The organism is Planomonospora alba, from assembly GCF_039534085.1.
Lineage (GTDB): Bacteria > Actinomycetota > Actinomycetes > Streptosporangiales > Streptosporangiaceae > Planomonospora_B > Planomonospora_B alba.
The window spans coordinates 1-54106 of record NZ_BAAAUT010000038.1 but is presented as its reverse complement, the minus strand read 5'-3'; the positions used below and the strand labels follow the sequence as shown (position 1 = coordinate 54106).

General features: G+C 74.2%; 56 protein-coding genes and 1 riboswitch (2 of these 57 running past the window's edge). Of the genes, 21 read left to right on the top strand and 35 right to left on the bottom strand.

Features of this window, described 5'->3' with window-relative positions; all coding sequences use genetic code 11:
- Window position 1, bottom strand: a 1-nt sliver of a protein-coding gene (gene uraH, locus ABD823_RS22440; RefSeq protein WP_344862710.1) for a hydroxyisourate hydrolase. 314 nt of this gene lie to the left of the window's left edge; only 1 of the gene's 315 nt is visible here; its start codon straddles the left edge of the window (only 1 of its three bases is visible, at window position 1); its stop codon lies beyond the left edge, outside the window.
- Window positions 1–567, bottom strand: partial view of a 2-oxo-4-hydroxy-4-carboxy-5-ureidoimidazoline decarboxylase gene (uraD, locus tag ABD823_RS22435; protein ID WP_344862708.1) — the 5' portion only. Its footprint begins 3 nt before the window's first position; the window shows 567 of its 570 coding nt (coding positions 1–567); the start codon lies at window positions 565–567; its stop codon lies beyond the left edge, outside the window. Before uraD ends, uraH begins: the two co-directional genes overlap by 4 nt.
- Before the next feature lie 166 nt (window positions 568–733).
- Here uraD and ABD823_RS22430 point away from each other — a divergent pair, with 166 nt between their 5' ends.
- Entirely contained in the window at window positions 734–1576 is an 843-nt protein-coding gene (locus tag ABD823_RS22430) for a deoxyribonuclease IV (RefSeq protein WP_344862706.1), read from the top strand.
- 447 nt (window positions 1577–2023) lie between these two features.
- Here the strand turns inward: ABD823_RS22430 and ABD823_RS22425 are convergent, their stop codons facing one another.
- The 3 genes from ABD823_RS22425 to ABD823_RS22415 all read right to left on the bottom strand — a co-directional run bounded on the left by ABD823_RS22425 (window position 2024) and on the right by ABD823_RS22415 (window position 4797).
- The gene (locus ABD823_RS22425) at window positions 2024–2785 is read right to left on the bottom strand and encodes a LytR/AlgR family response regulator transcription factor (protein WP_344862762.1); all 762 of its coding nucleotides are present in this window, start codon (window positions 2783–2785) and stop codon (window positions 2024–2026) included.
- 91 nt (window positions 2786–2876) lie between these two features.
- A complete protein-coding gene (locus ABD823_RS22420) occupies window positions 2877–4118 on the bottom strand; it encodes a sensor histidine kinase (RefSeq protein ID WP_344862704.1) in 1242 nt (413 codons plus the stop codon).
- Window positions 4119–4176: 58 nt separating this feature from the next.
- Window positions 4177–4797 carry a molybdopterin-dependent oxidoreductase gene (locus ABD823_RS22415; RefSeq protein WP_344862703.1) on the bottom strand — a complete coding sequence of 207 codons (621 nt, stop codon included), beginning with the start codon at window positions 4795–4797 and terminating at the stop codon, window positions 4177–4179.
- A 368-nt stretch (window positions 4798–5165) separates the two neighbouring features.
- Here ABD823_RS22415 and aroF point away from each other — a divergent pair, with 368 nt between their 5' ends.
- From aroF to ABD823_RS22400, 3 genes are all read left to right on the top strand, one after another.
- Window positions 5166–6203, top strand: coding sequence for a 3-deoxy-7-phosphoheptulonate synthase (gene aroF / locus ABD823_RS22410; RefSeq protein ID WP_344862701.1), 1038 nt, complete (start codon window positions 5166–5168; stop codon window positions 6201–6203).
- Between the two features lie 327 nt (window positions 6204–6530).
- Complete coding sequence (locus ABD823_RS22405; protein ID WP_344862699.1) at window positions 6531–6749, top strand: hypothetical protein; 219 nt, start codon at window positions 6531–6533, stop codon at window positions 6747–6749.
- 184 nt (window positions 6750–6933) lie between these two features.
- Complete coding sequence (locus ABD823_RS22400; protein ID WP_344862697.1) at window positions 6934–7218, top strand: YiaA/YiaB family inner membrane protein; 285 nt, start codon at window positions 6934–6936, stop codon at window positions 7216–7218.
- 46 nt (window positions 7219–7264) lie between these two features.
- Here the strand turns inward: ABD823_RS22400 and thiI are convergent, their stop codons facing one another.
- Together thiI and ABD823_RS22390 are read right to left on the bottom strand one after the other, a co-directional pair.
- The gene (gene thiI / locus ABD823_RS22395) at window positions 7265–8467 is read right to left on the bottom strand and encodes a tRNA uracil 4-sulfurtransferase ThiI (protein WP_344862695.1); all 1203 of its coding nucleotides are present in this window, start codon (window positions 8465–8467) and stop codon (window positions 7265–7267) included.
- 108 nt (window positions 8468–8575) lie between these two features.
- Window positions 8576–9214: a response regulator gene (locus tag ABD823_RS22390; RefSeq protein ID WP_344862693.1), complete on the bottom strand. Its 639-nt coding sequence runs from the start codon at window positions 9212–9214 to the stop codon at window positions 8576–8578.
- A gap of 133 nt (window positions 9215–9347) precedes the next feature.
- On the opposite strand from ABD823_RS22390, the gene ABD823_RS22385 reads away from it, so the two are divergent.
- Complete coding sequence (locus ABD823_RS22385) at window positions 9348–9974, top strand: copper chaperone PCu(A)C domain-containing protein (protein WP_344862691.1); 627 nt, start codon at window positions 9348–9350, stop codon at window positions 9972–9974.
- A 43-nt stretch (window positions 9975–10017) separates the two neighbouring features.
- Here ABD823_RS22385 and macS read toward each other — a convergent pair whose 3' ends face one another.
- From macS to ABD823_RS22360, 5 genes are all read right to left on the bottom strand, one after another.
- On the bottom strand, window positions 10018–11130 hold the full coding sequence (gene macS, locus ABD823_RS22380) for a MacS family sensor histidine kinase (protein ID WP_344862689.1): 1113 nt from the start codon (window positions 11128–11130) through the stop codon (window positions 10018–10020).
- Window positions 11131–11220: 90 nt separating this feature from the next.
- Window positions 11221–12246: a 6-phosphofructokinase gene (locus tag ABD823_RS22375; RefSeq protein WP_344862687.1), complete on the bottom strand. Its 1026-nt coding sequence runs from the start codon at window positions 12244–12246 to the stop codon at window positions 11221–11223.
- Window positions 12247–12417: 171 nt separating this feature from the next.
- Window positions 12418–13374 (bottom strand): lactonase family protein, encoded by a 957-nt coding sequence (locus ABD823_RS22370; RefSeq protein WP_344862685.1) that lies wholly within the window; start codon window positions 13372–13374, stop codon window positions 12418–12420.
- A gap of 88 nt (window positions 13375–13462) precedes the next feature.
- Window positions 13463–14080 carry an NAD(P)H:quinone oxidoreductase gene (gene wrbA / locus ABD823_RS22365; RefSeq protein WP_344862683.1) on the bottom strand — a complete coding sequence of 206 codons (618 nt, stop codon included), beginning with the start codon at window positions 14078–14080 and terminating at the stop codon, window positions 13463–13465.
- A 225-nt stretch (window positions 14081–14305) separates the two neighbouring features.
- Entirely contained in the window at window positions 14306–14773 is a 468-nt protein-coding gene (locus ABD823_RS22360; RefSeq protein WP_344862681.1) for a Dps family protein, read from the bottom strand.
- 113 nt (window positions 14774–14886) lie between these two features.
- On the opposite strand from ABD823_RS22360, the gene ABD823_RS22355 reads away from it, so the two are divergent.
- Both ABD823_RS22355 and ABD823_RS22350 read left to right on the top strand, forming a co-directional pair.
- The gene (locus ABD823_RS22355; protein WP_344862679.1) at window positions 14887–15567 is read left to right on the top strand and encodes a MerR family transcriptional regulator; all 681 of its coding nucleotides are present in this window, start codon (window positions 14887–14889) and stop codon (window positions 15565–15567) included.
- Entirely contained in the window at window positions 15564–18026 is a 2463-nt protein-coding gene (locus ABD823_RS22350; protein WP_344862677.1) for a VIT domain-containing protein, read from the top strand. Before ABD823_RS22355 ends, ABD823_RS22350 begins: the two co-directional genes overlap by 4 nt.
- A 45-nt stretch (window positions 18027–18071) precedes the next feature.
- Here ABD823_RS22350 and ABD823_RS22345 read toward each other — a convergent pair whose 3' ends face one another.
- Window positions 18072–19304: a GAF domain-containing sensor histidine kinase gene (locus tag ABD823_RS22345; RefSeq protein WP_344862675.1), complete on the bottom strand. Its 1233-nt coding sequence runs from the start codon at window positions 19302–19304 to the stop codon at window positions 18072–18074.
- A gap of 217 nt (window positions 19305–19521) precedes the next feature.
- On the opposite strand from ABD823_RS22345, the gene mmuM reads away from it, so the two are divergent.
- Window positions 19522–20385, top strand: coding sequence for a homocysteine S-methyltransferase (gene mmuM, locus ABD823_RS22340; protein WP_344862673.1), 864 nt, complete (start codon window positions 19522–19524; stop codon window positions 20383–20385).
- 76 nt (window positions 20386–20461) lie between these two features.
- Here mmuM and ABD823_RS22335 read toward each other — a convergent pair whose 3' ends face one another.
- A complete protein-coding gene (locus tag ABD823_RS22335; protein ID WP_344862672.1) occupies window positions 20462–20893 on the bottom strand; it encodes a DoxX family protein in 432 nt (143 codons plus the stop codon).
- A gap of 77 nt (window positions 20894–20970) precedes the next feature.
- On the opposite strand from ABD823_RS22335, the gene ABD823_RS22330 reads away from it, so the two are divergent.
- Complete coding sequence (locus ABD823_RS22330; RefSeq protein WP_344862671.1) at window positions 20971–21450, top strand: MarR family winged helix-turn-helix transcriptional regulator; 480 nt, start codon at window positions 20971–20973, stop codon at window positions 21448–21450.
- Window positions 21451–21565: 115 nt separating this feature from the next.
- Here the strand turns inward: ABD823_RS22330 and ABD823_RS22325 are convergent, their stop codons facing one another.
- Genes ABD823_RS22325 through ABD823_RS22315 form a run of 3 tightly spaced genes read right to left on the bottom strand, consistent with a single transcriptional unit; the run spans window position 21566 to window position 23045 of the window.
- Window positions 21566–21928 (bottom strand): fluoride efflux transporter FluC, encoded by a 363-nt coding sequence (locus ABD823_RS22325; protein ID WP_344862669.1) that lies wholly within the window; start codon window positions 21926–21928, stop codon window positions 21566–21568.
- Window positions 21925–22335 carry a FluC/FEX family fluoride channel gene (locus ABD823_RS22320; protein WP_344862668.1) on the bottom strand — a complete coding sequence of 137 codons (411 nt, stop codon included), beginning with the start codon at window positions 22333–22335 and terminating at the stop codon, window positions 21925–21927. The genes ABD823_RS22325 and ABD823_RS22320 overlap by 4 nt, the downstream gene beginning before the upstream one ends.
- The gene (locus tag ABD823_RS22315) at window positions 22332–23045 is read right to left on the bottom strand and encodes a lysophospholipid acyltransferase family protein (protein WP_344862667.1); all 714 of its coding nucleotides are present in this window, start codon (window positions 23043–23045) and stop codon (window positions 22332–22334) included. Before ABD823_RS22315 ends, ABD823_RS22320 begins: the two co-directional genes overlap by 4 nt.
- A gap of 150 nt (window positions 23046–23195) precedes the next feature.
- Between ABD823_RS22315 and ABD823_RS22310 the strand changes: the two genes are divergently transcribed.
- Together ABD823_RS22310 and ABD823_RS22305 are read left to right on the top strand one after the other, a co-directional pair.
- On the top strand, window positions 23196–23960 hold the full coding sequence (locus ABD823_RS22310; RefSeq protein ID WP_344862666.1) for an alpha/beta hydrolase: 765 nt from the start codon (window positions 23196–23198) through the stop codon (window positions 23958–23960).
- 67 nt (window positions 23961–24027) lie between these two features.
- Window positions 24028–24498, top strand: coding sequence for a hypothetical protein (locus tag ABD823_RS22305; protein ID WP_344862665.1), 471 nt, complete (start codon window positions 24028–24030; stop codon window positions 24496–24498).
- Between the two features lie 93 nt (window positions 24499–24591).
- On the opposite strand, the gene ABD823_RS22300 is transcribed toward ABD823_RS22305, so the two are convergent.
- The 7 genes from ABD823_RS22300 to ABD823_RS22270 all read right to left on the bottom strand — a co-directional run bounded on the left by ABD823_RS22300 (window position 24592) and on the right by ABD823_RS22270 (window position 30726).
- Window positions 24592–25734, bottom strand: coding sequence for a beta propeller repeat protein (locus ABD823_RS22300; protein WP_344862664.1), 1143 nt, complete (start codon window positions 25732–25734; stop codon window positions 24592–24594).
- Window positions 25735–25813: 79 nt separating this feature from the next.
- Complete coding sequence (locus tag ABD823_RS22295) at window positions 25814–26527, bottom strand: endonuclease/exonuclease/phosphatase family protein (RefSeq protein WP_344862663.1); 714 nt, start codon at window positions 26525–26527, stop codon at window positions 25814–25816.
- Window positions 26528–26695: 168 nt separating this feature from the next.
- On the bottom strand, window positions 26696–27640 hold the full coding sequence (locus tag ABD823_RS22290; RefSeq protein ID WP_344862661.1) for an ROK family glucokinase: 945 nt from the start codon (window positions 27638–27640) through the stop codon (window positions 26696–26698).
- Window positions 27641–27661: 21 nt separating this feature from the next.
- Window positions 27662–28297 (bottom strand): hypothetical protein, encoded by a 636-nt coding sequence (locus ABD823_RS22285; protein WP_344862659.1) that lies wholly within the window; start codon window positions 28295–28297, stop codon window positions 27662–27664.
- Entirely contained in the window at window positions 28290–29462 is a 1173-nt protein-coding gene (locus tag ABD823_RS22280) for an ArsA family ATPase (protein ID WP_344862657.1), read from the bottom strand. Before ABD823_RS22280 ends, ABD823_RS22285 begins: the two co-directional genes overlap by 8 nt.
- Window positions 29459–29896, bottom strand: a complete 438-nt coding sequence (locus ABD823_RS22275; protein WP_344862655.1) for an SRPBCC family protein — start codon at window positions 29894–29896, stop codon at window positions 29459–29461. The genes ABD823_RS22280 and ABD823_RS22275 overlap by 4 nt, the downstream gene beginning before the upstream one ends.
- Before the next feature lie 62 nt (window positions 29897–29958).
- Window positions 29959–30726 (bottom strand): metallophosphoesterase family protein, encoded by a 768-nt coding sequence (locus ABD823_RS22270; protein ID WP_344862653.1) that lies wholly within the window; start codon window positions 30724–30726, stop codon window positions 29959–29961.
- Between the two features lie 233 nt (window positions 30727–30959).
- Here ABD823_RS22270 and ABD823_RS22265 point away from each other — a divergent pair, with 233 nt between their 5' ends.
- On the top strand, window positions 30960–32753 hold the full coding sequence (locus ABD823_RS22265) for an AMP-dependent synthetase/ligase (RefSeq protein WP_344862651.1): 1794 nt from the start codon (window positions 30960–30962) through the stop codon (window positions 32751–32753).
- A 136-nt stretch (window positions 32754–32889) separates the two neighbouring features.
- Here ABD823_RS22265 and ABD823_RS22260 read toward each other — a convergent pair whose 3' ends face one another.
- From ABD823_RS22260 to ABD823_RS22245, 4 genes are all read right to left on the bottom strand, one after another.
- On the bottom strand, window positions 32890–34026 hold the full coding sequence (locus ABD823_RS22260) for a glycosyltransferase family 4 protein (protein ID WP_344862649.1): 1137 nt from the start codon (window positions 34024–34026) through the stop codon (window positions 32890–32892).
- Complete coding sequence (locus tag ABD823_RS22255) at window positions 34023–35300, bottom strand: M48 family metallopeptidase (protein ID WP_344862647.1); 1278 nt, start codon at window positions 35298–35300, stop codon at window positions 34023–34025. The genes ABD823_RS22260 and ABD823_RS22255 overlap by 4 nt, the downstream gene beginning before the upstream one ends.
- Complete coding sequence (locus ABD823_RS22250; RefSeq protein WP_344862645.1) at window positions 35297–36079, bottom strand: gluzincin family metallopeptidase; 783 nt, start codon at window positions 36077–36079, stop codon at window positions 35297–35299. Before ABD823_RS22250 ends, ABD823_RS22255 begins: the two co-directional genes overlap by 4 nt.
- Window positions 36080–36193: 114 nt before the next feature.
- Window positions 36194–36721, bottom strand: coding sequence for a C40 family peptidase (locus ABD823_RS22245; protein WP_344862642.1), 528 nt, complete (start codon window positions 36719–36721; stop codon window positions 36194–36196).
- 109 nt (window positions 36722–36830) lie between these two features.
- Window positions 36831–36990, bottom strand: a riboswitch (cyclic di-AMP (ydaO/yuaA leader).
- 498 nt (window positions 36991–37488) lie between these two features.
- Between ABD823_RS22245 and ABD823_RS22240 the strand changes: the two genes are divergently transcribed.
- The 3 genes from ABD823_RS22240 to ABD823_RS22230 all read left to right on the top strand — a co-directional run bounded on the left by ABD823_RS22240 (window position 37489) and on the right by ABD823_RS22230 (window position 40075).
- Entirely contained in the window at window positions 37489–38193 is a 705-nt protein-coding gene (locus ABD823_RS22240) for a VanZ family protein (protein WP_344862640.1), read from the top strand.
- A 68-nt stretch (window positions 38194–38261) separates the two neighbouring features.
- The gene (locus ABD823_RS22235) at window positions 38262–38966 is read left to right on the top strand and encodes a response regulator transcription factor (protein WP_344862638.1); all 705 of its coding nucleotides are present in this window, start codon (window positions 38262–38264) and stop codon (window positions 38964–38966) included.
- Entirely contained in the window at window positions 38963–40075 is a 1113-nt protein-coding gene (locus ABD823_RS22230; RefSeq protein ID WP_344862636.1) for a sensor histidine kinase, read from the top strand. The genes ABD823_RS22235 and ABD823_RS22230 overlap by 4 nt, the downstream gene beginning before the upstream one ends.
- A gap of 134 nt (window positions 40076–40209) precedes the next feature.
- Here ABD823_RS22230 and ABD823_RS22225 read toward each other — a convergent pair whose 3' ends face one another.
- Both ABD823_RS22225 and ABD823_RS22220 read right to left on the bottom strand, forming a co-directional pair.
- Window positions 40210–41196, bottom strand: a complete 987-nt coding sequence (locus ABD823_RS22225) for a C40 family peptidase (RefSeq protein WP_344862634.1) — start codon at window positions 41194–41196, stop codon at window positions 40210–40212.
- A gap of 153 nt (window positions 41197–41349) precedes the next feature.
- Complete coding sequence (locus tag ABD823_RS22220; protein ID WP_344862632.1) at window positions 41350–42672, bottom strand: NYN domain-containing protein; 1323 nt, start codon at window positions 42670–42672, stop codon at window positions 41350–41352.
- Window positions 42673–42789: 117 nt separating this feature from the next.
- Here ABD823_RS22220 and ABD823_RS22215 point away from each other — a divergent pair, with 117 nt between their 5' ends.
- Entirely contained in the window at window positions 42790–44583 is a 1794-nt protein-coding gene (locus ABD823_RS22215; RefSeq protein WP_425566643.1) for a DEDD exonuclease domain-containing protein, read from the top strand.
- A gap of 44 nt (window positions 44584–44627) precedes the next feature.
- Complete coding sequence (locus ABD823_RS22210) at window positions 44628–44915, top strand: Lrp/AsnC family transcriptional regulator (RefSeq protein ID WP_344862760.1); 288 nt, start codon at window positions 44628–44630, stop codon at window positions 44913–44915.
- Here ABD823_RS22210 and ABD823_RS22205 read toward each other — a convergent pair.
- The 3 genes from ABD823_RS22205 to ABD823_RS22195 all read right to left on the bottom strand — a co-directional run bounded on the left by ABD823_RS22205 (window position 44899) and on the right by ABD823_RS22195 (window position 47541).
- The gene (locus ABD823_RS22205; RefSeq protein WP_344862628.1) at window positions 44899–45699 is read right to left on the bottom strand and encodes a sensor histidine kinase; all 801 of its coding nucleotides are present in this window, start codon (window positions 45697–45699) and stop codon (window positions 44899–44901) included. The two genes, ABD823_RS22210 and ABD823_RS22205, sit on opposite strands and share 17 nt — an antisense overlap.
- 223 nt (window positions 45700–45922) lie before the next feature.
- Window positions 45923–46972, bottom strand: a complete 1050-nt coding sequence (trpD, locus tag ABD823_RS22200; protein WP_344862626.1) for an anthranilate phosphoribosyltransferase — start codon at window positions 46970–46972, stop codon at window positions 45923–45925.
- 170 nt (window positions 46973–47142) lie between these two features.
- Complete coding sequence (locus ABD823_RS22195; RefSeq protein WP_344862758.1) at window positions 47143–47541, bottom strand: DNA-binding transcriptional response regulator; 399 nt, start codon at window positions 47539–47541, stop codon at window positions 47143–47145.
- Window positions 47542–47736: 195 nt separating this feature from the next.
- Between ABD823_RS22195 and ctaE the strand changes: the two genes are divergently transcribed.
- The 4 genes from ctaE to qcrB are packed head-to-tail and all read left to right on the top strand — an operon-like array spanning window position 47737 to window position 51949.
- Complete coding sequence (ctaE, locus tag ABD823_RS22190) at window positions 47737–48354, top strand: aa3-type cytochrome oxidase subunit III (RefSeq protein WP_344862624.1); 618 nt, start codon at window positions 47737–47739, stop codon at window positions 48352–48354.
- A 15-nt stretch (window positions 48355–48369) separates the two neighbouring features.
- Window positions 48370–49182, top strand: coding sequence for a cytochrome bc1 complex diheme cytochrome c subunit (gene qcrC / locus ABD823_RS22185; RefSeq protein ID WP_344862623.1), 813 nt, complete (start codon window positions 48370–48372; stop codon window positions 49180–49182).
- Entirely contained in the window at window positions 49179–50291 is a 1113-nt protein-coding gene (qcrA, locus tag ABD823_RS22180) for a cytochrome bc1 complex Rieske iron-sulfur subunit (protein ID WP_344862621.1), read from the top strand. The genes qcrC and qcrA overlap by 4 nt, the downstream gene beginning before the upstream one ends.
- Window positions 50288–51949: a cytochrome bc1 complex cytochrome b subunit gene (gene qcrB, locus ABD823_RS22175; RefSeq protein ID WP_344862619.1), complete on the top strand. Its 1662-nt coding sequence runs from the start codon at window positions 50288–50290 to the stop codon at window positions 51947–51949. The genes qcrA and qcrB overlap by 4 nt, the downstream gene beginning before the upstream one ends.
- A 145-nt stretch (window positions 51950–52094) precedes the next feature.
- Here the strand turns inward: qcrB and ABD823_RS22170 are convergent, their stop codons facing one another.
- Both ABD823_RS22170 and ABD823_RS22165 read right to left on the bottom strand, forming a co-directional pair.
- Complete coding sequence (locus ABD823_RS22170) at window positions 52095–53369, bottom strand: L,D-transpeptidase (protein WP_344862617.1); 1275 nt, start codon at window positions 53367–53369, stop codon at window positions 52095–52097.
- Window positions 53370–53569: 200 nt separating this feature from the next.
- Complete coding sequence (locus ABD823_RS22165) at window positions 53570–53965, bottom strand: cytochrome c oxidase subunit 4 (RefSeq protein WP_344862615.1); 396 nt, start codon at window positions 53963–53965, stop codon at window positions 53570–53572.
- Window positions 53966–54106: the final 141 nt, after the last annotated feature.

Sequence of the window (54106 nt, the reverse complement as noted above, 5' to 3'; positions counted from 1 at the left end):
CGGCTCCTCCCCCAGCAGCCGCTCCAGCCGGAGCCGGGTGATCTTCGCGAGCTCGGCGCGGACGGTCCGGCGCTCGGTCTCCTCGTCGGCGCCCAGCCGCCCGCGCAGCCGGGCCAGCATCTCCTCCGCCGGCAGGCCGGTGGCGCAGACCAGGTAGACGTGGCCGAAGCGCTCCTCGTAGGCGCGGTTGCCCGCGGCGAGCGCGGCGAGCACCTCCGGGTCCGCGCCGTCCGTGCCGGACTGCTCCCGGCGCGACCAGGCGGCCCGGCGGCCGGGCCCGGCGGCGCGGTCCGGGATGCGCGGGTGCGCGGCGAGCGCGGCCAGCACCTGCGGCCAGTCGAGGCCGAGCACGGCGGCCTCGGCGGCCGCGGTCAGCTCGGCGACGTCCCGGTACGGGCGCCGCCCGGCCACGGCGCGGGCGAAGGCGGGCGAGGCGCAGCACTCCAGCAGCCCGGCCTCGGCCTCGGCCGCGCCGAGCGCGTTGAATCCGGGCAGCGCCGTCCCGGGCGCGCAGGGCCTCACCGGGACCCCGCCGGGGGTGTCACGTTCGGCATGCCAGCAGTACACACACCGATCCGGTCCGGGCTCTTCAGCGAATCGCCACCACAGAAGGGAAATCATCCGGCAGGTTTCCACAAGCGGCACGTCCGGCGGCCGGCCTCCTCCCCGCGACCGGCCGGTCGTCGGCGCGTTCCCGGGACCTCGGCGGGCAGCGCCTACACTTGGCGGCATCATGACTGCTCTCTCCCTCATCGGCGGACACGTCTCCGTCACCGGCGGCCTGGCCAAGGGCGGCCTGAAGTACGCCTCGGACATCGGCGCCGAGATGATCCAGGTGTTCGTCACCAACCCCCGCGGCTGGGCGCTGGCCGCCGGCGACCCGGTCCAGGACGAGCGGCTGCGCGAGTCGGGCGTGGTGACCTTCGTGCACGCGCCGTACCTCGTCAACCTCGGCACGCCGAGCGCCGACACCCTGGAGAAGTCGGTGGCGACCGTACGGCACGGCCTGCTGCGCAGCGCCGCCATCGGGGCGAAGGGCCTGGTCGTGCACACCGGCTCGGCGGTGAGCCAGCCCCGCGAGGACGCCCTGCGCCAGCTCCGCGAGCACCTGCTGCCGCTGCTGGAGGAGCTGCCCGACGACGGCCCCGACCTGCTGCTGGAGCCGATGGCCGGGCAGGGCGGGATGCTCTGCGCGACCGTCCAGGACCTGGAGCCCTACCTGGCGGCGCTCGACTGGCACCCGAAGGCCGGCATCTGCCTGGACACCTGCCACGCCTTCGCCGCCGGCCACGACCTGTCGACCCCTGAGGGGGTCCGGGAGACCTTCGACTGCCTGCACGCGGTCGCGCCGGGCCGGCTCCGGCTGATCCACGCCAACGACTCCAAGGACGTGTGCGGCTCCAAGAAGGACCGGCACGAGAACATCGGCGCGGGCCACATCGGCGCGGCGGCCTTCGCCGAGCTGATGCGCCACCCCGCCTGCGCCGGGATCCCGCTCTGCATCGAGACGCCCGGCGGCGCCGACAAGCACCGCGAGGACATCGAGCTGCTGAAGAAGCTCCGCGACGGGCTGTGATCCCCGGCGGCGGCACCCGCCGCCGGGCGCCCCCGGGCGCGCCCCCGGCGGCGCCGGGGCGCCGCCGGGGGTACGACGGACGTCCGGTCCGCGTGCCGGCCGCCCCCGTGGGGCCGGCTCGCGGTACGGCCCGCGACACGTCGCGGGCCTCACCGTCGTACCGGAGGCCGCCGGACCATCCCCCCCGGGTATCAAGGTCCGGCGGCCGGGTGACCGCTTCACCGACGCTCACCCGGGAACCCCGCCCGCCAGTCTGCGAGCCTCGCGGCTCCGTCCCCTCCTGGCCCGGCGGGTCGGCTCTCCGATGCAGGAACACTATGAGGGGGCCTGATCAGGCGAAACCCGCTTCACCCGCAGCGCGTTCAACGGTGTGTAGTTGTCGTTGTACGGAGAGTGCCCGGGCGACGAGCGGTCGCCCTCCCGCGACGAACGGCCGCCGCCGTCCGCTCACGCCTCCACCGCCGGGGCGGCCTGCACCGGACGGTCCTGGAACTGGCGGACCAGCTGCTCCCGGACCTGCCGGGTGTGGCGCCGGCTGACCGCCAGCGTCTCGGCGCCGACCTGCAGCACGACCCTGCCGCCGTCGAAGCGCATCTCGCTGACGTGCCGCGCGGCGACCAGCGTGCTGCGGTGGATGCGGATGAACCCCGACCCGGCCCAGCGCCGCTCCAGCGCGGCCAGGGACATGCGGATGAGGTAGGTGCCCTCGGCGGTGTGCAGCCGCACGTAGTCGCCCCTGGCCTCGGCGAACCGGACCGACTGCCGGGGCACGAACCTGGTCCGGCCGCCGAGCTCGACCGGGATGACCTCCTCCGGTCCCTGCTGCGGCGGCGCGGGCGCGGCCTCCAGGCGCCGCACGGCCTCCGCCAGCCGTTCGGCCCGCACCGGTTTGAGCAGGTAGTCCACCGCCTCCAGCTCGAACGCCTGGACCGCGCAGTCGTCGTGGGCGGTGACGAAGACCAGGCGGGGCGGCCGGGGGAAGCCCGAGGCGAGCCTGGCCAGGTCCAGGCCGTCGATCCCGGGCATCCGGATGTCGAGGAAGACGCCGTCCAGCCGCTCTCCCGAGGCGATCATCGCGACCATGTCCTGGAGCGCTCTGACGCCGTCGGAGGCGGTGGCGACGTGCTCGATGCGGGGGTCCCTGCGGAGCAGGTACGCCAGCTCCTCCAGGGCGGGGATCTCGTCGTCGACGGCCAGGACGCGCAGCATGGCCCTCACGTTGCCCACTGCGGCACGCGGCCCGCAAGCGACATGCCGGTAACGGGTGAGGACGGCGGGGCCGACGGGGACGGCGGCACGGTCAGGCGGGGTCGGCCGCGCGGACGCCCTTGGGCACCCGGAGCCGGACCCGGGTGCCGGCCCCCAGGCCGCTCTCCACGACCAGCCCGTAGCCGTCGCCGTAGATCTGCCGGAGCCGCAGGTCCACGTTGGCCAGCCCGATCCCGCCCTCGCCCCGGCCCGCGCGCGGGCCGTCGTCGAGCAGCAGCCGCGCCTGCTCCGGCTCCATGCCGAGCCCGTCGTCCTCGACGCTGATGTGCGCCTCGGCCCCGGCGTCCTCGATCACCACCCGCACCTCGCCCGGGCCCCCGCTGCGGGCCAGGCCGTGCTTGATGGCGTTCTCCACCAGCGGCTGCAGGCACAGGAACGGCACGGCCACCCCCAGCACCTCGGGTGCGACCTGGACGGTGAAGCGGAGCCGGTCGCCGAACCGGGCCCGTTCCAGCAGCAGGTAGCGGTCCACGCAGCGCAGCTCGTCGGCCAGCGTGGTGAGGTCTCTGGCCCGCCGCAGCACGTACCGGGCGAAGTCGGCGAAGTCCACCAGCAGCTCGCGGGCCCGCTCGGGGTCGGTGCGGACGAAGGAGGCGATGGTGGTCAGCGAGTTGTAGACGAAGTGCGGGGAGATCTGCGCGCGCAGCGCCCGCATCTCCGCCTCCGCGGCCCGCCTGCGGTACTCGTCGAGACCGGCGAGCTCCAGCTGCCCGCAGATCCAGCGGGCCACCTCGGCGGCGGTCCGCAGCAGCGCGGGGGCGGGCGCGGCGCCGTAGGCGAGCAGCACGCCGGCCACCCGGCCGTCCACCTCCAGGGGGACGGCCGCCGCGCTCCTGACCGGGCAGTCCGGCCGGCCGCAGGCGAGCGCCTCGCCCTCCAGGACCCGGGGGCGGCGGGAGGCGAGGGCGGCCGCGGCGTGCCCGGGCGCCCGCTCCCGCTGGCAGTCCGGCCCGCCGTCCCAGGCCAGCACGCCGTCGGGACCGGCCAGCGCGGCGGCCTCGGCGCCGAGCAGCACCCGCAGGTGGCGTACGGCCTTGCCGGCGGTCTGGGAGGTCAGCCCGGAGCGCAGCCAGGGGGCCGCCCGCGCCGCCACGCGCAGGGTGGTGAAGGTCGCCTCGCCCTGCCGTCCGGCGCCGCGCCCGTCCCACCGGTCCCCGCGCCCGTCTCCGTGGCCGCGCGCACGGCGGTGCGGGAAGCCCCCGCCCCGGCGGGGCAGCGCGAGCCCGAGCAGGAAGCAGATCGCGGACAACAGCGCCCAGCCTCTGGTCGACATGCCGGAACCGTAGCCAACGCCGCCCGCCGAGCAGGGCGGAACGCGGTTACCGGCCCGCTTACGGGGGGCCTTCGCCCGGCTCCTCCTGGTACGAGTAGCGCTGCTCCCGCCAGGGGTCGGCGACGTTGTGGTAGCCGCGCTCCTCCCAGAAACCGCGCCGGTCCTCCACCATGTACTCCACCGCCCGCAGCCACTTGACGCTCTTCCAGGCGTACAGGTGCGGCACGACCGCCCGCACCGGGTGGCCGCGTTCCGGCGAGATCGGCCTGCCGTCCAGTTCCACGGCCAGCAGGGTGCGGTCGCGGGCGAAGTCGCTCATCCTGACGTTGGCGCTGTAGCCGTACTCGCCCCACAGCATCACGTGCCGCGCCTGCGGGGCGGGCGGGGCGAGCTCCAGCAGCGTGGCCGCGGAGACGCCGCACCACTCGTAGCCCATGATCGAGAACTTGGTGACGCAGTGGAAGTCCGCCACGACCGTCGTGCGGGGCAGCCCGGAGAAGCGCTGCCAGGAGAAGCGGTACGGCTCTCCCGAGGCGGTCGCCCCCATGACCTGCAGTTCCCAGGTCTCCGGGCGGAACGTCGGCACCCTGCCGTAGTGGATCACCGGGTGCCCCCGCGGGACGTACTGGCCCGGGGGCAGGCGGGTCTCCTCCAGCGGATCCTCGGGCCGATCCACCATCACTCCCCCACCAACTCCCCTCGCCGTTTCCCCGGTGGCACGGGGCAATCCTGCCACCGCCCGTTCCGCCTCCGGAGGGCGGGCTCCCCGTTGCGCGCGGCCCCGGGGCCGCGCGCCGCCGCGTGCGGGCCGCGCGCCGCCGCACCGGAGAGCCGCCGTCCGCCTGCTGAGACGGGACGGTCCGCGGCGGGCGGGGTGCGCTAGCATTGCGGGCGATGCGTACCGTGTTCTGGTTTTTCTATGGCGACGGACCCGTGGGTCGGACCGTCCGCCTCCAGATGCTGCGCTGACAGCCAGGCGAACACGAAGGCCCCGGGTCCGATCGGACCCGGGGCCTTTTCGTTTCCCGCGTTCACCCAAGGAGAGAAATGGTCATCGTCATGGCCCCCGAGGCCACCCAGGAAGACGTCGACGCGATCGTGGAGGTCGTCTCCGCGGCGGGCGGCAGCGCGTTCGTCAGCCGGGGCGTGAGCCGTACGATCATCGGCCTGGTCGGCGACGTCGCGCAGTTCGGCGCGCTGAACCTGCGCGGCATGCGGGGGGTGGCCGACGTGATGCGGGTGACCGCGCCCTACAAGCTGGTGAGCCGGGACAACCACCCCGAACGCTCCACGGTCCGGGTCGGCGGCGTGCCGATCGGCCCGGGCACGGTGACGCTGATCGCGGGCCCGTGCGCGGTGGAGAGCCCGCAGCAGACGCTGGAGGCGGCCGAGATGGCCAAGGCCGCCGGGGCCACCCTGCTGCGCGGCGGCGCCTACAAGCCCCGCACCTCGCCCTACGCCTTCCAGGGCCTGGGCGAGGAGGGGTTGCGCATCCTCGCCGGCGTGCGGGAGGCGACCGGGCTGCCGGTCGTCACCGAGGTGGTGGACGCCCACGACGTCGAGCTGGTCGCCTCCTACGCGGACATGCTGCAGATCGGCACCCGCAACGCGCAGAACTTCGCGCTGCTCCAGGCGGTGGGCGGGATCGGCAAGCCGGTCATGCTCAAGCGGGGCATGAACGCCACCATCGAGGAGTGGCTGATGGCCGCCGAGTACATCGCCCAGCGCGGCAACCTCGACATCGTGCTGTGCGAGCGGGGGATCCGCACCTTCGAGACCGCCACCCGCAACACCCTGGACGTCTCGGCGGTCCCCGTCGCCCAGCGCCTGTCCCACCTGCCGGTCATCGTCGACCCGTCCCACTCCGGCGGCCGCCGCGACCTGGTGCTGCCGCTCACCCGCGCCGCCATCGCGGCCGGCGCCGACGGTGTGATCATCGACGTCCACCCCCACCCGGAGCAGGCGCTCTGCGACGGCCCGCAGGCCCTGGTCAACGGCGACCTGCGGGAGCTGGCCCGGGTGATGCGCCAGCTCCCGCCGCTGCTGGGCAAGACCGCGGTCGGCGACGCGCTGGCCTCCGCCTGACCCGGCCCGGCGGGCGGACGGCCTCGGTCCAGGCCGGGCGGACGGCCTCGGTCCAGGCCGGGTCCGCTCCGGCGGGTGCGGTCGCGGTCCGGAGCGGGCCCGCTCCGACGGAGGACACAGGAACGGACAAGGCGGATTTTTCCGCACTCACCGCTCTTGTTCACTGTTAGTAGCACTTCAGTGACTATGTGTGTTCAAAGAGTGGAGTGATGGGTATTGAGGGGTGTGGGATCGGTTCCACTCCGTCACCGGGCGGTGCGGACGGGGACCGGTCGCAGTCGGAGTTCCGGCCCGCAAGGGCAGGACGAAGAAAGGAAACCCAGTCCCATGAGGAAGATCCTGTCTCGCATCGCGCTCACCGGCATCGCCGCGACCACGCTGGTGCTGGCCGGCTCGTCCGCCGCCACCGCGGGCGGCTGCGGCGGTTTCGGCGGCTACGGCTTCGGCGGGTCGTTCTACAACGCCAACCAGTCCGCGGCCGGCCCGCAGGGTGCCGCCAACACCAACCTGTGCACCGGCACCAACGGCGGCTACGGCCTGTGGTAGACCGCCGGTGAGGTGAGGCGTTCTCCGCAACGCACCTGCGAGGCCCCGTCCGTGTCCCGGGCGGGGCCTCCCTCCGCGCGGGAGGCGCGCGCCGCCCGCGGGCGGCGCCGGGCCGCCCTACTCAGGCGCGGCTGAGTATCCGCGCGGATGCCCGGACCGGCCCCGGTGCCGGACCGTGGAGGGCATGACGAGAGCGATCCAGCCCAAGAACACCAGCGCCTTCTACCTCCAGTCGATCATCTCCTTCGGCGTGTCCGTCACCGCCGTCGCCATCGGCCTGGTCTACCTGCCGGTGGACGCCTGGGTCCGCGGTTTCCTGGCCATCGGCGTGCTGTACGTCGTCACCTCGACCTTCACCCTGGCCAAGTGCGTGCGCGACCGCCAGGAGCTCTCCGAGGTGACCACCCGGGTCGACCAGGCCCGCCTGGAGAAGCTCCTCACCGAGCACGACCCCTTCAAGGTCGACTGAGCGCGCCCGCGCGGCGTCCCGGCGCGGAACGGACCCCGCCCGGGCCTCAGCCCTCCGGCTTGTACTCCTGCAGGGAGTCGGCCAGCTGCACGGCGAGCTCCTCGGCGTCCAGCCGCCGCTCGATCAGCTTCAGGTCGTCGATCTTGGCGGCGGTCTCGGGCCGGCGGGGCGCCAGCAGGGTGCAGCAGTCCTCGTCGGGGAGCTCGGAGATCTCCAGGGTGCCGATCCGGCGGGCCTCGGTGATGATCTCGCTCTTGTCGAGGCCGATGAGCGGGCGCAGGATCGGCAGGTCCACGGCGTCGTCCTGGGCGGTGATGTTCTGCAGGGTCTGGGAGGAGACCTGGCCCAGGGAGTCGCCGGTGATCAGCGCGCCGGCGCGGATGCGGTGGGCGACCTCCTCGGCGGTCTTCAGCATCAGGCGGCGCTGCGCGATGACCGCCAGGCGGTCCTGGCCGGAGGCCTTGATGGACTGCTGCGCCTTGCCGAACGGCACCACCCAGAAGCGCGCCCTGCCCTGGAACTTCTCCAGCGCGCGCACCAGCGCGTACGCCTTGTAGATGGACTCCGAGGTGGTGAACGGGATGCCGGAGAAGTGCAGGAAGTCCACCCGCAGCCCGCGGCGCATCATCCGGTAGGCCGCCACCGGGGAGTCGATGCCGCCCGACATCAGCACCAGCGCGCGGCCGCTGGAGCCGACCGGCAGGCCGCCCTGGCCCTGCAGGCCGTCGGTGTGCACGAAGACCTCGTCGCGGTCCACCTCGATGGAGACGGTCAGCTGGGGGTTCTTCAGGTCGACCGGCAGCCTGTAGGTGTCGTTGATCGCACCGCCGACCTCGCGGTCGAGCTGCATGGAGGTCAGCGGGAAGCGCTTGTCGCGGCGCCGGGAGCGGACCGCGAAGGTGACGCCGCGCCTGACGTCCTCCCGGTCGGCGAGCAGCTCGATCGCGGCCTTGGTCACCGCCTCGGGCTCCTTGGCGACCCGCCAGGCCCGGTGGATCCAGACCAGGCCGGGCACGTAGGAGACCCGCTCGGCGACCGCGTCGGCCGTCTCGACGCTCGTCCCCTCCGGCAGGAACAGGGCGATGACGCCGTGGCGCTGGCGCACGTCCACCTTGAAGCCGAACTCCTTCAGCGCCGCCCTGATGTTGGCCTGCAACCGCTGCTCGAACACCTCGCGGTTGTCGCCCTTCAGGACGACCTCGCCCAGCTTGAGCAGGACGCAGGGCTCGCCCAGTGCGGACAGGGCCATGGTGGAACCTCCGGTGGGACATCGGGGAGAAGGGTGCGTACGGCTGCCGCCGAGCGTCGCGGGCGGTCGTCAACAGGCAACGCCGCGCCTGGGCCACTTTAGTCCCGCCTAGGACTCGTCGAAGCCCTGCTCGATGGCGTAGCGGACCAGCTCGACCCGGTTGTGCAGCTGGAGCTTGTTCAACGTGTTCTGGACGTGGTTCTGCACCGTCCGGTGGGAGAGCACCAGCCGCTCGGCGATCTGCCGGTACGACAGCCCCTTGGCCACCAGGCGCAGGACCTCGGTCTCCCGCTCGGTCAGCCGCGGCCCCCGCGCGGGGGCGGGCTGGGCGGCCAGCCGGCGGTACTCGCCCAGGACGAGCCCGGCCAGGCCGGGCGTGAAGACCGCGTCGCCCTCGGCGGTGCGGCGCACCGCGTCGAGGAACTCCTCCCGGCTCGCCGACTTCAGCAGGTAGCCGGAGGCCCCGGCCTTGACCGCCTCCAGCACGTCGTCCTGCTCGCCGCTGGCCGACAGCACCAGCACCCGGGGCGGCGGCTCCGCCGCGGCCAGCCCCCTGGCCACCTCCACCCCGGACAGGTCGGGCAGCCGCAGGTCCAGCACGACGAGCCCGGGCCGCACGGCCGCCGCCGCGCGGAGCGCCTGGCGCCCCTCGCCGACCGCGGCCACCACCTCGTAGCCCGCCTCGGCCAGGTCCCGCGCCACCGCGTCCCGCCACATCGGATGGTCGTCCACCACCATCACGCGCATCCGACCAGCGTATTACCGCCTCCGCCCGGCGCTCCCGCCCGCAGGCGCAGGGGCGTGACGAAAAAATGGATCGGGGGCGGGATACCCCTCCACGGAAGGAGGAGAGGGATCCGGACGAGCCGGGAGGAGTGACATGAGAAGACGTTTCGGAGCGTTGCTGGCGGCCGCGCTGGTCCTGACCACCTGTTCCTGCGGCGGCGCGCGGCTCGCCCCGGAGATCGACGCCGAGCGCCTGGCCCCCAACGACGGGGGCAACGGCTACCAGGACGGCATCGTGATCAGGAACGCCATCATCGTCGGAGGGGACCCCGCCGAGCTCCTGGAGGCGGGCTCCAGCGCCCCGCTGCGCGTCGTCCTCATCAACAAGCGGGACGCCCCCGACCGGCTCGTCTCCGTCAGCGCCCCGGACGCCTTCCAGGGAGCGCAGCTGACCGGCGGCGGCGTCGACCTCCCCGTACGGCAGGCCGTCGGCGCCGGCCCGGAGCCCCTGGTCACCCTGACGGGGGCGACCCGGCAGCTGCGGATCGGCGCTTTCGTCCCCGTGGAGTTCCGCTTCCAGCAGGCGGGGGCCACGCGCATCCAGGTGCCGATCCTGCCGCCGTCGTCGGGACGGGCCGGTTTCTCGCCCTCCCCGCACCCCTCGGCCCCGGGCGGCCCCTCGCCCGCCGCGCCGGCGGTGAGCCCCTCGCCCGCCTCGCCCGCCCCCGCCGGTACGGAGGCGAGCCCGTCGCCCGCCCCGCAGGAGGGCGGGACCGACTGACCCGCGCCCGCCGGGCACGACGGCGCCGCGCCGGCCCGGGGCGTCAGGTCTCCGCCGGGACGGACAGCTCCACCTCGGTACCGTGCCCCGGGGCGGACACCACGGTCACCGTCCCGCCCAGGTCGGCGACCCGGCCCCGGATCGACTGGGCGACGCCGAGCCGCCCCTCGGCGGCGGCCCGCTCCAGGCGGCCCTCCGGGATGCCCGGCCCCTCGTCCCGCACGGTCACGGTGACCGTGCCGCCGTCGGCCTCGGCGAAGACCCAGGCGCGGGCCCGGTCGCCGCAGTGCCGTACGACGTTGTCCAGGGCGGCGCCGACCGCGGCGGCCAGCTCCCGGGCGGTCCGCTCGGGCAGCGTCAGCGGGGTGGCGGGGGTGGAGACGGTGACCCGGGCCGAGGCGTGGGCCCGCAGCAGGGCGCACAGGTCGGCGGTGCCCGCCGGGGGCGGCTGCGGGCGGGCCCCGATCAGCTCGCGGAGCGCGGCCTCCTGCTCGCCGGCGAGCCTGCCCAGCTCGGCGGCCTCCCCTCCCAGGCTCAGGCCGCGCCGCTGGACCAGGGCGAGCACCTGGAGCACCGAGTCGTGGATGCCGCGGGCGAGCCGCTCCCGCTCCCGGCCCGCGGCCTCCATCTCGATCGCCTGCTGCATGCGCGCCTCGGCCCGCCGGGCCAGCCGGGCGACGTGGCCGACCAGCACGCCGGCGAGGAAGAGCAGCACGGTGCCGTTGACCGGAAGGTCCCCGGAGTCCGGGCCGGGCACGCCGCGCGTCCACAGGTCGGCCAGCGACACGATCGCGGCGGCCGCGGCGCCGGCCCGGCGCCCGCCGTACACGCCCCAGGCGAGCACGGCGCCGCCCATCCAGGTGGCGGTGACCGGCATGCTGCCCTGCTGCTGGGCGCCCTGCACCGCGGGGGTGGTCAGCAGGCAGCCGACGGTCACCAGCATGTCGGCGGCGAGCAGCGGCCGGCCGCGCGCGGCCTCGACGGAGTAGGCGAAGACCGTCGCCGCGGTCCACCCGGCCATGACGGCGAGCACCAGCCAGCCGAGCGCCGGGTCGGCGTATCCTCCGGCGCGGACCAGCAGCACCGCGGCGTAGACGAGCGAGGCGACGCGGAAGACCGCGACGGTCCGCCAGAACGACCCCTCGATTCCCGTCACGGGGGCGACCCTACCCGGGCCCGCCGGGGCGCGCCGGACCGCGGGCGGTCCCGGGCGGGCGGGGCCGTCCCGCCCGCCGGGCGGGACCCGTCAGCCGAAGAAGACCTCGGCCTCCTCGTAGCGGCCGGCCGGGACGGTCTTCAGCTCCCTGGTGCCCTCGTCCAGGCCGACGCGGACGATGTCCGTGCCGCGCAGGGCGACCATCTTGCCGAAGTCGCCCTCGTGCACCGCGTCGATCGCCTGCAGGCCGAAGCGGGTGGCGAGCACCCGGTCGAAGGCCGTGGGCGTGCCGCCGCGCTGGATGTGGCCGAGCACGGTGGTGCGGGCCTCCTTGCCCGTCCGCTTCTCGATCTCCTTGGCGAGCATCTCGCCGATGCCGCCCAGCCGGACGTGGCCGAAGGCGTCGAGCTCGCCCGTCTGCAGCGCCATCTGGCCCTCGATGGGGTGGGCGCCCTCGGCGACCACGATGATCGGCGCGTAGCGGGTCTTGAAGCGGGACTCGACGTAGGCGCAGACCCGGTCGATGTCGAACGGCTTCTCCGGGATGAGGATGACGTTGGCGCCCGCGGCCATGCCGGCGTGCAGTGCGATCCAGCCCGCGTGGCGGCCCATGACCTCGCAGATCAGCGCGCGGTGGTGGGACTCGGCGGTGGTGTGCAGCCGGTCGATCGCCTCGACGGCGATGTTGACGGCCGTGTCGAAGCCGAAGGTGTAGTCGGTGGCGTTGAGGTCGTTGTCGATCGTCTTCGGCACGCCGACGACCTTCACGCCCCGGTCGTAGAGCTGCTTGGCGACGCCGAGCGTGTCCTCGCCGCCGATGGCGATCAGGGCGTCGACCCCGGTCTGGGCGAGGTTCTCCTTGATCTTCTCGACGCCGCCCTCGATCTTGATGGGGTTGGTCCGCGAGGAGCCGAGGATCGTGCCGCCGCGCGGCAGGATGCCCCGCACGGCCTGGATGTCCAGCGGCATGGTGTCGCCTTCCAGCGGGCCGCGCCAGCCGTCCCGGAAGCCCACGAACTCGTGCCCGTGGACGCCCACCCCCTTGCGTACGACGGCGCGGATAACGGCGTTCAGGCCGGGGCAGTCGCCGCCTCCGGTCAGCACTCCAATACGCATGGCATCCTCCGGTGGTGGTTCCGAGGTGATACGGCCAGACTAAGCGGGGTGACGCGCCGGACGGGGGCTCCGCCGACCCAAGGCATTCTGCCCCCAGAGCCTCCCAATGGTCTAGACCAAACCGCCGGGCGCGTACCGGATGTCGCGCCGGGCCCGCCGGGCCCGGCCGGCTCAGCCCCGCGGCAGCACGCAGGACGGCGTGCCGGCGGCGAACACCTGCTCGGGCTCCTGCGGGATGCCCTCCTTCAGCGGCAGCACGGCGACGTCGCCGGAGTTCTGGTTGGCCACGTACATCCGCCCGCCCGCGACGGCGAAGTGGCGCGGCCAGGCGCCCCCGCAGGGCGCCTCGGCGACCCGGTCCAGGTCCGGCCGCGACAGCACCGCGATCGTGTCGGGCCCCCGGTTGGCGACGTAGACGAACGGGCCGCAGACCTCCAGGTGGGAGGGGCGGTTCTCGCCCTCCGATCCGCTGGCGGGCACTGCGGCGGTCTCGCGCCAGTCCGCGTCGTAGGCGCGGACGGTGCCGTCCAGTTCTCCCGCCACGTACCAGCGGCCGTCCGCCCAGGCCATGTGCCTGGGGCCCATGCCGGGGGCGAGCCGCACCGGGCCGTCCGGGTGGAGGGCCGCCCGCCCGTCCCCGACCGTGAAGCGGCGGACCTCGTCGGTGCCCAGGTCGGTCACGTACAGCACGCCGTCGGGGCCGAAGGTCGCCTGGTGGGCGTGGGCGCCCTCCCGGTGGGGGAAGGCCCGCACGGTGGTGAGCCGCCCGTCCCCGCCGATGCCGTGCACGCTCACCGTGCCGTCGCCGTAGTTGGCCACCGCCAGCAGCGTGCCGGACGGGTCCACCGCCAGGTGGCAGGGGAAGGAGCCCTCGCTGGAGCGCCCGCCGAGCGGCGAGAGCGCGCCGTCCGCGCCCCGGGCGAAGACCTCCACGGTGCCCCGCTCGCCCTCCCCCACCGCGTACAGCACGGGCAGGCGGGGGTGGACGGCCAGGAAGGACGGCCCGGAGGCCGGCGTCTCGCCGCGCCGGGACAGGCCGCCCCGGCCGTCGCGCTCCGCCACGACGATCCCGGTGCCCGTCCCCCCGGTGTCCGGGGTGTATCCGCCGATGTACGCGATCTCCGCCATCATTCTCCAGCCGTCATCGATCGTTGACCGGTTCGTGACCTTAGCGCAGTCGCCGTACGGCGGGCACGTCCCGTCCGGGAGGCGCGCGTCAGCCCGCGGCGCCGGCCTTCAGCCGCCGGGCGACGCCCACCACCCGGGCGGCCATGTGGTCGAGGGCGGCGTACTGCGCGTCGGTCAGCGGGTCGTCGTTGCCGCCGCCGGTGACGTGGGAGACGCCGTAGGGGTTGCCGTCGGCGAACTTCAGCGGGTCGGTGTAGCCGGGCGCGACGAGGATGCCGCCGAAGTGGTGGATGGTGTTGTAGAGCGCGAGCAGGGTGGACTCCTGGCCGCCGTGGGCGGTCATCGAGGCGGTGAAGCCGGCGTAGACCTTGTCGGCCAGCAGACCCTGTGCCCACTGCGGGCCGAGGGTGTCGATGAACTGCTTGAGCTGGCTGGAGATGTTGCCGTAGCGGGTCGGGGTGCCGAGCAGCACCGCGTCGGCCTCCACGATGTCGTCGGGCACGGCCTTCGGCTCGTCCTTGGTGGTGTCGAAGTGCTGGCTCCAGGCCGCGTTGGAGGCGATCGCCTCCTCCGGGGCCAGCTCGGGCACCTGCCGGAGCCGGACCTTCGCGCCCGCCGCCTCGGCGGCGGAGGCCAGGCGCTTGGCCATCGCGTGGACGGTGCCGGTGGCGGAGTAGTAGATGACGGAGACTCTCACCTCGGTCATGGGTCTGCCCCCTGTCGGACGAAGGAGATGGCCGGGCGCGGGCGCCCGACCCCGCCCTACCCGCGGCGCGGCCCGCGACCCGCGCGGCCCGGCGATCCGGACGGTCCGCTGACCGAGTCCCGGCCGACGATCTCCCTGCTCCGGATCCCCGGCCGGCGGCGCGCGGCGGGCACGCGAAGGCGCCCCGGCCGCGGCCGGGGCGCCTTCGCGGGCAGGGAGCGCCGGTCAGCGCTGGGCCTGCATCATCCAGTGGTGCTTCTCCACGTCCTGGGTGATGGCGATGAAGATGTCCTGCGTCACGGGGTCGGCCTCCTCGGTGGCCACGACGCGCTCGCGCATCCGGCGGCCGATGGACTCCAGGATGTCGGTCATCGCGGCGACGACCTTCCCGACGTCCAGGTAGCCGGAGTCGAGCTGCGGGACCTTCGTGGAGTTCGCGATGGTGCCCGCGCGGCCGTCGGGCGTGACGTCGAGCGCCACCGCCCTCTCGGCGACCGTGTCGGCGTGGGCCCGGGCGAAGGCGACGATCTCGTCCAGGTGCAGGTGGATCTGCCGGAAGTTGTGGCCGATCACGTTCCAGTGCGCCTGCTTCGCCAGCAGCGAGAGGTCGAGGAGGTCGACGAGCGCGCCCTGCAGGGCCTCTCCGACGACCTTCTTGTCCTCGGGCTTGAGCGGGCCGGTGATGGTGGCCATGGGATGTCCCCTCCCTTGATCGACATCAGTCGTCCCTGTGGGACAGAACGCCCCTACCCATCAATACCTGCCCTATGTTGACACTGTAATTATTGCAGTGTCACGATGGGGGCGTGGAGTGGACGATCGGCGAACTGGTGGAGCGGGCCTCCGCCGCCCTGCCCCCGGCCGCGGGGCGCGGCGGGCGGGGCAGGGACGTGCCCAACGAGCGCCTCGTCCGGTGGTACGCCACGATCGGCCTGCTCGACCCGCCCTCGGCCCGCCGGGGCCGCGTCGCCCTGTACGGCAGGCGCCACCTGCTCCAGCTCGTCGCCGTCAAGCGGCGGCAGGCGGAGGGCAGGAGCATCGCCGAGATCCAGGCCGAGCTGGCCGGCGCGACCGACCAGGCCCTGGAGGCGATCGCCCGCCTGGACGGACTCCCGCAGGAGGCCCCGGCCCCCCGCGGCGCCCGCCCGCGCTTCTGGACCGACCGGGCCGCCGCCCGGCCCCGCACGCCTGCGCACGGCCCGCAGCACCCCCGCCGGCTCCCCGCCCCCGCGGGCCGGGCGGGGCCGGATCCGGCCCCGCCCGGCGCACCGCCCGCCGCGCCCCCGGTCGGCGCGGCCCCGTCCACCGCGGCCCCGCCCGTGCCCGCGGTGCCCGCCCTGCGCCTGGCGCCGGGCGTGACGCTCCTGCTCGACGGCGTGGGCCGCACCCCCTCCCACGACGACCTCGCCGAGATCGCCGCCGCCGCCGAGGCGCTCCTGGCGGTCCTGCGCGAGCGCGGTCTCGCCTCTCCGGAAGGACAGCCATGATGATCGACTCTGTCACCCCGCTACGGCCGGACGAGTGCGAGCCGGTCCCCGGCGCCGGGCTGGGCGCGCTCGCCACCGAGCGCGGCAACCTGCCCCTGCAGAGCGTGGACGTCGCCGCCGAGGTCTCCGGCCTGGTCGCCGGGGTGACGGTGACCCAGTGCTTCCGCAACCCCTTCGACGTGCCGCTGGAGGCGACCTACGTCTTCCCGCTGCCCGACCGGGCCGCGGTGACGGCCTTCCGCATGGAGGCCGACGGGCACCTCGTCGAGGGCGTGCTGAAGGAGCGCGGCCAGGCCAGGGCCGACTACGACCGGGCGCTCGCCGAGGGCAGGCGCGCCGCCGTCGCCGAGGAGGACCGGCCCGACGTCTTCACCATCCGGGTCGGCAACCTCGTGCCGGGCGAGCGGGTCACCGTACGCCTCACGCTCGACCAGCCGCTCCCCTACGAGGACGGCGCGGCGACCTTCCGCTTCCCCCTCGTCGTCGCCCCGCGCTACATCCCCGGCGCCCCGCTCGGCGGCGAGCAGGCCGGGGACGGCTGGGCGGCGGACACCGACGCCGTCCCCGACGCCTCGCGCATCACCCCGCCGGTGCTGCTGCCCGGCTTCCCCGACCCGGTCCGGCTCTCGCTCGCGGTCACCGTCGACCCCGCCGGGCTGGAGCTGCGCGAGGTCCGCTCCAGCCTGCACGTGGTCCACCGGGACGGCGACGCGGGGGCCGGCCGGTTCACGGTACGGCTGGCGCCGGGCGAGCGGCTGGACCGCGACTTCGTCCTGCGGCTGCCGTTCGGCGCCTCCACCTCCCTGGCCCTCGTCCCCGACGCGGGGCGGGACGGCGACGAGGGCACGTTCGCGCTGGCCGTCGTCCCGGAGCCGGCGCCCGCGGCGGCCGCGCCGAAGGACGTCGTGCTCGTGCTGGACCGCTCGGGCAGCATGGCGGGCTGGAAGATGGTCGCCGCCCGGCGCGCGGCCGCCCGCATCGTGGACACGCTGACCGGCGGCGACCGGTTCGCGGTGCTGGCCTTCGACACCGTGGTGGAGCACCCCGGGTCGCTCGGCGAGGGCCTGGCCGAGGCGAGCGACCGCAACCGCTACCGGGCGGTGGAGTACCTGGCCCGGCTGGAGGCGCGGGGCGGCACCGAGATGCTCCAGGCCCTCGAGCGGGCCGTCGCGCTGCTCGGCGAGGGGCCGCGCGAGCGGGTGCTGGTGCTGGTCACCGACGGGCAGGTCGGCGACGAGGACCGGATCCTGGCGCGGGTCGCGGCCGGGCCCGCCGGGGTGCGGGTGCACACGGTCGGCGTCGACCGGGCGGTCAACGCCGGCTTCCTGGGCAGGCTGGCCGGTCTGGGCGCGGGCCGGTGCGAGCTGGTGGAGTCCGAGGACCGGCTGGACGAGGCCATGGAGCACATCCACCGCAGGATCGGCGCGCCGCTCGTCACCGACCTGTCGGTCGAGGGCGACGGGCTCGACCTGGTGCCCGGCTCGGCCGGCAGGCTCGGCTCGCTCTTCCCGGGCGTGCCGCTGACCGTCACCGGCCGCTACCGGGGCGCGCCCGCCGGAGCGGTGGTCCTGCGCGGGCTGGACGCCGGGGGGCGGCCGTGGGAGCGGCGCGTCACCGGGACCCGGGTGGACAACCCCGCGGCGCGGCCGGTCTGGGCCCGCGCCCGGCTGCGCGACCTGGAGGACCGCTACGCCGCCGGGGACCGCTCGCTGGAGGAGGAGATCGTCTCGACCTCCCTGGAGCACGGCGTGCTCTGCCGGTTCACCGCGTTCGTCGCGCTCGACACCAGGGTGGTGGGCGAGGGCGGCCCGGAGCACCGGGTGGTCCAGCCCGTGGAGCAGCCGAGCGGCTGGGAGGCCCCGGCGGCCGCGGCCGCGCCGGTCATGTTCACCGCGATGGCCACGCCCCTGCCCGCGCCGGGCGCGCCCCCGGGCGGGGCGCCGTCGTTCGGGGCGCCCGCCGCGCCCGCGCCCGCGGCGGGCGGCGCCTTCCCCGCGACCGGTCTCCCCGCCGCCCCTCTCCCGGCGGAGTCCTTGCCGGGAGACGCCTCCGGCGGGGACGCCTTCCCGGACGCGGGGAGGGTCTCCGTCCCGCGTGCGCCGATGCGGGCCGGGGCCGCCGGGCACGCCGGTCGCCCGGCCGCCCCCGCCCCCGTCCCCGCCGGGGCGCAGGAGGCCCTGCGGACGCAGCTGGCCGAGGAGCTCCGGCGGCTGCGCGCCGCCGGCTCCCTCCCGCCCGCCGAGCGGCTGCGCTACCTGTCCGACCTCGGCAGCCGCCTGGCCGCCCTGGCCGTCTTCCTCGGCGGGCACGCCGAGCTGGAGGCCCTGGCGCGCGACCTGGCGCGGGTCGGGCCCGCCGAGGACGCCGACGCCCTGTGGCGGCGCGCCGTGCGGACCCTGGAGGCCCTGAGCGGGCACCCGGGCGAGCCGGAGGGCCGGCGCCCCTTCTGGAAGCGCTGAGACCTCCCCGGCCGGGCGGGGAGGACCTCCCGGCGGGGCGGGACCTCAGATCCGCGGCGGCGGCTCCGGCAGGGTGACGCGCACGCAGATGCCCCCGCCGGGGTTGTGCTCCATCCGCACGGTGCCGCCGTGCAGCTGGACGATCTTCTTCACGATGGCCAGCCCGACACCGGTGCCGCCGACCGCGAGCCTCTCCGCCTCCGGAGCGCGGTAGAAGCTCTCGAAGACGCGCTCGACGTCCTCCTCCGTGACGCCGATGCCGTTGTCGCGGATCTCCACGGCGGGCGGGCCGCCGGTGACGGTGACGTCCACCCTCCCCTCCGGCGGGGTGAACTTGAACGCGTTGTCCAGCAGGTGGACCAGCGCGTGCCGCAACCGCCCGGTGTCCGCCTCCACCTCGACCCGTCCGCAAGCCTTCACCGCCACGGCGTGCTGCCGGTGGGACGTCTTGGCGCAGGCCTCCTGCACGGCGAGGCGCACGACGGCCGCCAGGTCCGCCGGGCCGGGGGAGAACACGGCCGTGCGGGCGTTGAGGCTGGACAGCAGGAGCAGTTCGTCGAGCACGTCCAGCAGGCGGTCGCCGTTGCGCTCGATCACCCTCAGGAACTTCTGCTCGGTCTCCCGGTCCAGCTCTCCGTCCAGGATCAGCTGCAGGTAGCTGCGGATCGAGGTCAGCGGGGTGCGCAGCTCGTGGTTGATGCCCGTCAGGAAGTGCCGTTTGAGGTCGTCCATCTCCTGCAGGTGCCGTACGGCCTCCTCGGCCAGGCGGGCGCTGCGGTGGGCCTCCAGCAGCACGGCCGCCTCCCTGGCCAGGGTGAGCAGGGCCTGGCGCCGCTGGGCGTTCAACCGGCGGGGCCGCAGGTCCAGCACGCACACCGTGCCCAGCGCGTACCCCCGGCTGCTGACCATCGGGGCTCCGGCGTAGAAGCGCACGTGCGGATTCCCGGTGACGAGGACGTTGTCGCGGAAGCGCGGGTCGGCGGACGCGTCGGGGACCTCCAGCAGCGTGCGGCCGCAGATCGTGTGCGCGCAGAAGGAGATCTGCCGGTCGGTGCCGGCCCACAGCACTCCGGTGCGGCCCTTGAAGTACTGCCGCTCCCGGCCCACCAGGCTGACCAGCGCGATCGGCGTCCGGCACACGTAGGCGGCCAGGTCGGCGATGGACTGGAAGTCCGGCTCCAGGGCGACCTCGCCGTCCCCCGCCTTCTCGGCGGCCTCCAGCGCCACCAGGTCGTACAGTTCCCGCAGCCGTTCAGCCTCGTCAGAGGGTATCGGCATCCCGGCCATCGCCCCCTCCTCACGCCCGGTCCCGTGCCGGCCCTCCATCCCCAGTCTCGGCCGCCCCTCGCGCCGTCGGCCTCCGTGACCGGGAAAAATCCGGCCATCACTGCCTCAGGTTCTCCCCACCGCACGGCGGTCCCACTCCCGGGCCGGACGCGGCCGCCCGGTGATCGTCTCCGGGACGGGGGCTCCGGGGGTGACGTACAGTGGCGGGATGGTGATTCTCGACGGCGGGCTCGCCACCCATCTCGAGTCCCTGGGCGCGGACCTGCGCGACCCGCTGTGGTCGGCGAAGCTCCTGGTGGAGGAGCCCGCACTGATCCGGCGGGCGCACCTCGACTACTTCGCCGCCGGCGCCCAGGTGGCCACCACGGCGAGTTACCAGGCGAACATCCCCGCGTTCCTGCGCAGGGGACTCTCCCCCGCGCAGGCCGAGGAGCTGATCCTGCTCGCGGTGCGCCTGGCCGTCGAGGCCAGGGACGCCCACGGCGAGGGCGCGGTCGCCGCCAGCGTCGGCCCGTACGGCGCCTTCCTCGCGAACGGGGCCGAGTACACCGGCGACTACGACCTGGACGAGGACGGCCTGGCCGCCTGGCACCGGGACCGCTGGCACATCCTGGCCGGCAGCGGGGCCGACCTGATGGCCTGCGAGACCATCCCGTCCTACGCCGAGGCGCGGGCGCTGCGGCGGCTGCTCGGCGAGACCCCGGGCGTGCGGGCCTGGGTCAGCTTCTCCTGCCGCGACGGCGAGCACATCAGCGACGGCACCCCGCTCCGGCGGGCCGCCGCCCTGTTCGCCGGCGACCCGCGGGTGATCGCGGTCGGCGTCAACTGCACCGCGCCGCGGCACGTCCCCAGCCTGATCCCGCGCATCGAGGGCAAGCCCGTCATGGTGTACCCGAACTCCGGCGAGACCTGGGACGCCTCGGCCCGCCGCTGGCGCGGGCCGGCCGACCCGGTCGGCTTCGGCGCGGCGGCGGCCGGGTGGCACGCCGCCGGCTCGGACTTCGTGGGCGGCTGCTGCCGTACCACCCCGGAGCACATCCGGCAGATCCGCGAGCACGTCTACGGCGGGTAGGCGGCGTCCCCGCCCCGGGCGGGGCGCTCCCGCGGGCCCCGGGCGGGATCCGCGGGAGCGCCCGCGCGCGGGGGGCTCAGACCGAGGTCGTGGCGCCCGTGCGGTCGCGGCGGCCCTGCCAGAGGGAGTCGACCGCCAGGGCGCCGCCCCCGCTGAAGGCGATCATCAGGCTGGCCGCCGCCAGCGCGAGGACGAACTCGTAGCCGCCCTTGTCGGCGAAGAACCCCGCCTGCCCGTGGACGAAGAGGATCGCGCCGAGCATGTTGAGCGCGAGCAGCGTCCCGAAGACCGGCAGCGCGGCGCCCAGGATGAGCGCGATGCCCCCGACGACCTCCAGGACCGCCACGGCGGGCGCCGCGACGCCCGCCAGGGGGATCCCCACCGACTCGAAGAAGCCCGCCGTGCCGGACAGGCCGGAGCTGAACTTCGTCCAGCCGTGCACGAGGAAGATCGCCCCGATGGCGACGCGTCCCAGCAGGAACGCGATGGACCGTGCCCGATCGAACATGACTCCTCCTGATAGTTCAGATTTGAACCGGGATACGACTGTATAGTTCAAATTTGAACGACTTGTAAACTGGGCGGGTGAACGGAACGCGATGGCTCGACGAACACGAGATGGCCGCATGGACGGCCTATCTGACCGCGTTCCACCTGCTGGAGCGGCACGTCGAGGAACAGCTGAAAGCGGACGCGGGCTTGACCCACGCCCAGTACGAGATCCTCGTGATGCTCTCGGCCGCCCCCGGGCGGCGGCTGCGCATGAGCGAGCTGGCCCGGCGCGTCGTGGTCTCCCGGAGCGGGCTGACCTACCAGGTCGGCAGGCTGGAGACGATGGGGCTGGTCGCCCGTGAGACCTGCGCCTCCGACGAGCGCGGCGTCCTGGCCGTGCTCACCGCCGAGGGCGCGGCCTGCCTGGAGCGCACCGCGCCCGGCCACGTCGCCGTCGTCCGCGAGCTGATGATCGACCTGCTCGACCGGGACGAGCTGGAGACGATGACCCGGGCCATGCGGAAGATGGAGGCGGCGATGCGCCGCTCCCCCGCCCCGCCCGCCGACGGCTGAGCGGCGGGACGAGGATCCGGGGACGCGGACCGGCCGGACGCGGACCCGCGGGACGGACACGCGCGACGCCGGCCCGCGTGTCCGTCCGCGGGGTCCCGCGCAGCCGCGGGCACGGCTAGGGCAGCCGGGGGACGGCCGCCCCGGCGGCCGCCTCCGCCCGGCCCGCCGCCAGGGTGAGCGCCAGGTCCGCCGCCGCCAGGCGGCGTTCTCCCGCCTCCGCCAGGCGCACCACGTCGTAGGCGAGCGTGCTGTAGGTGCTGAGCGCCCCGCAGAACCCCGCGCCGCCCAGGGCGAAGGCCCAGCCCGGCACCCGGCCGGCGGCCGCGCCCGCCGTCAGCAGGCCGAGCAGGAACGAGGCGGCCGTGTTCGCGGCGAGGATCCCCCAGGGGAAGTGCGGGCCGGAGCGCGCGGCGGCGAGGTGGCGCAGCACGGCCCCGGCCGCCCCGCCCACCGCCACCGCCAGCAGCAGCCCGCTCACCGGGCCCGCCGCACCCGCCGGGCGAGGGCCGCCCCGGCGAGCACCGCCGCCACGGCCAGGGCCGGGGTGGCCACGAGGCAGGCCAGCGCGGCGGCGGGCCGCCCGAGGCGGACCAGGCCCTCCACCTCCACGGCGAAGGAGGAGAAGGTGGTGAAGCCGCCGAGCACCCCGGTGGACAGGAACGGCCCGGCCAGGGGATGGGGCTCCGCCGCCACCAGCCACACGACGAGCGCCCCGATCAGCAGGCAGCCGGACACGTTGACCGCCAGGGTCGTCCAGGGGAACGCGTCCGGTCCGGCCGGGAACGCCGTGCCCAGGCCGTAGCGGGCCAGCGCGCCCAGCGCGCCGCCGCAGGCGACCGCGGCCGTGACCGCGCGGGCCGGGCCGGGGCGCCGGACGCCGCTCACCGCCGTCCGGCCTTCTTCGCCTCCTTCGCCGCCTGGGCGGCCTCGGCCTTGGCGCTCGCGGCGTACTTGTCGACGTACTCCTGGCCGGAGAGCTCCATCAGCGCGTACATGATCTCGTCGGTGACCGCCCGCAGGACCAGCCGGTCCTCCTCCATGCCGTAGTAGCGGGAGAAGTCCAGGGGCTCGCCGAACCTCACCCCCGGGCGGATGCCCAGGCGCGGGAGCGGGCGGCCGGGGGGCATCATCTCGAAGGTGTTGACCATCGCCCAGGGGATGACCGGCGCGCGGGACTCCAGCGCCAGCCGCGCCACGCCGGTCTTCCCCTTGTAGAGGCGTCCGTCGTGGGAGCGGGTACCCTCGGGGTAGATGCCGAGCACGTTGCCCTCGCGCAGGATGCGCAGGCCGGTGCGGAGCGCGGCCTCGCTGGCCTTGCCCCCGGACCGGTCGATCGGCACGGTGCCGACGCCGCTGAAGAAGGCCCGGCTGATCATCCCCTTCAGGCCCCTGCCCGTGAAGTACTCGGCCTTGCCGAGGGAGATCACCTTGCGCGGGAGGAACAGCGCGCCGAAGAAGTGGTCGGCGAAGGACAGGTGGTTGCCGGCCAGGATCACCGGGCCCTCCTTCGGCACGTTCTCCACCCCCTCCGCCCAGGGGCGGAAGATCACGTGAAGGAAGGGCGAGAGGATGGCCTTCACCACCCAGTAGAACACTCGATGCTCCTTTGGTCGAACAGGAAGTGACCTGGAGCCATCTTCCCACCTTCAGTCTCCGCCACCTACACCGCGAAAGCCCACAAATCACACTCTCGCAAAACAGGTCCCGAACGTGCGACGATCAGGCGAGCCTGACAAGGAGTGACGATGCCAATCATGTCCGGCGCGGAACCGTACCACCGCGCAGGCGGTCCGGTCGGTGTCCTGCTCTGCCACGGGTTCACCGGCACCCCGCAGGCCCTGCGCCCCTGGGCGGAGCACCTGGCCGAGGCGGGCCTGACCGTGGCGCTGCCCCGGCTGCCCGGCCACGGCACCACCTGGCGGGAGATGAACCGCACCCGCTGGGAGGACTGGTACGCCGAGCTGGACAAGACCCTGGCCGACCTGCGGGGCCGGTGCGCCGAGGTCTTCGTGGCGGGTCTGTCGCTGGGCGGCTGCATGGCGCTGCGCCTGGCCGAGGTGCACGGCGAGGGCGTCAGGGGCGTGGTCGTCGTCAACCCCTCGATCGCCAACGACGTGCCGCTGCTCCGGCTCGCTCCGCTGCTGCGGCTGTTCGTCCCGTCGGTGCCGGGGGTCGCCGGCGACATCAAGAAGGAGGGCGCGGTCGAGGTGGGCTACGACCGCACCCCGGTCAAGGCCGCGGCGAGCCTTCCCCGGCTCTGGGCGCTGACCCAGGCCGAGCTGGACAAGGTGACCCAGCCGGTGCTCGTCTTCCACAGCCCGCAGGACCATGTGGTGAAACCGACCAGTGTGCGCATCCTCCGCGAGAGGCTGACCGGAGGGAACCTCAATGTGGTGGAGCTCGCCGACAGCTACCATGTCGCGACCCTCGACAACGACGCCGACCGGATCTTTGCGGAGAGCCTGGAGTTCATCCGGACGAACACCTCTGTACCCTTGCAGAGAGACTGAACACCGGCGGGGGATGCGCGGTCTCCGGGGAGGAAGTGACCGGCTTATGAGCGACGGGCTCAGCTAAGTGACACCGCAGAGCGACGAGGACGAGGTCTGGCGGCAGATCGTCGCGTCCTTCAACGACACCGCCGAGCGCGACCCGGCCGACCAGCCGTGGCCGGACAGCGAGAACCTCCCCGCCGGCCCCCCGCGCCGGGTGGCCGAGGACGCCGGCGAGGAGGCGCTCCCGCAGCCCGCGGACGACGGTCCCGGCACGGCCGGCGACGAGCCGCGGGACGATGACGACGAGGGGCACTACGTGCCCCCGCCCCCTCCGCCGCTGCCCAAGACCGACGCCGCGACCAAGGTCGCGTGGGCGGCCCTGTTCGGCGGGCCCGCCTACCTGCTGGTGACCGCGGCGGCCGGGTGGGAGCTGCGGGGCTGGGCGCTGTTCACCGCGGTCGCCGCGTTCATCGGGGGTTTCGTGGCGCTGGTGGTGCGGATGGGCGACGGCCCGCCCGGCGGCTCCGGCTGGGACGACGGCGCGGTCGTCTGACCCCCGGCTCGGACCTGTCCCCCGCCGCGGCTCCGCGCCGGGCCCCGCCGGGCTCTCCCCCCGGGCGCGGTCCGGCCGGGCCGCGCTCCTCCGTCAGGACCTCGACCGCTCCGCACCGCCCGGCACCTTCGTCTCGAACCGCTCGATCACGTCGGTGTAGCGCCCGCCGGCGTCCACCACGTGGCCGACGGTCCAGACCGTGCCCGTGCCGGGCAGGTAGGCCGCGGCCTGCAGCCGGATCGTCCGGGGAGCGGACGGCTCGGCCCCGCGCAGCGTCTTCAGCGCGCGGCCGTCGTAGCGGAGCAGGAACGCCTCCCCCGGCCGCTCCAGGTCGACGCCGGAGATCCAAAAGCGGTTCTTGCGGTCGCCGGTCACGCCGTACAGCCGCACGTCCCGCTCCGGCACCGCCACCCTGGACCACTTCTTGCCGTTCCAGGACAGCACCAGCGGGACCACCTCGCCGGAGTCGCGGTGGACGCCGCCGATGGCGAGCGCGCGCCTGGGCCCGTTGACGTGGACGTCGCGCAGGTAGCCGCCGGGGATCTCCGGCACGGGGAAGGACTTCCACTGCCCGTCCGACAGCCTCATGGCCAGCGGCCTGCCGCCGGTGTCGCCCACCGCCCAGCCCTCGCCCTTGGCCGTGACGGCCACCCCGTACAGCGTGCCCCGCCCTCCGACCGGGGTGAGCCGCCAGGCGCCGCCGGAGCCGGTGGCGATCAGCGGCTGCCTGTCCCGGCGGCCCACGGCGACCACCCGGCCCGGGACCGCCGCCACCCCGCCCAGCCAGTCGCCCGCGTGCAGCGCGTCGACCGCGACCCGCTCGAAGCCGGAGCCGTCCCCCCGCGCGAGGTACGGCAGGCCGTCGTGGCCCTCGCCCACGGCCCACAGCTCGCTCGCCGAGGCCGCCGCGACCGAGCGCAGCAGCCCGGCCCCGGTGGGGTCGTTGCGGATGCCGACCTCGGTCCAGGTCTCGCCGTTCCAGTGGGTGATGGCGCCGCGGCTCTGCCAGACGTCCCACACGCTCTGCTGGCCCACCGCCCACACGTTGTCGGCGGATATCCCGGCCACGTCGGACAGCGACCCGTCGGCGCTCAGCCGGGCGGTGGACGGCGCCTGCCAGGTCCCCGCCGCGGGCGGGCGGACGGGATCGGCGGACGCGGCCGGCGCGGCCAGGAGAGGCAGGAGCAGTCCTCCCGCGCACAGCGCCAGCGCACGCCGCGGAAGGCGACGGGTCATGCACCAAATGGTACGGGTGATGCTCACCGGCCGTGTGCGAGTCCCCGCCCTCGCCCGGGCGCCCCGCCGGGCGCCGCCCTCAGCGGCGGGGGCCGGCCGCCTGCGCGCAGTCCAGCTCCGCCACCACCGGAAGGTGGTCGGTGGCGGCCGCCAGGTCGGCGGGATCGGCGTCGACGCCGCCGCAGGACAGCACCCCGATCCCCGCCGCCGCGAAGACCGCGTCGATGCGCTTGCCCGGGCCGCGGGCGGGGAAGGTCAGGCCGTCGCCGCGCGGCGCCGCCGGGTAGCAGTCGGTCAGCAGCTCGGTGATCCGCCGCCAGGCCGGCTGGCCGGGCAGCTCGTTGACGTCCCCGGCGAGCACCGGCAGCGCGCCGAACCGGCCGGCGACGTCCGCGATCAGCTCCAGGGCCTCACCGGCGTGGTGCAGCCGGGCGGCCCCGTCCAGATCCAGGTGGACGCAGCCGACGGCCACCCGGGCCGGGCCCGCCTCCACCACGGCGATCGCGATCGCCCGCCGTTCCAGGCCGGGGAAGGGCGCCAGCAGGCGGCCCTCGCCGTGCAGGAGCCGGACGGCCGGACCGGTCAGCCCGGCCAGGCCGCCCGCGCGCAGGCCCGCGGCGACACGCAGCCCGCCGAAGGCGGCCAGCCTGGCGCGCTTGCGCCGCCAGCACAGGAACCGGGGCGCCTCCTGCACGCAGAGCACGTCGGCGCGGAGCGCGGCGACGACCCGCCCCAGCGCGGCGACGTCGTCGCGCATGGAGCGCACGTTGTAGCTGGCGATCCGCAGAGCCATCGCGACCTCACACTGCCGGGCGCCGCCGGGCGGCACCGGGGCGTGAAGCGAGCGTAGCCCCGGCGGGCGCGGCGTACCAGCGGCCCGCGGGCGGGAACGCGCGGGGCACCGCCCCGCGCCCCGATCCCCTGTCCCGGTCGCGCCCCGGTACGGCCGACGCGGGCCCGGTCAGCGCCAGCGGGCGAGGTCGGCGGCGCCGACCAGACCGGCGGAGGCGCCCAGCTCGGCCAGGCGGATCTCGGCCGGCGGGCGGTGCCCCCGTCCGGTCAGGTTGCGGGCGTAGGACTCGCGGACCCCGTCGATCCAGAGATCGGCGGCGCGGGAGACGCCCCCGCCGAGGATGAAGCAGCCCGGGTCGAGCACGGCGGCGAGGTCGCTCAGTCCCTGGCCGAGCCACTCGGCCATCGAGGCGAAGGCGGCCAGCGCCACCGGGTCGCCCTCCCTGGCCGCGTCGGTGACCTCGGGGCCCTCGATGTCGGCGACCGTGCCGCCGGCGATCTCCAGCAGCCGGGCCGCCCGCGCCGGGTCGGCCTCCGCGAGCAGCCGCGCCTCGGCGACCAGCGCGTTGCCGCTGGCGTACTGCTCCCAGCAGCCGAGGTTGCCGCAGCCGCACGGGCGTCCCTCCGGGACCACCTGCATGTGCCCGAGCTCGGCGCCCATGCCCCAGCGCCCCCGGTACAGGGAGCCCTCCAGCACGATGCCGCCGCCGATGCCGGTGCCGACGGTCACGCACACGATGTGGCTCTCGCCGCGGCCCGCGCCGAAGCGCGCCTCGGCCCAGGCCATCGCGTTGGCGTCGTTCTCCACCACGACGGGCAGGCCGACGAGGCCGGAGACCTTCTTCTGCAGCGGCTCCTCCCGCCAGGCGAGGTTGGGCGCGAACCGCACGACCGACCGGGTCTCGTCGATGAACCCGGCGGCGCCCAGACCGACGGCCTCGATCCGGCGGCCCTCCGCCAGCTCCCGGACCGCCTCGGCGATCGTGTCGGCGACGCGCTCGGGACTCTGGGCCGGCGTGGGGCGCAGGCACTGCGCGACGATCCGGCCGCCGTCGTCCACGACGCCCGCCGCGATCTTGGTACCGCCGATGTCAACGCCGATGGTCAGCGCCATCTCTCACCCTCTCCCCCCGGGTCACCCCAGGTCGATGTGCTCCACGGGGGTCTCCTCCCGTGACGCTCCACGCTCCCGCGCCCGCTGCGAGGCCTGCGGCCTGTTGAGCGCGTCGACCGCCGACTTGAACGCGGCGAACAGCTCGGAACCGGCCTGCATCAGGTGGTCGGCGACCTGCCCGCCGGACTCGCGCTGCGCGGCCATGGCGCGGCAGACGGGGCAGGCGCGGCAGACGTACTCCTCCTGCTCGTCCGCGACCGCCTCCTCCCACACGTCCCTGCCGCCCCGGCCGCCGCCGGAGAACGCGCTGCCGAACCCCGTCATGGTGCCTTTGACCAGGTTCTTGCGCAGCTCCCGTGCGGCCTTGCGCTGGAGTGTGTCGAAGAGCTTGAGCGCCTCCTCGGCCGCGCTCCCGATCGGGTCGCGCCCGCTCCGGCCGCCCCACTCGTCGCGCCCGCCCCGGCCGCCCCGCTCGTCGCGGGGGCCCGCGGCGGTGTCCCGCTCCCGGGCGCGGCCCTCGTCCGGCCGGCCGGCCGGTCCGCCCGCGCCCCCGGTGCCCCCGGCGTTCCCGGTGGTCCCCGCGGTCCCGGTCTTCGCGGTGTTCTCGATGTTCCCGGTGTTGTCGGTGTTCCCGGTGTTCCCGGTGTTCTCAGTCATCTGGCCCTCCCGATTCGAACCGTACCCGCAGACGGCCGTCCGAGAGCGCGGCGTCCCGCACGGCCCGGCGGGCCAGCGCGGCGGGCAGGGCCAGCACCCGGCGGTACGGGCCCAGGGTGACGATCAGCTCGTCGCCCTTCCTGGCCAGGTCCACCTGTCCCTTCTCGGCGAGCGGCAGGGCGAGGACCAGCTCCCCCTCGGGGGTGATCCGCAGCGGCGGCTCCCCGGCGGGCGGCGCGAACGGGTCGGTCCCGCCGTACATGGCCTCGGCGACGGCGGCCAGCGCGTCCCGGCCGACGGGCTCGGCGTCCAGGTAGGGGACGGTGTGCACGGGCAGCGGCGCGAAGGACTCGCCGACCTCGGCCAGGCGCCGGGCCTGGGCGGCCACCCATCCCTCCCGCCACGGGTCGGCGCCCCCCGAGGGGAAGACGCGGTTGGCGACCACCGCGTCGACGCGGTAGCCGTACAGGCTCAGGGAGGTGAGCGTGCGGCGGGCCTCGGCGAGCACGACCGCCTCGGGGGTGAGCACCAGCCGGACGCTGGCTCCGGCGCCGGTGAGCAGCCCGCGCACCTCCATCAGCGCGCGGTGCAGGCGCTCGCCCGCGCCGACCACGTGGTCGTCGGGGACGCTGACCATCGCCACCCGGCGGATCAGCGGGGAGAGCGTGCGCAGCAGCCGCCGGCCGGCCGGGAGGAGCCGGTTGACGTGCCAGTCGAGGGCCTCGGGCAGGGCGAGCAGCCGGAGCGTCTCGGCGGTGGGCGCGCAGTCGACGACGATCACGTCCCAGCGGCCGGTGCGGGCCTGCTCGCGCAGCTCCAGCAGCGCGATGACCTCCTCGGCTCCCGGCAGCACCGTGATCTCCTCGGCGGTGACCTCGTCGAGGCCCAGCTCGGCGAAGACGCCCCGGGCGTAGTCGCGCAGCTCGCCCCACTGGCGCTCCAGCGACCGCTGGGTGTCCACCTGGTACAGGTGGAGGCCGGGTTCGATCTCGGCCGGCCCGTCGGCGGGGACGCCCACCGCGAGCGCGTCGGCCAGCGAGTGCGCGGTGTCGGTCGAGACCACCAGGGTCTTGAGCCCGGAGCGCGCCGCGCGGACGGCGGTGGCCGCCGCCGCGGTCGTCTTGCCGACGCCGCCCTTGCCCGTGAAGAGCAGGACGCGCGTCATGCGTTCTCGACGCGCTTCTTCAGTCCCTTCAGGGCGGTGTCGATGATGACCTTCTCGGCCTTCCGCTTGATCATGCCGATCATGGGGACCTTGAGGTCGACGGCGAGCTCGTAGGTCACCTCGGTGCCGCCCGGCACCTCGGCCAGGCGGTAGCTCCCGGTGAGACCGGAGACCATCTTCCCCTCCTCGGCGACGGTCCAGTCGACGGACTCGTCGCCGTGCCAGGTGTAGGCGAGGACGTACTCGTCGCTGATCACGCCCGCGTCCAGGACGAACCTGACCCGCTCCGGGCGGCCGTCCGGCCCGGTGGCGAGGACCTGCGCGGCCTTCACCTGCCCGGCCCACTCCGGGTAGGCGCCGAAGTCGGCGATCACCGTCATGATGGTCGACCGGTCCGCGCCGATCGTGATGCTGGAGGTCGTGCGATCAGCCATGGGGTTACCGTACTACCGGTGCCCGCCCGGCCGGACGGTCTCGCCGCGGAGCGCCCGCGGCCTCACCACCGGAGCACGTACGGCACGCCCCTGCCCCGGAAGTGGCCCACGTTGACGCACTCCGTCCGCCCGATGCGCACCCGGCTCGCCAGGGGCTGGTGCACGTGGCCGAAGAGCGCGTAGCGCGGCCGGGTCCGCCTGATCGCCTCCAGCACGGCCTCGCTGCCCCGCTCGAAGCGGCGGGCGACCACGTCGTAGAGGAGCTCGGGGACGGCCGGGGGGATGTGGCAGCACAGCACGTCCACCTCGCCGACCGCCTCGACCTTTCGGGCGAACTCCTCGTCGTCGATCTCGTTCGGCGTCCGGTACGGCGTGCGCAGCCCGCCCCCGACGAAGCCGAACCGCAGCCCCCCGATCTCGACGCTCTCGCCGTCCAGCACGCGGTGGCCCGGGCGCGCGTACTCCGGCCAGTAGCGCGGCAGGTCCACGTTTCCCGGGGTGAGGTAGGCCGGGGTGGGCATCGCGGCGAAGATCTCCGCGTACTGGCGGCGGACGGAGCGCTCGATGTGCTCGCGCGGGTCGCCGTCCAGCGACGCCCAGAGCGCGGCGGACATGGCGCGGGCCTCGTCGAAGCGCCCGGCGGTGCGCAGGGCGATGAGCTCGGCGGCCGCTCGCGTGCCGAAGAGCTCGGCGAACATGCCCTGGGAGTGGTCGTCGTAGTCGACGAAGAGGATCAGGTCGCCGAGGCAGACGAGCGCGTCGGCTCCGTCCGCAGCGCGGGCCAGGGCGTCGGTCCGTCCGTGCACATCGCTGACGACATGAACCCGCATGGCGGACATCCTAACCAGCCGGTGCGTTCCCCGGCCGGACGCGAAGATACCGACATAAGTAACAAATAGGGTGCGACCTCCGGGCGGCCCGTCGCGTTCGACGGCCCCGCCCGGCAGGGCTGATAGCGTGAATTCGCCCTTGTAACGCCTGGGTGACGAATCTACCCACGCGTAACTTATCGCGATAACTTCCTGTTAACCCATCTCGATCCGTGCGTCTTCAGGAGTGCCCCGTGCGCGAGTACAGCGTCCCCGTGCTGGTGGATGTCCCCCCCTCCGCCAACCTGACCGACACGGTGTTCCAGCGCGCCGAGCAGGAGCCGGGCGCGGTCGCCCTGCGCCGCAAGACGGGCGACGGCTGGACCGCCGTGACCGCACGGGAGTTCAGGGACCAGGTCGTCGCGGTGGCCAAGGGCCTGATCGCCGCGGGCGTCGAGCCGGGCGACCGGGTGGCCCTGATGTCGCGCACCCGCTACGAGTGGACCGTGATCGACTACGCGATCTGGACCGCCGGCGCGGTCAGCGTGCCGATCTACGAGACGTCCTCGGCCGACCAGGTCGAGTGGATCGTCTCCGACAGCGGCGCCAAGGCGGTCTTCGTGGAGCTGGAGTCCCACGAGGAGACCGTCCGCGAGGTCCTCCCCAAGCTCGACGCGGTCGAGCACGTCTGGCGCATCGAGGGCGGAGCGCTGGACGAGCTGGGTGCGGCCGGCGCCGGCGTGCCCGACGAGACCGTCACCGAGCGCCGGACCGGGCGCTGCATCGCCGACCTGGCCACGATCGTCTACACCTCCGGCACCACCGGCCTGCCCAAGGGCTGCCGCCTGACCCACGACAACCTGCTGTTCACCGCGCGGAACGTGGCCTACGGCCCGCTGGAGCGGCTGTTCACCGTGGAGAACCGCTCCGTCCTGCTCTTCCTCCCCCTCGCGCACGTCTTCGCCCGCATCATCCAGATCGTGCTGATCGAGACGGGCACGGCGCTCGGGCACACCCCGAACATGAAGAACGTCGCCCCCGACCTGCAGGAGTTCAAGCCCACGTTCCTGCTCGGCGTGCCGCGCGTCTTCGAGAAGGTCTACAACGGCGCCGAGCAGAAGGCCGTCGCCGGGGGCAAGGGGAAGATCTTCCACGCCGCGGCGGGCACGGCCATCGCCTGGAGCCGCGCCGAGTCCTCCGGGGGCGCCGGCCTCGGCCTCAAGCTCAAGCACGCCCTGTTCGACAAGCTGGTCTACGGCAAGCTCCGCGCGGCCACCGGCGGCAACCTGTGGGCCGCCATCAGCGGCGGCTCGGCCCTGGGCGACCGGCTCGGCCACTTCTTCCGGGGCGTGGGCATCGAGGTGCTGGAGGGCTGGGGCCTGACCGAGACCTCCGCCCCCTCCACGGTCAACATGCCGGGCGCCAACAAGATCGGCACCGTCGGCAAGCCGTTCCCCGGCGTCTCGGTCGCCATCTCCGGCGACGGCGAGATCCTGGTCAAGGGCCGCCACGTCTTCAAGGGCTACTGGAACAACGAGGCGGCCACCGCCGAGGCGATCGACGCCGACGGCTGGTTCCACACCGGCGACGTCGGCGAGATCGACGCCGACGGCTACGTGCGCATCACCGGCCGCAAGAAGGAGATCCTCGTCACCGCCGCGGGCAAGAACGTCGCCCCGGCCCCGATGGAGGACCGCATCCGCGCCCACCCCCTGGTCAGCCAGGCGCTGGTGGTGGGCGACGGCCGGCCGTTCGTCGCCGCGCTCGTCACCCTCGACCCCGAGGCGCTGGAGCAGTGGAAGGCGGCCAACGGCCGGGCCGGGGCCACGCTGGCCGAGCTCAGCGCCGACTCCGCGGTCATCGCCGAGGTGCAGAAGGCCGTCGACGACGCCAACCGGTCGGTCTCCAAGGCCGAGCAGATCAAGAAGTTCACGATCCTCGACATCGAGCTCAGCGAGGAGACCGGGCACGTCACGCCGAAGCAGTCGATCAAGCGCAACGTCGTGATGCGCGACTTCGCCAGGCAGATCGACGCGCTGTACGGCTGACGCACCGCCTCTTGGCGAGGGCCCCGCCCGGACCCCCGGGCGGGGCCCTCGCCTTCTCCGCCCCCGCCCTCCAGGGACCGCCCCGCTCCCCGCACCGCCCTTCAGGGACCGCCCCGCTCCCCCGCGCCGCGCGGTGTCAGAACGGCCGCTCCGCCTCCAGGATCCGGGCGAACCGCGCGGAGACCAGGTCCCAGCTCCACTCCCGGCCGACCCACGCGCGCCCGCGCTCGCCCATCGCGCGGGCGCGGGCCGGGTCCCCCAGCAGTTCCAGCAGCGCGCCGGCCACCGCGCCGGCCGAGGCGCCGTCCACGACGAGGCCGGTCTCGCCGGGCAGCACCGCGTCGGGCGCCCCTCCCGAGGAGCCCGCCAGCACCGGCAGCCCGCTGGCCGACGCCTCCAGGTAGACGATGCCGAGCCCCTCGACGTCGATGCCGCCCAGCCGGGTACGGCACGGCATGGCGAACACGTCCCCGAGCGCGAAGTAGCCGGGCAGCTCGGCGGCGTCCACCGGCCCGGTCAGCCGGACCGCGCCGCGCAGGCCGAGCCGGTCGACCAGGCGCTCCAGTCTCCCCCGGTACGGCCCGCCGCCGACCAGCACCAGCCGGGCGCCCGGCACCGCGCGCAGCACCCGCGGCCAGGCTCGGACCAGCACGTCCTGGCCCTTGCGCGGCACCAGCCGGGAGACGCAGACCACCACCGGCCCGTCCCCGAGCTCCGCCCGGAGCGCGGCGGCGGCGCCGCCCCGGGCCGCGTCCGGGGAGAAGGCCGCGGTGTCCACGCCGGGCGCGAGCCGTACGAGGCGCTCCTCGCCGACCACCGGGGCGAGCAGCCGCCGGGTGTACTCCCCCAGGTAGGTGATCGCGTCGGCGTGGCCGCCGATCCTGGCCAGCAGGTGCCGGGCGAGCGGGAGGCGGGCCCAGGACGCCTCGTGGCCGTGGGTCAGCATGACGACGTGCTCCGCCCCGGCCGCCCGCAGCCGCGGTGCGAGCAGGCCGAGCGGGGCCGCCGCCCCGAACACCACGGTGTCGCACTTGTGCCGGGTGAGCAGCTCCGCGGCCCGGCGCCCGACGCCGGGGGTGGGGAGCATCAGCGACGTGGGATGGCGCACGACGGGGTACGGCTGGCCGGCGTCGAAGCGCTCGCAGCCGGGCCAGGCGGGCGCGTAGACGACCACGGAGTCCGCGGGCAGGCGCGTGGCCAGCCCGTGCACGAACGACTGGATGCCGCCCTGGCGGGGCGGGAAGTCGTTGGTGACGATCAGCGTGCGCTTCACGGCTCCGGCAGGCCGTTCAGCGCGGCCCAGGAACGCGCCATGGCGATGCGTTCGGGGATGGCGGGATGGGAGGCGTACAGCAGGTGCTCCACGGCGTCCGGCGAGAGGTCGGAGATGTTGGACAGCGCCAGGCGCCGCTGCATGGCAGCGAACGTCACCGGGTCGCGCGTCAGGTCGAGCGCGTGGGCGTCGGCGCGGGCCTCGATCTGCCGGCTGACGAGGTTCTGCGCGGGGCCGGACAGCACGGTGGCCAGGCTCAGCAGCCCCATGAGCAGGGCCGTCGCCGCCGGGTCGGCGACCGAGGGCACGCCGGCGCGCCGGCGCAGCGCGCGCGAGGAGGTGACGAGGTACAGCAGGCACGCCCCGCAGGCCGCGCCCAGGGCGCCGACGAGCGTGCCGTACAGCACGTCGCCGTTCCTGGCGTGCCCCAGCTCGTGCGCCACGACCAGCTCGACCTCGTCGGCCGGGGCCCGCAGCAGCGTGTCGTAGACCACGATCCTGCGGGTCGCGCCGAATCCCGAGACGTACGCGTTGACCGCGGTGGTCCGGCGGGAGGCGTCGGCGACGAGCACCTCCCCGACCGGCACCCCGTCGCGCTCGGCCATGGCCAGCAGGTCGTCGCGGAGCCGTCCCGCCTGCATCGGCGTGAAGTCGTCGAAGAGCGGCTCCACCACCACCGGGTAGACGAAGGAGACCGCCACGGTCAGCGTGAAGGCGCCGAGCGCGGCGGGGATCCACCAGCGGGCGAAGCGCCGCGCCAGCGCGACCACGGCGAGCACCATGACCGCCGTCAGCCCGGTCCGCACCGCGATGCTCTTGAGCCGGTCGGCCGACCAGGACGGCCAGGTCTGCACCGACAGCCCGTAGTCCCGCAGGTGGACCTCCTGCCACATGCCGAGCGGCCAGCGCAGCAGCTCCACCACCGCCGAGATCACCAGCACGCCGAGGAGCACCCGCACCCACCACGGTCCGCGCAGCCGCCCCACCGCCCGCGCGCCCAGCGGGGTCGCCACCAGCACCCCGGCCGCCAGGAGGGTCAGGCCGAGCGACACGTAGGCGGGCGGGCTGACCGCGGCGTCGAACGCCGCCGAACGGGCGATCTGCCCGGCGGTGAAGTCGCGCGCCGGGTCCGCGGCGACGGGCGGGGCGCCGTCCGGCAGCGCCCGCCACGGCGTGGTGAGCGCGGTGACGGCCAGCGTGGCGGCGCCGAGCACCGCCAGCGCCCAGCCCGCCGCCCGCCGCCCGCCGGACGCGCGCGTCCCGCTCGACGTCATGCCAGCACCCTCCGGAGGTAGTCGCGCCAGCCCGCGGTGAGCTCCGCCGCGGTGAGGCCGAGCACTGTCTCGGCATCACCACCGTAGAGCCTCACGAGAGCCCTCTCGCCGAAACGCTCGGCGACGTAGCGGCAGGCGAGCCAGGCCTCCTCGTAGGCCTGCGCGAGCCGCGGGGCGCCGGGGGCGAAGTCGGCGGGACCGGGCAGGCCCTCCGGCAGCACGCCCGCGCGCACCTCCGCGGCCAGCTCCGCGGCGACCGTGCGCGTGTCCAGCCCCGTGCCGGCGTAGCCGACGTAGTCGGCGAACCCCTCCGACAGCCAGGTCGGCACCCGGCCGCCCCGGGTCGCGCCGGTGGCCACGTGGACGAGTTCGTGGGTGATGACCACGTCCCTGCCGACCTCGCTGAGCCGGGCGTAGCCGCTCGGCAGGACCACCACCCGGTCGGCGGTGGCCAGCGCGGCCATGCCGGCGGTGGCCCCGGGCCCGGAGGCGCCCGCGAGCACCGCGGCCTCGGCGTCGGTCTCGGGGAGCAGCACCACCGGGCGCACCGGCCCCCAGATCCCGGCGATCCGCCGGCGGGCCCGCTCGGCGCGGGCCGCGAGGTCCTCCAGCAGGCCGGCCGCGGCGCGGTGCGCGACGACGACGGAGTCCCGCCCGCGGAGCACGACGGCGCCGGGCCACGGGGCGGCCGGGATCGGCGCGGCCGCGGCGGCCGGACCGGCGCCGATCAGCGCCAGCATCCCGGCGAGCACGGCGCGGCGCCCCTGGGGGACGGACATATGCGTCGATGGTACGCGACAGGGAGCGGCCCCGGCCGTCGTGCGGACGACGGCCGGGGCCGTTCCCACCGGGCCCCGCCGGGGTGCCGGTCCCGCCGGAGGGCGGGTGCGCGCTCAGGCGCCGGGCCGGACCGCTCCGGCGAAGGAGGTGCGGTAGTAGCCCTTCAGCCTGACGATCCGGACGGTCTTGCCGCTGCTCGGCGCGTGGACCATCCTTCCCTTGCCGACGTAGATGCCGACATGGCCCTTGCCGTAGAAGAAGAGCAGGTCGCCGGGGCGCAGGCCCGCCCACGAGACCTTCTTCTTGACGGCACGGTACTGGCTGTGCGTGATCCGGGGGAGCTTCACGCCCGCCTTGCGCCACGAGTACTGCGCGAGCCCCGAGCAGTCGAACGCGCCGGGGCCGGTGGCGCCCCACCGGTAGGGGTCGCCGACCTGCTGCTTGGCCACCGAGACGGCCTTGGCCGCCCTCGCCTTCTGCCGTACGGCCTTGCTCGCCTTCGCCCTCGCCTTGCTCACCTGAGCGCTCATCCGGGCGACCGCCGGTCCGGCGGCCCCGGCGGTCACCGGGGCGGCCGTGAGGGCGCCGGTCCCCGCCGCGGTCGCGCCGCCCGGCGCCGCCAGCGCCGGCGCGGCGTCCATGGCGACCGCGCCGGCCGAGGCGGTCAGGGTGAGCGCGAAACCGCCGACGGAAAGGCGAAAAAGGCGCGACGAACTAGGGTTCTGCAGGGTGGTAGACAGGATTTCTCCTTGGGACTTCCACTGACGCCTACCGGGTTAGCTGACGGATTCGGGCGGGGAAGACGCCCTACGGCATAACACGATGCCGATTCACCCCTGGCATTCTTCGAATGCCTGTTGGTTCCCCGGTTCCATGCCTCCTGGCTGCATGGATTCGGCAGGCCACAGCGGTTTTCAGACCTCGCGTGGCCGACTGGATATTCATCTGGAGGGCGGCCTCCGGGGGCCGCTGCATTGCGACGGCATGGCTTGCTCGCCGCGACGCCAGAAGGTACCCCGATCCCCAAACTTCGGCAAAGGCACTACCCCGTTCGAAGATCGGGGAGGCTCTTCCCTCTTTTCATAACCGCTGGATAACGGGGAGTCCACCACCCCGATATGACGCTCGTCACATTTGGAGGTTCGCTGTCCGAACGTTGTCACTTCTGTAACTCCAGTCACAGTGGTGATGATCTTCACGGAATCCCGGGGAGCCGCCGCCCGGCGGGACCGGTTCGCCCGACGCCAGGGCACGGGACGGACCGGTCCCGCCGGACCGGCAGCCCTCGGAGATCGCCGACAAAAAACCGACAAAGAGATATAAACTTCACGGAAAGGCGGGTGAGGTATCGCGGGCGTATCCGAAATCGCATACGCCACCGCAACGGCCCTGCGGCTCCGATGGGGACATGAACCGGAGTGCATCCCTGTCGTCACCGCCCCGCCGCGTCCGCAGGACCGGGCTCGCCGGCCTGGCGGTCCTCGGCCTGGCGGGCGTGGTGTTCACCGTGCGGCGGCCGCTGCTGATGTCCGCCCCGGCGTGCTTCGCCGGCCGGTGGCACGGCTGCTTCGACACGTTCAACGGCGTGCTGCTCATGACGCTGGTCGCGCTGCCGCCGGCCGCCCTGGTGGCGTGGGCTCTGGCGCGCCGCCGGCGTGCCGCGGGCGCCGCGTCGGCGTGGCGGACGTCGCTGGCCGAGGTGGGCATGGTCCACGGGACGGCGCCGTTCGTCTGGATGACCATGATGCCGGGTCCGGGAGCCGGAACCGCCCCCGGCCGGGTGAGCCTGATCCCGCTGCGGGACCTGGTCACGATGGGGCCGCTCGGCGTCGGCGGCAACCTGCTGGTCTTCGCGGCGCTGGGGTTCTTCGCTCCGGTGCGGTTCGCGGCGCTGGCGTCCGCGCCGCGGGTCCTGGCGCTCGGGGCGGGCTGCTCGGTCCTGGTCGAGACCGCGCAGTACGCCCTGCGGCTGGACCGGGTGTCCTCGGTGGACGACGTGCTGCTCAACGCCGCCGGCGCCGTGCTCGCCGCACTGGCGTCGCGCCGCTGGTGGCGCACCGCGACGGAGGCTCCGCCGGCCCGGCCCCGCCCCGCGCCGGCACCGGCGGACTGAGCCGCGTCCCCGAGGTGCCCGCGCCCTCGCATACCCCGGCGATACATCGTGCCGCCTAAGCTCCGGGCATGCGCGTACTGATCGTGGAGGACGAGCCCTACCTGGCCGAAGCCGTCCGTGACGGTCTGCGGCTGGAGGCGATCGCCGCCGACATCGCCGGCGACGGCGACTCCGCCCTGGAACTGCTCAGCGTCAACTCCTACGACCTCGCGGTCCTCGACCGCGACATCCCCGGCCCCTCAGGGGACGAGGTCGCCCGGCGCATCGTCGCCTCCGGCAGCGGCATCCCGATCCTCATGCTCACCGCCGCCGACCGGATCGACGACAAGGCCTCCGGGTTCGGGCTCGGCGCCGACGACTACCTCACCAAACCGTTCGACCTGCGGGAGCTCGTCCTGCGGCTGAGGGCGCTCGACCGCAGACGCGCGCACGCCCGGCCCCCGGTCAGGGAGATCGCGGGTCTGCGGGTCGACCCCTTCCGCCGGGAGGTCTTCCGGGACGGGCGCTACGTCGCGCTCACCCGCAAGCAGTTCGCCGTGCTCGAGGTCCTCGTCGCCGCCGAGGGCGGCGTCGTCAGCGCCGAAGAGCTGCTGGAGCGGGCCTGGGACGCCAACGCCGACCCCTTCACCAACGCCGTCCGCATCACCGTCTCCGCACTGCGCAAACGGCTCGGCGAGCCATGGCTCATCGCCACGGTCCCCGGCGTCGGCTACCGGATCGACACCGGGGCCGGCGCAGGCGCCGGCCCCGCCCGCCCCGGCGGCACCCCGTGAAAAGGCGTCCGGGACCCAGCGCCCGGCTGAGGCTCACCCTCAGCTACGCCGGATTCCTCCTGCTCGCCGGAGCTCTCCTGCTGGCCGTGGTATGGGTGTTCCTGCTGCGTTACGTGCCCGACGGCGCGCTCATGACCGGGCTGGAGGGCGGCCGGCCCGGCGCGCCGCTCCCGAGGTTCGCGCCCAACCGCACCGACCTGCAGCGCGCCTTCGCCCCCCGCGCGGCCCAGGCCCTGGCCTTCCTGCTGGCGTTCGGCCTGCTGGGCGGATGGATCCTCGCCGGTCGGATGCTCGCGCCCCTCACGCAGATCACGGATGCGGCCCGGATGACCGCCGACGGGTCGCTGTCCCACCGGATCCGCATGAAAGGCCGCCAGGACGAGTTCCGTGAGCTCTCCGACGCGTTCGACGCGATGCTCGAACGGCTCGAGTCCCACGTCGCCGAGCAGCAGAGGTTCGCCGCGAACGCCTCCCACGAACTGCGCACCCCGCTGGCGATCTCGCGGACGCTCCTCGACGTCGCCCGCAAGGACCCCGCGCGGGACCGGGACGAACTCATCGAGCGCCTGCACGCCGTCAACCAGCGGGCGATCGACCTCACCGACGCCCTCCTGCTGCTCAGCCGCGGCGACCGCGCGGACTTCACCCGCCAGGACGTCGACCTGTCCCTCCTCGCCGAAGAGGCCGCCGAGACGCTGCTCCCCCTCGCCGAACAGCGCCGGATCACGCTGGACGTCACCGGCGGGGCGGCCCGGACCAGCGGCTCCGCCGAGCTCCTGCTGCGGATGGTGACGAACCTGGTCCAGAACGCCATCGTCCACAACCTCCCCGTCGGCGGCACCGTGACGGTCCACACCGAGGAGCACGGCGACGCGAGCGTGCTCCGGGTCGGGAACACGGGCCGCCGGCTCCCACCGGAACGGGTACCGGCCCTCACCGAGCCCTTCCAGCGCGGAACGGAGCGCGTGCGCACCGACGGGCACGCCGGCGTCGGACTCGGCCTGGCCATCGTGCACAGCGTCGTCCGCGCCCACGACGGGACCCTCGGCCTCGTCGCCCGCCCCGGCGGCGGTCTCCTCGTCACGGTGCGGCTTCCCCGCACGCCGTAGGCGTCACGGTGCGGCCTCCCGCACGCCGCAGGCGTCCTCCCGAGCGGCGCGCCGCGCGGGGCCGGAGCCGCTCCCCGGCGATCGGCCGGACGCCGGAGCCGGGCGCCGGGGCGGCCCGGAGCGCCGCGCGGGCCTCAGGGGCGGACGGCGCCCACCAGGCGGCGGCCGTAGGACGAGAGCGTGACGACCTTGACGACGTCGCCGGTCTGCGGGGCGTGGACGATCTGGCCGTTGCCGACGTAGATGCTCACGTGCCCCAGCCCCTCGCTGAAGATCAGGTCGCCCGGCTGGAGGGCGTCCAGGGAGACCCTCCGGCTCGCGCCCCAGCTCCACTGCTCCCAGGTCGTCCGGGGCAGGCTGACCCCCGCGGCCCGCCAGGCCCCCTGGGTCAGCCCGGAGCAGTCCCAGGCGCCGGGGCCCGTGCCGCCGTACCGGTACGGCTTGCCGACCTGGGCGAAGGCGAACTCCAGGACCTTGCGGGCGTTGCCCGAGGCCGGCCCGGTGTACTGGATGCCGGGGCTGTTCGGGTCACCCGTGCGGTAGGCGCCGAGCTCGCGCAGGAGCTTGATCTGCTCCTTGACCATCCTGTCGGCCTTGGCCTTCTGCTCCGCCAGCTCGTCACGCGAGGCGTCGGCCTCCGCCAGGGCCTTCTTGGCCTTGTCCCGGTCGGCCCGCAGGCTCTCGGTGGCCTCGTCGAAGGCCCTCAGGGACTGGGCCCTCAGCGCCGACATCTGGTCCATCCTGGCCATGCCGCTCAGCAGGGCGCCCGGGTCGGACCGGGCGATCAGGCCCTCCCAGCCCGTCGCGGCGCCCAGCTGGTAGTTGCTGACGGCCATCGTGACGAGCTCCTCGCGCAGCCCGGCGACCTTCCGGCTCTGCCGCTTCAGGTCGTCGTTGAGCGTCTGGTAGCGCTTGCGGGCCTTCTTCCACTTCTCGCCCGCCTGGTTGTACTTCTCGACGATCAGGTCGGCCTGCTCGTTGAGCTTCTTCAGCTTCTTCCTGGCCTCGGCGATCGTCGGCTTCGGCTCGGCGAGCGCGTCGCCGCCCGGCAGCACCGGCAGCAGGAGCGCCGCGAGCGCCAGCCCTGCCGCGACAGGTGCCCGCCCATGGATTCTCGGCATGCCCGCCCAGGCCACTACTACGCCCTCCCGCCGTAAAGACCTGGGGCGAATAGTACAGAATCGGTAAGGTACGGCTCACCTTTTCGTCTGGTTCGCAGCCCTTCCGAGACCCGGAGCCGGCGTCCCCGGGCCGTCCGGACGCGCCGGGGCCGCTCAGGCCCGCCCGAGGCGCTTCAGCAGCAGCGCGGCGGGAACCGGGCGCGCGCCCATCCGCCGGACGGACTCGGCCACCTCCCGGTCGGAGGAGACCACCGCGAGGGCGCGGCCCGCGGGTTCGGCGCGGACCAGCTGGCGGATCAGGTCGTCGGCGATCTGGCCGGGCGCGCTGAACAGCACCCGGACCCCGCGCGGCGCCGAGACCGGGACCGGGCCGTCCAGCTCCGCGCCGTCGAAGACGCAGGTCAGCTCGGTACGGGTCTGCGCGTACAGCGCGCCGAGCCCGGTGAGCAGGCGGTTGCGCTGGTCGGCGAGGGTGAGCGTGCCGTACCCGGCCTTGGTGACGTTGTAGCCGTCCACGATCAGGTGGATCTGCGGCAGCGCCAGCAGCTGGTCGAGCAGGGCGGGGTCGTCGTCGGCGAGCGCCCGGGCCGGCACCGCCCGCACCCCGGGCCTGCCGGGGGAGACCGAGGCGACGGAGTCCGCCGGCCGGTTGATGTTCGACGGCAGGGCCAGCTCCCGGCGGAGCCCGGCCGCCGCGTCGGCGAGCGCGTCCAGCAGCACGCGGACCCGGGTGTCCTCCACGCTGCGGCCCTCCCGGGCGGCCCGGCGGGCGGCCTCCAGCTGGCGCTCGGAGTCGGCCAGCCGCTCCCGCAGCCGGCGCAGCTCGCTCTCCCCGGCGCTGCCCGCCGCCGCCGCGGCGCTCTGGGCCTGGAGCGCGGCCTGCTCCATCTCGGCCGCGCGCGTCTCGGCGGCCCTGGCCCGCTCGCGCGCGGAGTGCAGCTTGTGCCGGAGGTCGGAGACCTCCGCCCGGGCGGCCTTGAGCTGCTCACGCAGCCGGTCGGTCTCCTCCTTGGCCGCGGCCTTCTGCGCGGCCAGCTGCTCGCGCAGCCGGGTGAGCGCCTGCTCCTGGGCGGAGCCCTCCGCGACGGCCGCCGACCGCTCCAGGTCGGTGCGGGCCGCCTCCACCATGTCCACCCACCCGGGCGGCCGGGTCAGATAGGCGGCGGCCGCCACCAGCACCGGCTCGGCCGCCGGCGGCACGGTCCCCTCGGCCAGGGCGGCGGCCAGCTCGGGCATGCCGGTGGACAGCACCTCGGCGACGGCCTCGCGGAACTCCTTGTCCGCCTCCAGCTGCGCGGCGATCTGCGTGCCGCCCAGCCGGGCCCGCTTGCGCGGCTCGAACTTGGCGATGGTGCGCAGCGGCGGCGGCACATCGGCCGCGGGCATGGCGCCGAGGACCTGCGCCGCCATCTCCACGACGTGTAAGCGGACCTGCTCGGGCAGCGGACGAGACAGGCCCTCTCCGGCTGAACTCATCACGGCCCCTGTCGGATTGGTCTATCCGTCAAGAGTACGGCCCTCGCGACACGGCGTGACACCGCGGCCCGGACCGCCGGGGCCGGGGGCGCGAGCCGAATGTCGGTAGGGGCTCCTATGGTCGTGACCGTGGAACATGCCGTGCAGGGGACGCTGGACGAGCTGGGCACCCCGCTCAGCCAGATCACGTTCGTGGTCTTCGACCTGGAGACCACGGGCGTCTCGGCGGGCGAGCACGCGATCACCGAGATCGGTGCGGTCAAGGTCCGGGGCGGGCAGGTGCTGGGCGAGTTCACCACCCTGGTGAACCCCGGCACGCCGATCCCGCCGTTCATCTCGGTGCTGACCGGCATCACCGACGCCATGGTCGCGCAGGCCCCCCGGATCGAGTCCGTGCTCCCGGCCTTCCTGGCGTTCGCCGAGGGCGCCACCCTGGTGGCGCACAACGCCGGCTTCGACGTGGGGTTCGTCAAGGCCGCCTGCGCCGCGCACGGATACCCGCCGCCCGCCCATCCCGTCCTCGACACCGTCGCCCTCGCCCGCAGGCTGCTGACCCGCGACGAGGCGCCCAACTGCAAGCTGGCCACGCTGGCCCGGCTCTTCAGCTCCACCGAGCCCTGCCACCGCGCCCTGTCCGACGCCCGCGCCACCGTGGACGTGCTGCACGCGCTGATCGAGCGGGCCGGCTCCTTCGGCGTGCACACCCTGGAGGAGCTGAAGGGCTTCACCCGCGCGCCCACGCCGGAGCAGCGCCGCAAGCGGCACCTGGCCGAGGCGGTTCCCTCCGCGCCGGGCGTCTACGTCTTCGAGGACGAGCGCGGCGACCCGCTCTACGTCGGCAAGAGCGTCAACCTCCGCACCCGGGTGCGCGGTTACTTCACCGCGAGCGAGACCCGCCCCCGGATCCGGGAGATGGTCGGCATCGCCGCCCGGGTCCGGCCGATCGTCTGCGCGACCCCGCTGGAGGCCGAGGTCAGGGAGCTGCGGCTGATCGGCTCGGCCAAGCCCCGCTACAACCGCAGGTCCCGCTTCCCGGAGAAGGTCGTCTGGCTCAAGCTCACCGACGAGCCCTTCCCCCGCCTGTCGATCGTCCGCGAGGTCAAGGACGACCGGGCCGCCTACCTCGGCCCCTTCGCCAGCACCCGCGCCGCCGACGACGCCCGCGCCGCGCTGCACGAGGCGGTGCCGCTGCGGCGGTGCACCGACCGGATCTCCCCGCGCCGGGGCCGCCCGGCCTGCGCGCTGGCCGGGATCGGCAGGTGCGGCGCCCCGTGCGAGGGCCGCCAGAGCCCCGAGGAGTACGCCCGGCACGTCGAGGCCGCCCGCCGCGCCATGGAGGTGGACGCCGGCCCGGTGTTCGCCGCGGTCGAGGCCAGGATGGCGCGGTTGGCCGCGGAGCAGCGCTACGAGGAGGCCGCCGCCGACCGGGACCGCCTCGCCGCCTATGTCCGCGCCTCGGCCCGCATGCAGCGCCTGCGGGCGCTGACCTCGATCCCCCAGCTGGTCGCGGCGGCCCCGTCCGCCGCCGGCGGCTGGGAGGTCCACGTCGTCCGGCACGGCCGCCTGGCCGCGGCCGGGGTGATGCCGCGGGGCGCCCACCCCGCGCCGTTCACGGCGGCGCTGGTCGCCACCGCCGAGACCGTGGTGCCGGGCCCCGGTCCCACCCCCGCGGCCGGCGCGGAGGAGACCGAGTGCGTGCTGCGCTGGCTGGAGGGCCCAGGCGTGCGGCTGGTGGAGCTCGTCGAGGCCCCGCCCGGCGCTCCGGACGGCACCCCGCCCGGCGCGGGGCGCGGCTGGAGCATGCCGGTCACGGGCTCGGCCCGGCTGCTGGAGCGGATCGACCGCGCCCACCGGGCGCAGGAGTCCTCCGGGGAGCCGCACCGGCGGCGCGAGGGCCGCCCGCTCCGCTGATACCTTCGGCATCAGACAAGCCGCACTCAATGAGGAGGAAGCTCGTGGTCACCGCGATCGTGCACATCAACGCCGAGGTCGACCGGATCCCCGAGGTCGCCCAGGCGATCGCCGGGATCGACGGGGTGAGCGAGGTCTACTCCATCACCGGCGAGTACGACCTGATGGCCATGGTCCGCGTCGCGGCCTACGAGGAGATCGCCGAGGTCATCCCGGGCCGGATCAACAAGGTGCCCGGGGTGCTGCACACCGAGACGCACATCGCCTTCCGCGCCTACTCCCGGCACGACCTCGACGCCGCGTTCTCCATCGGCCTCAGCGAGGCCGACTGACCGCGGCCCAGGGTGGGAAGGGCCCGCGCGCCTCCGGCGTGGGCAGCCGGGCCCGCAACTCGAACCCCCCCTCCGCCAGCGGCGCCGTCTCCAGCGTCCCGCCGAACAGCGTGACGCGCTCCCGGATGCCGACCAGGCCGCCTCCCGCGGTCACCGTGGCCGCGGCCCGCCCGTCGTCGCGGACCAGCACGTCCAGGAAGCCCGGCCGCCAGCGCAGCGTGACATGGGCCGAGCGGGCTCCGGCGTGCCGCAGGGTGTTGCCCAGAGCCTCCTGGACGATCCGGTAGGCCGACAGCTCCAGCGCCGGGCCGATCTCGACGGGCCTGCCGTCCTCGACCACGTCCACCGCCAGGCCCTCGGTGCGGACCCGGGCCAGCAGATCGGACAGGTCGGACAGCCTCGGCTGGGGCGCCCTGGTCCGCACCTCGCCGTCGGCGCTCAGCAGGCCCAGCACCCGCTGCAGCTCGGTGAGCGCCTGCCGGCCGGACTCCTCGGCCGCCCGGAGGGTCTCCCTGGCCCGCTCCGGGTCCCTGTCCATGATCATCCGTCCGGCGCCGACGCCGAGCGTCATCATGCTGATCCCGTGGGCGACCACGTCGTGCAGCTCACGGGCGATCCGGGCCCGCTCCCCGGCCAGGGCGGCGCGGGCCAGCGCGTCCCGCTGCCCGGCGGACTCGGCCTGCTCGGCCCGGAGCCTGTCGGCCAGGCGCCTGCGGTCGCGGGTGAGCCACACCACCGCCGCGGCCAGGCAGGCCGTCGCGGCCCAGAGCACGAGCTCGGTCATCTCGGCTCCCCGGGTGCGGAGGTCTCGGGCCCGCGCGAGCGGGCCGGCTGGTCGGCACGGCGCATGACGGCAATGTAGGAGCCCCTCCGTCCGGGCGGCGTCCCCTCACAGGGGGATCTCCCCTCCACCTGCGAGAGGACCGTCCCGGTCCGGCCGGGGCGGCACCCGGCGCGCCGCGCGGCGCCGCCCCCCGGGGCGGGCCGCCGGGGCGGCACCGCCGCCGTCAGCGGTCCGGCCTCAGAGAGCCGCTGACCTCGATCCAGCGGTCGAGGGTGGCGGCGGCGGCACCGGAGTCCACGGCCTCGGCCGCCCGCGCGTGGGCCGCGGCCATCGCGGCGTCCAGGTCGTCGCCCGCGCCGTCGAGCGCGACCAGGGCCGCGGCCGCGTTGAGCAGCACCGCGTCGCGGACCGGGCCGGTCCTCCCGTCGAGGAGGTCGCGCACGGCCTGGGCGTTGTAGGCCACGTCGCCGCCGCGCAGCGCGTCCGCGGGCGCCCGGGGGATGCCGAGCGCCGCCGGGTCGAAGACGGTCTGCACGGCGGTGCCCTCGCGCACCACCCAGACCGTGGAGGTGGTGGTGATGGTGAGCTCGTCGAGGCCGTCGTCGCCCCGGAACACCAGGGCCGAGACGCCCCGCTCGGCGAACACGCCGGCGATGACGGGCAGCATGCGCGCGTCGTAGACGCCGATCGCCTGAGCGGCCGGGCGGGCGGGGTTGGTCAGCGGGCCGAGGAAGTTGAAGACCGTCGGCACCCCGATCTCCTTGCGCGTCGGGCCGGCGAAGCGGAGCGCGGGGTGGTAGACCGGCGCGAAGCAGAAGGCGATGCCCGCCTCCGTCGCGACCCGGGCGGTGCTCGCCGGGGGCAGGTCGAGCACGATGCCGAGGTGCTCCAGCACGTCGGCGGCGCCGCAGGAGGAGGAGGCGGCCCGGTTGCCGTGCTTGACGACCCGCGCGCCCGCCGCGGCCGCCACGATCGCCGCCATGGTCGAGACGTTCACCGTGTGGGCGCGGTCGCCGCCGGTGCCGACGATGTCGACCACCGGCCCCTCGACCTTCAGCGGGGTGGCCAGGTCCAGCATCGTGCGGGCCAGGCCGGTCACCTCCGCGACCGTCTCCCCCTTGGCGCGCAGCGCCACGACGAAGGCGGCGATCTGCGAGGGCGTCGCCGAGCCGGACATGATCTCGTACATCGCCCAGGCGGTCTCGTCCGCCGTCAGGTGCTCGCCCGCGAGCAGGGCCGACAGCAGCGCGGGCCAGGTCGTACGCGCGTCCATGGGGATCTCCAGAGGTGGTCTACCGGTCTTCGAACGGCGATGGGTGCGTCGGCGTCTCCGGCGTCCGCGCGGCGGTGCCCCCGGGGCGTCCGGGCTTGCCGGCCCCGCACGGTGGCGCCGCGGCGGTGCCGCGGTGGTGGCGCGGTGGTGGCACCGCGGCGGTGGCGCGGCTAGCGCGCGGTCAGCCGGGTGGACAGGCGGCGGCGCATCAGGTCGGCGACGGTCTCGGCCAGGACCACGGGGTCGATCGGCTGGGACACGACGGCCTCGGCGCGGGACCACTCGGCCAGCCAGCGGTCGTCGCGGCGGGCGATCAGCAGGCAGATCGGCGGGCAGTCGTGCACCTCGTCCTTGGCCTGGCGGGCGACGCCCATGCCGCCGGCCGGCTTGGCCTCCCCGTCGAGCACCGCGACGTCGATCTCGCCCGAGTCGAAATGCTGGACGACCTTCGCGTGGGTGGCGCACTCCACGATCTCCACGAGGGGCACGTCGGCGGCGGGGCGGCGGCCGATCGCCTCGCGCACCTTCTCACGGGTGGCTGCGTCGTCGCTGTAGACGAGGACCCTCATCTTGTCGTCGGTGCTCACGGTCGCGCTCACTATCCCTTGTCGATGTATGGTCACCTGGGATGCTACCGGTCGCCCGGCACGGAGACCCAGCGTGGAGAGCCCGACGCGCGAATTGCCCCTTGAGTCCTGATTAAAGGGATGTTTGCCCCGCCTACCGGGGGGTCGTGCGGCGACCCGACCGGTGGAGCCGCAATAATGCTGCCCGTGGCGACAGCATCCGCAATCTCAACGAAGACGACAGCACACTCGTCCAGCAGACCTGACCTGGTCAGCGTCGGGACGATCGTCTGGCTGTCCTCCGAGCTCATGTTCTTCGCGGCGCTGTTCGCGATGTACTTCACCATCCGGTCGGTGAGCATCGGCCAGGGCCTGCCCTGGCCCGAGGCTCACCTGAACGTCCCGTTCTCGTTGGCCAACACGATCATCCTGGTCCTGTCCAGTGTGACCTGCCAGCTGGGTGTCTGGGCCGCCGAGAAGGGCCAGGTCGCCAAGCTGCGCTTCTGGTACATCGTCACCTTCCTGATGGGCGCCGTGTTCGTCGTCGGGCAGCTGTACGAGTACAGCCAGCTGGTCCACGAGGGGCACACCGTGTCGCACTCCGCGTACGACTCGGTGTTCTACCTGACCACGGGCTTCCACGGCCTCCACGTGACCGGTGGACTGATCGCGTTCCTGTTCATGCTGGGACGCACGTACGCCGCGAAGCGCTTCACCCGTGAGCAGGCGACCAGCGCGATCGTCGTGTCCTACTACTGGCACTTCGTCGACGTGGTCTGGATCGGCCTCTTCGTGACCATCTATGGCATCCATTAAGGAATCGGGGATCGTGTGAATAGGATCACCGCCGGACGGCGGCGTCCCCTCGCGAGATACGCCGTCCTGCTTCTGGCCTTGGGGCTGCTGGGGTTCACCTACACCCTGGCGGCCCCGACGAGCGATCGGGCCGACGCGGCCATCGCGTCCGGCAGGGCCGACGACGTGGCGGAGGGCAAGAAGCTCTTCGAGCAGAGCTGCTCCAGCTGCCACGGCCTCAACGCCGAGGGCGTCGAGGACCGCGGCCCGAGCCTCGTCGGCGTGGGTGCCGCGGCCGTGGACTTCCAGGTGAGCAGCGGCCGCATGCCCCTGTCCAACCCCGGAGCGCAGGCCCCGCGCAAGGACCCGGCCCCGTGGGTGAACGAGGACACCGTCCGGCAGCTGGCGGCCTACGTCCAGTCCCTCGGCGGCGGCCCGACCGTCCCGACGGCCGACCAGGTCGACCCCGCCAAGGGCGACCCGGCCAAGGGCGGCGAGCTGTTCCGCGCGAACTGCATCCAGTGCCACAACTTCACCGGCGAGGGCGGCGCCCTGACCCAGGGCAAGTACGCGCCTCCGCTGTACCCGGCCAGCCCGACGCAGATCTACGAGGCCATGATCACCGGCCCGCAGGCCATGCCGGTCTTCAACGACAGCATCATCACCCCCGAGCAGAAGCGGGACATGATCGCCTACATCGTGGGCGTGCGTGAGCAGAGGGACCCGGGCGGCGCCGACCTCGGCCGCATCGGCCCGGTCACCGAGGGTCTGGTCGCCTGGATCGTGGGCATCAGCCTGCTCTGTCTCGCCGCTATCTGGATCACCGCGAAGAGGCGACAGGCCCAATGACAGACAACAACCACGACATCGAGCAGCCGGACGAGCGCGTTCCCAAGCGCGTCATCGGCACCCCTTCGCTCCACGCCACGGGCACCCCCCTGCTCGGCGCCGAGGAGCAGGCCGGGCCCGCGCCGGTCCCCGGCGTGGACCAGCAGGACCCGGCGACGGCGAAGAAGGGCGAGCGGATCGCCGCCCTCTGCTTCACCATCGCGTTCCTGGCCGGCATCGCGTTCATCGTCTTCTACGTGATGTTCCAGGTCGGCGACCTGAACAGCGCCGCGGTCTCGAACCGGGCCCTGGGCGCGTCGCTCGCCGTGGCGCTGCTGGCTCTGGCCTCGGGCATGGTCGTGTGGGTCCGCATGGTCATGCCCAAGTACAAGCTCGTCCAGGAGCGCCACGCGATGGCCTCCGACGCCGAGACGCGGGGCTACGTCAAGGAGACCTTCCTGCAGGGCGCGGCCGAGAGCGGCATCACCAAGCGGCCGCTGCTGCGCCGTACGCTGCTGGCCGCCGCGGCGCCGCTGGGCCTGGCCCCGCTGGTGCTGCTGAAGGACCTCGGCCCGCACGAGTACTCCGACTTCCCCAAGAAGCTGCGGCACACGGTCTGGGGCGAGAAGACCAAGGAGGGCAAGCCGCGCAGGCTCGTCGTCGAGGGGACCGGCGCGCCGATCCGCGCGGCGGACTTCAACTCCCCCGGCGGCATCCTGTCGGTCGTCCCCGAGGGCTACGAGCACGATCTGAACGAGCTGGCCAAGTCCACGCTGATCCTGATCAAGTTCCGGCCCGAGGAGCTCAAATCCGGCACCAACCGCAATTGGGCCCCGGACGGAATCGTCGCGTACTCTAAGATCTGTACTCACGTAGGCTGCCCCGCTGCGCTGTACGAACAGACCACACATCACATCCTCTGCCCGTGTCACCAGTCGACGTTCGACGCAGCCGACGGCGCCAAGGTCGTCTTCGGTCCGGCCGCCCGGCCGCTGCCGCAGCTGCCCATCGCGGTGGACAGCGAGGGCTACCTCGTGGCCACCGCCGACTTCCCGGTCCCGCCGGGGCCGAGCTTCTGGGAACGCGGTGACGCCGAGGCCGAGGCCCGCGAGAAGGGAGGCCAGCCGTGAGCACCGGAGAGGTCGCCAAGCCCATCGCCGGCACCAGCTCGTTCCTCGACGACCGGCTGGGCGCGGGAAACTTCATGCGGCGGAACCTCCGCAAGGTCTTCCCGGACCACTGGTCGTTCCTGCTGGGTGAGATCGCGCTCTACTCGTTCATCATCCTGCTCCTGACCGGCACGTTCCTGACGTTCTTCTTCAAGCCGAGCATGGAGCACGTGACCTACATGGGCTCCTACGACCCGCTGCGGGGCGTGGGAATGTCCGCGGCGTACGCCTCGGCGCTGGAGATCAGCTTCGACGTCCGCGGCGGCCTGCTCATGCGGCAGATGCACCACTGGGCGGCGCTGCTGTTCGTGGCCGGCATGATGGTCCACATGCTCCGCGTGTTCTTCACCGGGGCGTACCGCAAGCCGCGCGAGCTGAACTGGCTGATCGGCGTGCTGCTGCTGACCCTGGCGCTGGCCGAGGGCCTGACCGGCTACTCCCTCCCCGACGACCTGCTCTCCGGCGCCGGTCTGCGGATCACCGAGGGTGTGGCCATCTCGCTGCCGCTGGTCGGCACCTGGATCACGTTCTTCCTGTTCGGCGGCGAGTACCCGGGCGAGGACGTCATCTCCCGGTTCTACTCGCTGCACATCCTGCTCATCCCGGGCATCCTGCTGGCTCTCATCACGGCCCACATGATCCTCATGTGGGTGCAGAAGCACACGCAGATGCCGGGCAAGGGCCGGACGAACAACAACGTGGTGGGCGCGCCGTTCTACCCGGCCTTCATGGTCAAGGCCGGCGCCTACTTCATGTTCACCTTCGGCGTCATCGCCGGTCTGGGCGCCTTCGCGCAGATCAACCCGATCTGGCTGTTCGGCCCCTACACGCCGGCGGACATCTCGGCGGGTTCGCAGCCCGACTTCTACATGGGCTTCCTGGAGGGCGCGCTCCGCCTGATGCCCTCGTGGGAGATCAACCTCTTCGGCACGGGCGGCGGCACGATCCCGCTCAGCGTGATCATCCCGGCGCTGGTCCCGATGGGCATCATCATGACGGGCCTGGCGCTGTACCCGTTCGCCGAGCGGTGGATCACGGGTGACAACCGCGAGCACCACGTCGCGGACCGTCCCCGCAACAACCCGCACCGCACCGCGATCGGCATCTCCGCCATCACGTTCTACGGCGTGCTGTGGCTGCTGGGCGCCAACGACGAGCTCTCCTGGACCTTCCACGTCTCGCTGAACTGGACGACCTACATCGGCCGGGTCCTGGTCTTCGTGGCCCCGGTGATCGCCTACGCGATCACCTACCGGGTCTGCCTCGGCCTGCAGCGCAAGGACGCGGCGATCATCGGGCACGGCGTGGAGTCGGGCGTCATCAAGCGCCTGCCCCACGGCGAGTACATCGAGGTCCACGCGCCGCTGGCGGACGACATCGAGGCCCACCTGCGGGGCAAGGAGGCCGTGCCGACCCTTCCCGGGGCCGGGGCGGCGCTCGAGACCGGCCCCGACGGGGTCCCGCCGAAGAGCCTGCGCGGCCCGGTCGGCAGGCTCCGGGCGAAGATGAGCACCGCCTACGGCGGCGAGAAGATCCCGCTGGACGAGGGCCACGGCCACGGTCACGACGACCACGCGGCCATCGGCGCCGGCGGGGACGGCGAGTCCACCACCCGCTGAGGACCGGCAGGACGGTGACGAGAGGCCCGGGCGGATCATCCGCCCGGGCCTCTGCCGTTCTCCCGTTCCCCCGGAAGTTGCCGTTCTCCCGGAAGTTCCTCGTGGACGCCGCTCGCTCGCTCCCGGAAGTCCTCGGGCCCCCGGCTCACTGGCCCCCGGAGCGCCCGAGGGGCTCGGTGGTGAAGCCCTTGAGCGCGCTCCACCTGGTCCACTGCCGCCAGTCCTCCTGCCAGTGCCCCCAGCCGTTGGTGGGCTCCAGTCGGCGCGGCGAGCCGGTGATGATGATCGGGTCGCCGATCAGGGTGTTGTCGATGAACCAGCGCGCGTTGGCCGGACTGATGTTGACGCAGCCGTGGCTCACGTTGGCGCGGCCCTGGGAGCCGACCGACCAGGGGGCGCTGTGCACGTACTCGCCGCTGTTGGAGATGCGGACGGTGTTGTAGACGGTCTTGCGGTAGTAGCCCGGCTGGCCGGGGGCGATGCCCGGGGAGATCATGATGGTCACCGGCTCGCGGGACATGGCCAGGTGGATGCCGCTGGTCGTGTGGTACTTCCAGACTCCGCCCTGGCCCGCGCTCATCGGGATCCGCCGGACGGTCTCGCCGTCGCGCCGGACCGTCAGCTGGTGGGTGTGGACGCTGCCCTTGGTGATCTGGGAGCGGCCGATCCTGAAGTCGAGGACGTGGTTGCGCCTGCCGTACAGGCCCTTGCCGCCGCGCACGCCCGACAGGCGGGCCTCCAGCCGGACCCGGGTGCCCGCGGGCCAGAACCTCTTCGGCCGGAAGTGCACGGTCCGGTCGTCGAACCAGTGCCAGGCGCCGTGGACGGGCTTGGAGGTCCGGAGCACGAGGTTCCGCTCGACGGAGAGGCGGTCGGAGATGTCGTGGTCAAAAGTGATCATGATGGGCATGCCGACGCCCACGGTGAGCCCGGTGTAGTCCTTGTGCGGCAGGAGGCTCTGCACGGCGAAGCCCTGCTCGGCCCGCACGGTGGTGAAGGAGCTGCTGAAGTCGCCGGTGCCGCCGGCCTCGTCCGCCACCACCGCCGTGACCTCGTAGACGGTCCCGGGCGCGGCCGTCCCCCGGCTCCGCCACTGGGTGCGGTCGGCGCTCAGCACGCCCGTCAGCGTCCCCCTGGCGCCCTTGACCGCCCGCACCGCGACCTTCTTGAGGGTGCCGTTCCTGACGCCGACCAGGACGGTCGTGTCGGTCGGCACGCCGGTGCTCCCGTCGGCGGGTGTCACCATGACGACCGGGTCCTCACGTACGGCCTGCGTGACCGCGCCCGCCTGCCCGGCCCCGCCCGGGGGATCCGTCGCCCCGGTGCCGCTCGCGGCCGCGACGCCCATCGGGCACGCCGCAACCAGCGCCAGGGCCAGCACCCCCGGCGCACGGGTCGAACCACGGATCGCCTGCCCCACGTGAACTCCCTCGTCCCAGCCGTACTCCACCGTTGTGATACCCGGTGCGAACGGCACGGCACGCGGCGTGCATACGCGAGTGATCAACAAGCCCCAAACAAATCCCAAAAAAGCGGACCGCGGAGGGATCCGCGGTCCGCTTCTCACAGGCGCCCGCACCTCCGGACGGGGCCGGGGGTGCGGGCGCGCAGGGGCTCGGCTCAGTGCGAGAAGTTGCCCCGGTAGTACTCGAAGACGAAACCGATCATGGCCATGATGATCGCGAAAACGCCGATCATGAACATCCACCAGCCGACGACCAGGCCCACGGTCGCGAACGCGACGGCCAGGCAGACGAAGAGCGGCCACCAGCTGTGCGGGCTGAAGAAGCCGAGCTCTCCGGCGTCGTCGCTGATCTCGGCCTGCTTGTCGTCCGACGGCTGGTTCCCGATGCGGCGGGCCGTGTACATCAGGTAGTAGCCGATCATGAGGGCGAAGCCCACCGAGATGGCCATCGCCGTCGTGCCGACCGGCTCCTTGGACCAGAACCAGTAGACGACGTCGATCGCGGCGAAGAAGAGGCCGCAGAGGATGAACAACCAGCCCTGAACCTTCATCGGACCTCCTCCAGCTCACGCGGGGCCGGGGCGTGCGGGTGCTTGAGGTCGAACGCGGGGCGCTCGGACCGGATGCGCGGCAGCGAGGTGAAGTTGTGCCGCGGCGGCGGGCAGGACGTGGCCCACTCCAGCGAGTTGCCG

What these genes read in the sequence shown, in the direction of transcription:
- ABD823_RS22430 (WP_344862706.1), top strand. Translation starts at nt 734, where the DNA reads ATGACTGCTCTCTCCCTCATCGGCGGACACGTCTCCGTCACCGGCGGC.
- ABD823_RS22425 (WP_344862762.1), bottom strand. Translation starts at nt 2,785, where the DNA reads ATGCTGCGCGTCCTGGCCGTCGACGACGAGATCCCCGCCCTGGAGGAG.
- ABD823_RS22420 (WP_344862704.1), bottom strand. Translation starts at nt 4,118, where the DNA reads ATGTCGACCAGAGGCTGGGCGCTGTTGTCCGCGATCTGCTTCCTGCTC.
- ABD823_RS22415 (WP_344862703.1), bottom strand. Translation starts at nt 4,797, where the DNA reads ATGGTGGATCGGCCCGAGGATCCGCTGGAGGAGACCCGCCTGCCCCCG.
- aroF (WP_344862701.1), top strand. Translation starts at nt 5,166, where the DNA reads ATGGTCATCGTCATGGCCCCCGAGGCCACCCAGGAAGACGTCGACGCG.
- ABD823_RS22405 (WP_344862699.1), top strand. Translation starts at nt 6,531, where the DNA reads ATGAGGAAGATCCTGTCTCGCATCGCGCTCACCGGCATCGCCGCGACC.
- ABD823_RS22400 (WP_344862697.1), top strand. Translation starts at nt 6,934, where the DNA reads ATGACGAGAGCGATCCAGCCCAAGAACACCAGCGCCTTCTACCTCCAG.
- thiI (WP_344862695.1), bottom strand. Translation starts at nt 8,467, where the DNA reads ATGGCCCTGTCCGCACTGGGCGAGCCCTGCGTCCTGCTCAAGCTGGGC.
- ABD823_RS22390 (WP_344862693.1), bottom strand. Translation starts at nt 9,214, where the DNA reads ATGCGCGTGATGGTGGTGGACGACCATCCGATGTGGCGGGACGCGGTG.
- ABD823_RS22385 (WP_344862691.1), top strand. Translation starts at nt 9,348, where the DNA reads ATGAGAAGACGTTTCGGAGCGTTGCTGGCGGCCGCGCTGGTCCTGACC.
- ABD823_RS22375 (WP_344862687.1), bottom strand. Translation starts at nt 12,246, where the DNA reads ATGCGTATTGGAGTGCTGACCGGAGGCGGCGACTGCCCCGGCCTGAAC.
- ABD823_RS22370 (WP_344862685.1), bottom strand. Translation starts at nt 13,374, where the DNA reads ATGGCGGAGATCGCGTACATCGGCGGATACACCCCGGACACCGGGGGG.
- wrbA (WP_344862683.1), bottom strand. Translation starts at nt 14,080, where the DNA reads ATGACCGAGGTGAGAGTCTCCGTCATCTACTACTCCGCCACCGGCACC.
- ABD823_RS22360 (WP_344862681.1), bottom strand. Translation starts at nt 14,773, where the DNA reads ATGGCCACCATCACCGGCCCGCTCAAGCCCGAGGACAAGAAGGTCGTC.
- ABD823_RS22350 (WP_344862677.1), top strand. Translation starts at nt 15,564, where the DNA reads ATGATGATCGACTCTGTCACCCCGCTACGGCCGGACGAGTGCGAGCCG.
- ABD823_RS22345 (WP_344862675.1), bottom strand. Translation starts at nt 19,304, where the DNA reads ATGCCGATACCCTCTGACGAGGCTGAACGGCTGCGGGAACTGTACGAC.
- mmuM (WP_344862673.1), top strand. Translation starts at nt 19,522, where the DNA reads ATGGTGATTCTCGACGGCGGGCTCGCCACCCATCTCGAGTCCCTGGGC.
- ABD823_RS22335 (WP_344862672.1), bottom strand. Translation starts at nt 20,893, where the DNA reads ATGTTCGATCGGGCACGGTCCATCGCGTTCCTGCTGGGACGCGTCGCC.
- ABD823_RS22310 (WP_344862666.1), top strand. Translation starts at nt 23,196, where the DNA reads ATGCCAATCATGTCCGGCGCGGAACCGTACCACCGCGCAGGCGGTCCG.
- ABD823_RS22300 (WP_344862664.1), bottom strand. Translation starts at nt 25,734, where the DNA reads ATGACCCGTCGCCTTCCGCGGCGTGCGCTGGCGCTGTGCGCGGGAGGA.
- ABD823_RS22295 (WP_344862663.1), bottom strand. Translation starts at nt 26,527, where the DNA reads ATGGCTCTGCGGATCGCCAGCTACAACGTGCGCTCCATGCGCGACGAC.
- ABD823_RS22290 (WP_344862661.1), bottom strand. Translation starts at nt 27,640, where the DNA reads ATGGCGCTGACCATCGGCGTTGACATCGGCGGTACCAAGATCGCGGCG.
- ABD823_RS22285 (WP_344862659.1), bottom strand. Translation starts at nt 28,297, where the DNA reads ATGACTGAGAACACCGGGAACACCGGGAACACCGACAACACCGGGAAC.
- ABD823_RS22280 (WP_344862657.1), bottom strand. Translation starts at nt 29,462, where the DNA reads ATGACGCGCGTCCTGCTCTTCACGGGCAAGGGCGGCGTCGGCAAGACG.
- ABD823_RS22275 (WP_344862655.1), bottom strand. Translation starts at nt 29,896, where the DNA reads ATGGCTGATCGCACGACCTCCAGCATCACGATCGGCGCGGACCGGTCG.
- ABD823_RS22270 (WP_344862653.1), bottom strand. Translation starts at nt 30,726, where the DNA reads ATGCGGGTTCATGTCGTCAGCGATGTGCACGGACGGACCGACGCCCTG.
- ABD823_RS22255 (WP_344862647.1), bottom strand. Translation starts at nt 35,300, where the DNA reads ATGACGTCGAGCGGGACGCGCGCGTCCGGCGGGCGGCGGGCGGCGGGC.
- ABD823_RS22250 (WP_344862645.1), bottom strand. Translation starts at nt 36,079, where the DNA reads ATGTCCGTCCCCCAGGGGCGCCGCGCCGTGCTCGCCGGGATGCTGGCG.
- ABD823_RS22245 (WP_344862642.1), bottom strand. Translation starts at nt 36,721, where the DNA reads ATGGACGCCGCGCCGGCGCTGGCGGCGCCGGGCGGCGCGACCGCGGCG.
- ABD823_RS22240 (WP_344862640.1), top strand. Translation starts at nt 37,489, where the DNA reads ATGAACCGGAGTGCATCCCTGTCGTCACCGCCCCGCCGCGTCCGCAGG.
- ABD823_RS22235 (WP_344862638.1), top strand. Translation starts at nt 38,262, where the DNA reads ATGCGCGTACTGATCGTGGAGGACGAGCCCTACCTGGCCGAAGCCGTC.
- ABD823_RS22225 (WP_344862634.1), bottom strand. Translation starts at nt 41,196, where the DNA reads ATGCCGAGAATCCATGGGCGGGCACCTGTCGCGGCAGGGCTGGCGCTC.
- ABD823_RS22220 (WP_344862632.1), bottom strand. Translation starts at nt 42,672, where the DNA reads ATGAGTTCAGCCGGAGAGGGCCTGTCTCGTCCGCTGCCCGAGCAGGTC.
- ABD823_RS22215 (WP_425566643.1), top strand. Translation starts at nt 42,790, where the DNA reads ATGGTCGTGACCGTGGAACATGCCGTGCAGGGGACGCTGGACGAGCTG.
- ABD823_RS22205 (WP_344862628.1), bottom strand. Translation starts at nt 45,699, where the DNA reads ATGACCGAGCTCGTGCTCTGGGCCGCGACGGCCTGCCTGGCCGCGGCG.
- trpD (WP_344862626.1), bottom strand. Translation starts at nt 46,972, where the DNA reads ATGGACGCGCGTACGACCTGGCCCGCGCTGCTGTCGGCCCTGCTCGCG.
- ABD823_RS22195 (WP_344862758.1), bottom strand. Translation starts at nt 47,541, where the DNA reads ATGAGGGTCCTCGTCTACAGCGACGACGCAGCCACCCGTGAGAAGGTG.
- ctaE (WP_344862624.1), top strand. Translation starts at nt 47,737, where the DNA reads ATGCTGCCCGTGGCGACAGCATCCGCAATCTCAACGAAGACGACAGCA.
- qcrA (WP_344862621.1), top strand. Translation starts at nt 49,179, where the DNA reads ATGACAGACAACAACCACGACATCGAGCAGCCGGACGAGCGCGTTCCC.
- ABD823_RS22165 (WP_344862615.1), bottom strand. Translation starts at nt 53,965, where the DNA reads ATGAAGGTTCAGGGCTGGTTGTTCATCCTCTGCGGCCTCTTCTTCGCC.